The sequence below is a fragment of the Vibrio mediterranei genome (assembly GCF_900088415.1).
GTDB classification, from domain to species: domain Bacteria; phylum Pseudomonadota; class Gammaproteobacteria; order Enterobacterales; family Vibrionaceae; genus Vibrio; species Vibrio mediterranei.
Genome location: NZ_FLLQ01000008.1, coordinates 173,015 through 230,685, shown reverse-complemented (window position 1 = coordinate 230,685; position 57,671 = coordinate 173,015). Strand labels below are relative to the sequence as shown.

Sequence of the window (57,671 nt, the reverse complement as noted above, 5' to 3'; positions counted from 1 at the left end):
TGTTCCCAGTTGAGTAGTGACTCTTGGTAATCAATACCCATTGTAGGCCAGCACTCTTCCATCGCCGATTCTTGGCCTTTGGTTAGGCGTCCTTCACGACGAACAAAACTGCGAACTTTGCGAATCAGTTTGCCATCTTCTGTGTATTCGTTAGTAGTCACTTCACTCATTGGTTTAGCCTGTTCATTCAATAATCAGAGCGGGAATTATCCAAAGAATTTGCTCGCAAGCAAGCATTATCGGATCAGAATTTCACGCAGTTTTACTTCTGTTACTAAGTGTGGTGCAATTTCTAGCAAATTATAAGAGAGATGAGAGTAATTGTGACGCCTTTTGCACGCTCAATATTAGATTGGTATGAGAAATACGGTCGCAAAGAGCTACCGTGGCAACAACAAAAGACCGCTTATAAGGTTTGGTTGTCGGAAATCATGCTACAACAGACACAAGTGACCACTGTCATTCCATACTATGAAAGGTTTTTGGAGCACTTCCCCACAGTAGAGTCTTTGGCTAAAGCGCCACAAGATGAAGTGTTACACTTGTGGACGGGGTTGGGATATTACGCCCGAGCACGCAACCTTCATAAGGCCGCTCAAGTTGTTGTCGAACAGCATGGTGGTGAATTTCCTTTGTCACTCGAAGCAATGAATGCATTACCAGGAGTGGGGCGTTCGACCGCAGCTGCTGTTTTATCATCAGTTCATAAACTTCCTCATGCAATTCTCGATGGTAATGTAAAACGAACACTTGCTCGTAGTTTTGCTGTGGAAGGGTGGCCTGGGCAGAAAAAAGTAGAAAACCAGCTATGGCAAATTGCTGAACAACATACTCCCGCGGAAGATACGGATAAGTACAATCAAGCAATGATGGACATGGGGGCAATGGTTTGTACCAGAAGTCGACCAAAATGCACATTGTGTCCCGTAGAAAGCTTTTGTGTTGCTAATAAGCAGGGGAATCCTCTTGATTACCCGGGAAAGAAACCTAAGAAAACCAAACCTGAAAAAGAAACTTGGTTTGTGATTTTAAAACACCAAGATGAACTCTGGCTGGCTCAAAGGCCTCAAACGGGGATTTGGGGCGGTTTGTTTTGCTTCCCTGAGAGTCCTAGCGCAGATATTGATGAGGTGTTGGAGCAATATGGTATCCAACAGCGAAATATCCAATCTAGAGAGGTTGAAATCGCGTTTCGACATACATTCAGCCATTATCACCTCGATATAACGCCAATCGTCGTGACGCTTAACCAGCTTCCAACAATGGTGATGGAAGAGTCGAAAGGTCTTTGGTATAACATAACTAATCCAGAAAAGGTTGGATTAGCGGCACCAGTTAAGTCGCTAATTGAAACCTTACAACGACATTAATTGAGGATAACAATATGAGCCGTATGGTTTTTTGTGCTCACCTACAGAAAGATGCTGAAGGTCTCGACTTCCAATTGTACCCAGGTGAATTGGGTAAACGTATCTTCGATAACATTTCGAAAGAAGCATGGGCTTTATGGCAGTCTAAGCAGACCATGCTGATCAATGAGAAGAAGCTCAACATGATGGATCCCGAGCATCGTAAGTTGATTGAAACTGAAATGGTGAACTTCTTATTTGAAGGAAAGGATGTCGTCATCGACGGCTACACGCCGCCGTCAGAGTAATCTACAAGGAATAAATCAAACACCACCTTTTGGGTGGTGTTTTTAATGTTGTCTATGAAGAAGTTAATCTACTTTCTGGTTCCCCTATTGCTGGTGGGCTGTAGTCGCGAATTTATCGAGAAGATATATGATGTTAACTACGAGCCAACCAACCGCTTTGCTAAGAACTTAGCCGAACTCCCAGGCCAATATGTAAAAGACACAAAGGCGTTGGACGCGCTGATCAACAGCTTTAACGGTAATATCCAGAAGCGCTGGGGTAGTCGCGAAGTTAAGGTTGCTGGTAAAAGTAATTATGTGAAATACATTGATAACTACTTGAGCCGCGCCGAAGTTAACTTTAGTAAAGGTCTTATCACGATTGAAACCGTGTCTCCAACCGAGCCGGAGAAGCACCTTAAGGCCGCTATCGTGACAACGCTTTTGACGCCTGATGATCCATCAAGCGTTGACTTGTTCTCGTCTAAGGCCATTAAGTTAGAAGGTCAGCCATTCCTTTATAACCAGGTTGTCGACCAAGAGAAAAAACCAATCCAATGGACATGGCGTGCTAACCGTTTTGCCGATTATCTCATTGCGAATAAGTTAAAGACCAAAAACGTAGATTTCAAGAAGGCATACTACGTTGAGATCCCTATGGTAGCGGATCACTTTAAACAGCGTAGTTACCAGTATGCAGATATCGTACGCCGGGCTTCTAAGCGCTATGACATCCCAGAAGATCTTATCTACGCGATTATAAAAACAGAAAGTAGCTTTAACCCTTATGCGGTTAGTTGGGCTAATGCCTATGGTTTGATGCAGGTGGTGCCAAAGACTGCGGGTCGAGATGTGTTTAATCTTGTCAAAAACAAACCGGGAGAGCCGACGCCAGAGTATTTGTTCAACCCTGAACAGAATATTGATACTGGGACGGCGTACTTCTACATTCTAAAAAATCGCTACTTGAAAGATGTTAGGCATCCACTGTCGTTGGAGTACAGTATGATTTCCGCATATAACGGCGGGACGGGAGGGGTGCTGAAAACATTCCATAGTGACAGAAAGCGAGCGATGAACGACCTCAATTCGTTGCAACCGAATCAAGTTTATTGGGCGTTGACTAAAAAACACCCGAATGCTGAAGCGCGACGTTATTTGGAGAAAGTAACTAAATTCAAAAAAGATTTTAATGCTGGAAAAGGCTAATTCGTCCCGATCTGCGCAAAACGAATACGATTCGATGAAAAATGCAGCGCTTGAACGCTTTTTTGAAGTTTTTTTCAAAAAAGCGTTGACGGGAGACCGGAAAATCCGTTTAATAGCGCTCCGTTGCCCGGATAGCTCAGTCGGTAGAGCAGAGGATTGAAAATCCTCGTGTCGGTGGTTCGATTCCGCCTCCGGGCACCACAATTTGATATTGTTGGTGTTGATATAAATTAGCACGAGCAACGCAAAATAAAGTGTCGCCGACTTAGCTCAGTAGGTAGAGCAACTGACTTGTAATCAGTAGGTCACCAGTTCGATTCCGGTAGTCGGCACCATTTATTTGCCTCGATAGCTCAGTCGGTAGAGCAGAGGATTGAAAATCCTCGTGTCGGTGGTTCGATTCCGCCTCGAGGCACCATTATTTGGTGCTTAAGCAAATAATGGTCTTAACGACCAGTGCTTACACAAATAATTCCCCCTTAGTTCAGTTGGTAGAACGGCGGACTGTTAATCCGTATGTCGCAGGTTCGAGTCCCGCAGGGGGAGCCACTTTAAAAAAGACCGCATCGAAAGATGCGGTCTTTTTGCATTTACGCTCCTAAGTTTTGCAAGCTTGATGTCGCTGACCTAAGCAGCCCCGTTGTATGTAACTACGAATGCATGGTCAGTGGAGCCACTTATAAATAGGCCGTATCGTAAGATACGGCCTATTTTGCTTTTGATGTGTTTTAGTATTACTGCTTCACTACTATCTTCATAAAAAAGCCCCACCGATAAGGTGAGGCTATTGGTAGATATTAAAGACTCACTATTCTTGATGGGCGCTGGTTTGCTCTTGAGCCGCTTTCTTTGCCGCCATTTCCTTCTCTGCAAGCTTCGCTTTTTCAATCATAGGCGTAATGGTGGAGCCTTGGATAAGAATAGAGAAAACCACCACAGAGTAGGTCATTACAAGAATTATCTCTTTAACGTCGATAAGTTTGTCTTCGATAACCCAAATTCCTGATGGAATAGAGAGTGCCATTGCTAAAGCAAGACCGCCGCGTAGGCCTCCCCACGTTAAAATTCGAACTGACCAAGGGTTATAAGTGCGATAGCGTTTAAAGCCTACATAGGCCAGTGCGACACTTAAATAGCGTGCACCAAGAACCAGAGGAATAGAGAAGGCCATCAAAATCCAGTCTTCTTGATGGAATTGGAACAGCAGCATCGACATACCAATAAGTAAGAACAGTACGCCATTTAAAAACTCATCAACAAGCTCCCAGAAGTGGTCTAGGTGGTCTTCTGTTTCTTTTGAAAAGCCGATATAACGAGTCCAGTTACCGATCATAATGCCTGACACCACCATCGACAATGGGCCTGAAACATGAAGCACTTCTGCAAAAGCATAGCCGGCTGTTGGGATACCTATGGTAAGTAGTAGTTCCATAGAGTGGTCGTCGGTCGAGCTAATTAGGTAGTGGAATACTAAGCCTAAAACAAAGCCATATAAGATACCGCCTAGAGCTTCTTGTAAGAACAACATAGTCACGCTGCCGACAGTTGGTGTCTCACTGCCAAAAGCGATCGTAAAGAGAGTGACGAAGATAACCAGACCGAAACCATCGTTAAATAGTGACTCACCTTCAACCTGTGTTGAAACGCGTTCAGGCGCTTTGAGCTTTTTGACGATTGCCAATACTGCGATAGGGTCCGTTGGAGAGATAAGAGCACCAAACAGCAAGCAGTAGATGAGATCAAACTGAATGCCAATGACATTACAAAATCCATACAGCACAAAACCTATGAAGAAGGTCGAGAATAGTGTGGCACCGAGTGCGAGAACGGTGATTTCCCATTTCTGATCTTTTAAGTGAGGCAGTTTAATACCCAAACCACCTGCAAAGAGTAAGAAACCAAGGATCCCTTGTAGAAGGAAGTCTTCAAAATCAATATCAGCTACGGTCTCTGTGGCAATCTCAGTAAGTTGAAACCAATCGTTTTGGCCAGCAATCAAGATGAGCAGCGACAGCATCATTGCACCAGCTGTGATGGCTATCGTAGTCTGCATTTTTCCTATCTTGCTGTTTACAAAGGCAATTAACATTGCCGCTGCCGACAAAAAACATAAAGTCTGATAAACGGACATCACTCCACCTAGTTTGTAAAAAAATGTTAATGGGATTTTGTGCTTCTCTTGCAGGAATATCAATCACTATTTTTGAATTCATTCCTCTTGTTTATAGATTAGAGCTTAATGAGGTAACTTGCGGATTTTTCTCATAACCGAAATGAAATTGTAGTCAGTGGATAGAATATAGAAGCGCTTGTGTCAGTCCTTTTAGTTAGATAACGTGGAAGATAATAAAACTAGAAAGATTTTTAGACGTCTAGATTTCTAAAAAATCTATGATACGATGACGGCATAAGCAAGGAATGAGGCAGTATCGTGGGAAGTAACGTAAGACAACAAATAGAGAGTCAGCTAAGGCAACGAATTCTACTGATTGATGGTGGTATGGGCACCATGATTCAGGGTTATAAGCTTGAGGAAGAAGATTACAGAGGTGAGCGCTTTGCTGATTGGCCGAGTGATCTAAAAGGTAACAATGACCTTTTAGTATTGACTCAGCCAGCACTTATTAAAGAGATCCATAGTGCTTATCTGGAAGCCGGCGCGGACATCTTAGAGACCAATACCTTTAACGCTACCACGATAGCAATGGCCGACTATGATATGGAATCGCTCAGCGAGGAAATTAACTACCAAGCGGCAAAGCTGGCTCGTGAAGCCGCAGATGAGTGGACGACTAAAACGCCAGACCGACCTCGCTATGTCGCTGGTGTACTTGGCCCAACCAACAGAACCTGTTCAATATCTCCCGATGTGAATGATCCTGGATATCGTAATGTCACGTTTGATGAATTGGTAGAAGCGTACTCAGAATCAACACATGCACTGATCAAAGGTGGGTCAGACCTCATCCTTATCGAAACTATCTTCGATACACTCAATGCGAAGGCGTGCGCTTTTGCCGTCGAATCTGTATTCGAAGAGCTTGGTTATGAACTGCCAGTGATGATTTCGGGCACAATTACCGATGCATCCGGACGAACTCTTTCAGGTCAAACAACAGAAGCTTTCTATAACGCGTTACGTCACGTAAGACCGCTTTCCTTTGGCTTAAACTGTGCTTTAGGCCCTGATGAGCTTAGACAATATGTTGAAGAAATGTCGCGTATTGGCGAGAGCTTTGTTTCTGCTCACCCTAATGCCGGATTACCTAATGCCTTTGGTGAATATGACTTGTCTCCAGAAGATATGGCAGAACACATTGGTGAGTGGGCGCGCAGTGGCTTCCTAAACCTCGTTGGTGGCTGTTGTGGTACGACACCGGAGCATATTCGTCAAATGGCGAATGCCGTTGAAGGCGTCACTCCTCGTCCTCTACCAGAGCTACCTGTAGCTTGTCGACTATCAGGGTTAGAGCCACTGACGATTGAGAAAGACTCTTTATTTATTAACGTTGGTGAACGTACTAACGTAACTGGCTCTGCACGATTTAAGCGCCTAATTAAAGAAGAGCAATATGACGAAGCGTTGGAGGTTGCTCGTCAGCAAGTTGAAAATGGCGCGCAGATCATCGATATCAATATGGATGAAGGCATGCTTGATGCCGAGGCGTGCATGGTTCGTTTCTTAAACCTGTGTGCTTCTGAGCCTGAAATCTCTAAAGTACCAATCATGGTTGACTCATCAAAATGGGAAGTGATTGAAGCTGGCCTGAAGTGTATTCAAGGTAAAGGCATAGTTAACTCGATTTCCATGAAGGAAGGCAAAGAGAAATTTGTTGAGCAAGCGAAGTTAATCAGGCGCTATGGTGCTGCGGTTATCGTGATGGCGTTTGATGAAATTGGCCAAGCAGAGACTCGTGAACGTAAGCTAGAAATTTGTACCAACGCCTACAATATTCTGGTCGATGAGGTTGGTTTCCCTCCTGAAGATATCATTTTTGACCCTAACATTTTCGCAGTGGCGACAGGTATAGAAGAGCACAACAACTACGCTGTGGATTTCATTGAAGCCGTTGCCGATATTAAACGTGACCTTCCACATGCCATGATTTCTGGTGGTGTGTCTAATGTCTCGTTCTCTTTCCGCGGTAACAACTATGTCCGCGAAGCCATTCATGCCGTGTTCCTTTATCACTGTTTTAAAAATGGTATGGACATGGGTATCGTAAATGCTGGTCAGCTTGAGATTTACGACAATGTGCCTGAGAAATTGCGTGAAGCGGTTGAAGATGTCGTACTTAACCGCCGTGACGATGGCACCGAAAGACTGCTTGATATTGCCGCTGAGTATGCCAATAAGGGAGTGGGCAAAGAGGAGGATGCCAGTGCACTTGAATGGCGCACTTGGCCGGTCTCAAAGCGTTTAGAGCATGCTTTGGTAAAAGGTATCACTGAGTTTATTGTTGAAGATACCGAAGAGGCGCGTGTTAATGCGTCTAAACCTCTGGAAGTCATTGAAGGGCCATTAATGGATGGCATGAACGTGGTGGGTGACCTGTTTGGTGAAGGCAAAATGTTCTTACCTCAGGTTGTAAAATCCGCTCGTGTTATGAAACAGGCGGTTGCCCATCTAGAACCGTTTATTAATGCAGAGAAACAAGCAGGTTCTTCAAATGGTAAGATCTTACTTGCGACAGTGAAAGGCGATGTTCACGACATTGGTAAGAACATCGTTGGTGTTGTATTGCAATGTAACAACTACGAAATCATTGATCTTGGCGTTATGGTGCCGTGCGAAACGATTCTTAAAGTCGCCAAAGAAGAGAATGTGGATATTATCGGTCTGTCCGGACTGATTACTCCATCTCTTGATGAGATGGTTCATGTAGCAAAAGAGATGGAGCGTCAAGGCTTCACATTGCCTCTGTTGATAGGCGGTGCTACTACATCCAAAGCGCACACGGCAGTGAAGATCGAACAGAACTACAGTGAACCTGTTGTTTACGTGAATAACGCATCTCGTGCGGTTGGTGTTTGTACTTCACTGTTATCTGAAGAGCTTAAACCAGCCTTCATTGAAAAGCTTGATATCGATTATGAACGCGTGCGCGATCAGCACAACCGTAAAAAGCCAAGAACTAAACCGGTGACGCTTGAAGAAGCCAGAGCAAATAAGGTGGCTATCGATTGGCAAAACTACACGCCACCGATTCCAGCGAAGTCGGGCGTGCATGTATTCGAGAACTTTGAGGTCGCAACACTAAGAAATTATATCGATTGGACCCCGTTCTTTATGACTTGGTCGCTGGTGGGCAAGTATCCTGCGATACTAGAGCATGAAGAGGTAGGTGAAGAAGCGAAGCGATTGTTCCACGATGCCAATGAATTGTTAGACCGAGTTGAACGTGAAGGCTTGCTAAAAGCAAGTGGCATGTGTGCCTTATTCCCTGCGGCATCTGTCGGAGATGATATTGAAGTATACACTGATGAAACTCGCACCCAAGTTCGCAAAGTACTGCATAACTTGCGTCAGCAAACTGAAAAGCCTAAAGGGTTCAACTACTGTCTCTCTGATTATGTGGCACCAAAAGAAAGCGGTAAGCAAGATTGGATTGGTGCGTTTGCTGTAACTGGTGGTATTGGTGAACGTGAGCTGGCTGACGAGTACAAAGCCCAAGGTGACGATTACAATGCGATCATGATCCAAGCGGTTGCTGATCGTTTGGCAGAAGCGTTTGCAGAATACATGCATGAGAAAGTTCGTAAAGAGATCTGGGGTTACTCAGCAGATGAAGCCCTGTCTAATGACGACCTGATTCGTGAAAAGTACCAAGGTATCCGACCAGCCCCTGGTTACCCAGCCTGTCCAGAGCATACGGAAAAAGGTGCGTTGTGGGAGTTACTCGAGGTTGAGCAAACTATCGGTATGTCACTGACTTCTAGCTATGCGATGTGGCCAGGTGCTTCTGTGTCCGGATGGTATTTCTCACACCCTGATTCTCGATACTTTGCAATTGCACAGATTCAACAAGATCAGGTAGACAGCTATGCTGATCGTAAAGGTTGGGATCAAACGGAAGCTGAGAAGTGGTTAGGGCCTAATATCAACTAGGTTGTTCCATTTGGAAGTAGAGAAAACGGCACCTTTTGGTGCCGTTTCTTTTAATACAGGCTGGTTATTTTTTGTTCTTTGGAAAAACTTTGACCATCTTGATACGGTTCTCTTCCAGTTCAACAATTTCCATTTGATGCTCCGCAACCTGAACACTAAGGTGGCTTTCAGGAATATCTTCCAAATACTCCAACATTAAACCATTCAATGTTCTAGGGCCATCTGTTGGTAGGTTCCATTTTAGGCCTTTATTAATGTCTCGAATGTTGGCACTTCCTTCGATCAAGAAGCTGCCGTCCCCTTGCGGCGTAATTTCATCAGAGAGTGTTGGCGCCATTGAAGTTGTGAACTCACCAACGATTTCCTCGAGAATGTCTTCAAGGGTGACTAGGCCATTAATATCACCGTACTCATCAACGATCAGTCCGATACGTTCTTTATTACGTTGGAACTTCAGCATTTGCACGTTGAGTGGTGTTCCCTCAGGAATGAAGTAAACCTCATCAGCACTTCGGAGCAGGGTTTCTTTGGTGAACTCGTTTTTCTCCAACATTAAACGATAAGATTCACGCAGACGCAGCATCCCAACTACTTCATCAATCTGATCACGATACAGCACCACACGACCATGAGGTGAGTGGGTTAACTGACGAACGATTGATTTCCAATCATCATTAATATTGATACCAGTAATCTCGTTACGAGGGATCATAATGTCATTTACGGTCACGTGTTCAAGATCGAGAATAGAAATCAGCATATCTTGGTGACGTCGTGGGATCAGCGAGCCTGCTTCATTAACTACTGTTCTCAGCTCCTCCGAGCTTAAATGATCTTCATCATTGTGATTAACGCGAATACCCAATAAGCGAATAAAGCCGTTAGTAATAAAGTTAACTAAAACAACCAGAGGAGACAGAACCTTCATCAGAATGGTCAGCAAGATACTGCTCATAAAAGAGACGCGTTCTGGATACAGGGCGGCGAGCGTTTTCGGTGTGACTTCGGCAAAGACCAAAATAATCAGAGTTAGTGCACCTGTGGCAATGGCGACACCAATATCACCATAAAGGCGTAAACCGATGACGGTGGCTATGGCTGAGGCGAGAATATTAACGAGGTTGTTACCGATGAGAATTAACCCAATCAACCGATCTGGGCGATTGAGTAAGCGCTCGACGCGTTTCGCGCCTTTGTGGCCAGTCTTAGAAAGATGTTTAAGTCGATAGCGGTTCAGAGACATCATCCCTGTCTCTGAGCCGGAAAAGTAGCCGGAAATTACAATTAGACCTGCAAGGATTGCAAACAAAATACCGGTCGAAATGTCGTCCAAAACTTCAAAATTCCTTTAGTTAATAGCTGGTTAATTAATGAACCATTTATACTGTGTTGTCAACGCGACATTCGTAGTGTGCTAAGTAGAGCATATCAAGCCATTTAGCTTAGTATGATTTCCCTAACGAATCGGCTACCGAAGTATGCCAGAGTCAGCAAGGTTGCGCCTGCAACAGCAAACCAAGTCACTTTTTTGCCTCGCCATCCTTTGCGGTAATGTCCCCAAAGCAATACTGAGTAGATAATCCAAGCCAAGAACGAAAGCACACCTTTGTGAGCTTTTCCTTGAGCAAACATATCTTGAACAAACACAAAACCAGTAAGAAGCGTTGCGGTAAGCAGACCAGTGCCAATCAAAATGATCTTGAAAAGCTGTCTTTCAACCATCATTAAAGGTGGAAGATTAGGATTAATGGTCAGTGCTTTCTTATTCTTAAGCTTATGGTCAAGCCAAGCTAATTGAATTGCGTAAAGCGCACCAATGGAGAGCGTAGAATAGGAAAAAAGTGCTAACGAAATATGAATTAGCAGTTTTGGATTGTGCTCCAAGTGAGTAATAAACGCAGTTGGAACAAAAGCGGCGGCAGAGAGGTTAATGGCGGCAAAGCCGTAAACCACAGGCAATAAGAACCAAATTCGCGTTTTAAGCATGGCAATGCTCATAAATAGCGAAATAATGAAGCCAATTAATGAAGCGACATTCAAGATGCTGAGGTTTTGTCCACTGCCACTTAAGATGAGATCACTGAGTAGCCACGCATGAAAAGCTAGTGCTAAAACCGCACTGACGAGAACAGTTTTTGTACGGATCCCGACCTGGTGAACCAAGCCTGGGATAATTGTAACGATGGCCAGCACATAAAGAATAGCGGCCGCAATTGCGATTAAACTGTCCATTTTTCCTAAAAAATCGATTGCTTAGAGCTGGAATTATACCCTGCATCGACTCAATGAGCCATCGCAGAAGTAAAAAGTATTGACTCGTATTTGATCTTGTTAGGTATGACTCTCACTGCTGGCTAAGGTATACTCACTACAATTGATCGCAATTTACAGCGAAGAGAAAGAAATGTTTGAGAATTTAACGGATCGTCTATCCAAAACGCTGAAGAATATCAGCGGCAAAGGTCGTCTGACCGACGACAATATTAAAGATACTCTGCGCGAAGTTCGCATGGCGCTTCTAGAAGCCGACGTTGCTCTGCCAGTAGTTCGAGATTTCATCAAAGGCGTAAAAGAGCGTGCCGTTGGTGTTGAAGTTTCTAAATCCTTAACTCCAGGCCAAGAGTTCATCAAAATCGTTCAAGCTGAGCTTGAGTCGGTTATGGGTGAATCCAACGAAGCACTGGATCTAGCTGCACAGCCGCCTGCGGTCATCTTAATGGCAGGTCTGCAAGGTGCGGGTAAAACGACCAGTGTTGGTAAACTCTCTAAACTGCTGCATGAGCGTGACAAGAAGAAAGTTCTTGTGGTGTCTGCCGACGTTTATCGTCCAGCGGCGATCAAACAGCTAGAAACACTTGCTACCGATATTGGCGTTGATTTCTTCCCTTCATCAGCAGATCAAAAGCCAATTGATATAGCCAATGCAGCTATCGATCATGCGAAGAAAAAGTTTTATGACGTATTGATTGTCGATACCGCGGGTCGTTTAGCGGTTGACCATGAGATGATGGATGAGATTAAAGATCTCCATTCAGCAATCAACCCAGTCGAAACGCTGTTTGTTGTCGATGCGATGACAGGTCAGGATGCCGCGAACACAGCAAAAGCTTTTGGTGATGCGCTGCCGTTAACGGGTGTCATCTTAACTAAAGTCGACGGTGATGCTCGTGGTGGTGCGGCGCTTTCTGTTCGTCATATTACGGGTAAACCAGTTAAGTTCTTGGGTGTGGGTGAAAAGACTGACGCACTAGAACCTTTCCACCCAGATCGTGTTGCATCACGTATCTTAGGCATGGGTGACGTTCTTTCTCTTATCGAAGATTTACAACGTAATGTTGATACCGATAAAGCAGAAAAGATGGCGAAGAAGTTCAAGGAGAAGAAAGGTTTCGACCTAGAAGATTTCCGTGAGCAACTTGGTCAGATGCAAAATATGGGCGGTATGATGGGAATGATGGACAAGCTACCAGGCATGTCTAACTTACCTGATAACGTTAAAGACAAAGTTGACGACAAGATGTTTAAGCAGATGGAAGCGATCATCAACTCAATGACAATGAAAGAGCGTCAACGTCCTGAATTAATTAAAGGTTCTCGTAAAAAGCGTATCGCTGCAGGTTCTGGTACTCAAGTGCAAGATGTTAACCGTCTCTTGAAGCAATTCACTCAGATGCAAAAAATGATGAAGAAGATGCAGAAAGGCGGCATGCGCGGAATGATGCGCAACATGCAAGGCATGATGGGTGGCATGGGCGGCGGCGGCTTCAATCCATTTGGTCGCTAGCCGTGGATTGGCTCAGGTTTCAGTCCCTTAAGTTTCAAACTGTTATCTGCGTCACACGAGAAATGCCAGCCAAAAACTGGTGAAAAAATAGCTAAACCCCTTGCAATGCCTCGGAATAAGAGTAAAATTCCGGGGCTTTATTTTGGCACGAGACCTCAGGTTGCTCATTAGAGAAACACTTCTGAGGTCATTTTTATTATTGAGAAAGCAAAGAGGACGATATGGTAACCATTCGTTTGGCACGTCACGGCGCTAAGAAGCGTCCATTCTATCAAATCGTAGTAGCGGACAGCCGCAATGCAGCGACTGGCCGTTTCATCGAGAAAGTGGGTTTCTTTAACCCAACTGCTACTGGTCAAGAAGAAGGTCTACGTCTAGACCTAGAGCGCGTTAACCACTGGGTTGGTCAAGGCGCAACAGTTTCTGACCGTGTTGCTAAGCTAGTTAAAGACGCTCAAAAAGCGGCTTAATTATTAGTTTAGTTAGCAGTATGTCGTCGATGAAAGGTAAAGAAACTATGAGCAATACTCCCGAAAGAATTGTTGTAGGTAAATTTGGTTCTACTTATGGCATTCGTGGATGGCTTAAAGTGTTTACCTACACAGACAATCCTGAAAGTATTTTCGATTACAGTCCTTGGTACATTAGTCAAAAGGGCGAATGGGTCGAATTGAAAGTTGAAAGTTGGAAGCGCCATAACAAAGGTATGGTGTGTAAACTTGAAGGTCTTGAGGTTCGTGAAGAAGCTCACCTACTAACTAACTTTGAAATTGCAATTGATCCAGCTGTGCTTCCTGAACTGTCAGAAGATGAGTTCTACTGGCGCGAATTGTTCGGCATGAAAGTAGTGACCACAAAAGGTTACGACCTAGGTGAAGTAACCGACATGTTGGAAACGGGTTCGAACGATGTTCTGGTTGTGAAAGCAAATCTGAAAGATGCTTTTGGGCAAAAGGAACGGTTGATACCGTACCTTGAAGAGCAAGTGATCAAGAAAGTTGATCGCGAAGCTCAACGGATCGAAGTTGACTGGGATCCTGGATTCTAATCCTTAATTGGTAACTGAAAGAGCGAGAGAACAGATGTGGGTTGGCGTAATTAGCCTTTTTCCAGACATGTTCCGCAGCGTTACTGATTATGGAGTAACAGGTCAAGCGGTTAAAAAAGGTCTACTGTCGATTGAGACATGGAATCCTCGTGATTTCACTCACGACAAACATCGCACTGTCGATGATAGACCCTACGGTGGTGGTCCTGGCATGTTGATGATGGTTCAGCCATTGCGCGATGCCATTCACGCAGCCAAACAGGCATCACCGGGTAAGACGAAAGTTATTTACCTTTCTCCTCAAGGTCGTAAGCTCGACCAGATTGGGGTAGAAGAACTAGCGAAAAACGACAACCTTGTGTTGATTTGTGGACGCTACGAAGGGGTAGATGAGCGCATCATCCAAACAGAGGTTGACGAAGAATGGTCAATCGGAGATTTTGTGATGACAGGTGGGGAAATCCCAGCCATGACGCTAATCGACTCAGTCTCACGGTTTGTTCCGGGAGTACTAGGCGATTTTGCTTCAGCAGAAGAAGATTCTTTTGCAAATGGCTTACTAGATTGTCCACACTATACGCGCCCTGAAGTTCTAGACGATTTAGAGGTACCAAGTGTCCTCAAGTCTGGTAACCATAAGGACATTCGTCGCTGGCGACTTAAGCAGTCGTTAGGCCGTACTTGGCTAAGAAGACCGGAGCTCCTGGAAAACCTAGCTCTGACTGACGAACAGGAACAATTACTTGCCGAGTTCATAAAAGAGCATCGAGTTAATAGCAAGTAACCTATTTAATTTAGTATCAGTTTATTCTAGGAATTTAAGAACATGAGTAACATCATCAAGGCTCTTGAAGAAGAGCAAATGAAATCAGGCCTACCTAAATTTGCACCAGGTGACACTGTTGTAGTTCAGGTTAAAGTAAAAGAAGGTGACCGTGAGCGTCTACAGGCTTACGAAGGCGTTGTAATCGCTATCCGTAACCGTGGTCTTCACTCTGCTTTCACTGTTCGTAAGATCTCGAACGGCGAAGGTGTTGAGCGTACGTTCCAAACTCACTCTCCAATGGTTGATAGCATCGAAGTTAAACGCCGTGGTGCAGTACGTCGTGCCAAGCTGTACTACCTACGTGAGCGTTCTGGTAAGTCTGCTCGTATCAAAGAGAAACTTGCTAAGAAGTAATGCTATTTTACTAGCGTTCTCAAGTATTAAGCGGAGCCCAAGGGCTCCGCTTTTTTATGTTTGAAGTTAACACATTAGCACTTTTACTTATGTGTCCGGTTAGAGCTGTTAGCTATAAGCTCGGTCAATACTCTTTGATAAGATCCCTGCCTACGCAGGGATGACGAGATATACGGGACGGTAACTGCTGGACCGGGTTAGTAATTATCTTCTGACCAGCCATCGCTGTCAGACATATCTGGTGCGCCAGGAATGGTGTTCTCTTCGTCGGCCCACTCACCAAAATCAATCATTTGGCACTGCTTTGAGCAAAACGGGCGAAAAGGGCTGTCTTCGTTCCATACAACTTCAGCTTTACATTGAGGGCATGGAACAACGGTTGGTTTACTCATAGTGATTCCTGAGTGTTACTTTCAGCTGCAAACAGCTAATTCAAATTCAATATCATTAGGGTAGGCTTGACCTGATTCAAAGGCAATAAACTTCACTGCAAAGCGGTTTTTGTGCCCTGAAATCATTGGGTAGACACCATAATCCATCGGAATGGTTAGACGAAGGATATTGGCTTCTTCAGCGTCACTTTGATAAAACCCAGAGCGGGCAATTTGTTTCTTAAAGCGACCAGTCTCACGAGTAAGCTTCAGCCATAACTGAAGGGCATTCATAAGTGGTTTGACTGACGCTAACCAAGCTTCAGCATCATGCATACGTTTTTCAATCGGCAGATGTAACCAGTAATGCAATGACGGAAGATCGAAACAGCATGAACCACCCGGCAGTCCAAATCGTTGGCGGATTGCGCTGAGGAAGCGATCTTCTTTCAGGGATTGACCGAATCGTTCGGCCATCATCAAGTCTTTATGTACACCATCTAGATCCCTTAAGATCGAGCCTAGCATTTCCTGATCGACGTCATCGACATTAAGCCATGCACGATAAGTTTGGCGTTGTTTCTCAAGATCTTTAGCAAGTTCGCTTTTGAGCTGGATTTGTTCAAAGATCTCCAGTAAATCAAACAGTGATTTGAAGAAAATTTGATACTGATAATTATCTGAAAAAGACGAGGAGTGCTGAAGCTGTCTCAATAGAGATTCAACTCTTAGGTACATTCTTGTTTTTTCATTAAGAGGGTGTTCGAATCTATTTGTGATCATCTGCTAGCCTTTAAACGCTTCCCTGCTATTTTCACCGATTTTGTTCGCATAATGCTAGGTACTTTTGGTGTAATTCTGTGACTTGGGACAAAAGTTGAGCGTTATCAGTATTATTATCAATCACATCGTCAGCATGCAATAAACGAGTTTCTCGGTCTACTTGTGATTTGAGTATAGAACGCACTTGTGACTCAGGCACCCCATCACGTGTCATTGTTCGGTAAATTTGTGTTTCTTCACAGACATCTACAACTAAAACACGGTCAGCCATAGTTTGCAGCCCATTCTCGATGAGAAGTGGAACTACGAATAGGGTATAAGGGCTGGTGGATGCATCCAGTTGTGATTGCATGCGCCCTCTGATCATCGGGTGCAGTAAGTTATTTACCCAAAGTTTTTCGTCCTCATTAGCAAAAATACGCTCCCGAAGTGCGCTGCGATTAAGAGAACCATCTGCTTGGAGGATCGCAACACCAAAGTGTTGCGTTAAAGCGTCAAGACCTGCCGAACCTACTTCTACAACTTCTCGAGCAACAAGGTCTGCATCGACCACATCAATGGCGAAGTTATCGTGAAAAAGGTTGGCAACGGTGGTTTTTCCGCTGGCAATACCGCCGGTAAGCCCAATAACAAATCCCATGGTTACATCCCTATATACGACTTGAGGTAGTATTGAATAAGCTGCTCGCCCCACAATGCGCTAATCCAACCGGCAATAGCGAGATAAGGGCCGAAAGGAAATGCAACATCAATCCCTTTCTTTTGCATTCGCAATTGAACGAGACCAAATAAAACCCCGACAACGGATGACATTAAGACGATCAGAGGCAAGTGTTGCCAGCCTAACCATGCTCCGAGAGCTGCCAGCAACTTAAAGTCACCGTAGCCCATACCCTCTTTACCTGTTAGTAGTTTAAACAGCCAGAAAATGGACCATAAGCAGAGGTAGCCAGCCATGGCACCAATTACAGAATCCGTCAACGAAATTGGAGAGATGCCTAATAATGCTAGTGCAATGCCTAACCACATCAGAGGTAAGGTAAGCTGGTCTGGCAACAGCATGGTATCGAAGTCAATAAAAGTGGCACCGATAAGCACGAAGGTAAAGACGATTAACGCTAAGCTATATTCACTATACCCAAGTTGCCACGCTACGGTTGCACACATGGCTGCCGTCAGGAGCTCAATAAGTGGGTAACGAGCACTGATTTTATGACTGCAATGATGACACTTGCCCTTAAGTAACAACCAGCTGAGTACAGGAATATTATCGATAATTCGAATCGGTGTATGGCATTTAGGGCATGCCGAGCGCGGCACGCTAAGGTTAAATTTATCTTCTGGAGGGGCAATTTTGTACTCAGGAAAGGCTTCGGCACATTCTTCGCGCCAACCACGCTCCATCATTATCGGTAATCGATAAATGACGACATTCAAAAAACTGCCAACGATCAAGCCGAAGAGAGCCGCAAAAGCAGGGAAGAGCCAAGGATAATAAGAAAATGCGTCCATTCTTGAGTATGAAACCGTAAAATCAGTGAGTTATTGCCTATGTTAGCCTATTACCGACATTAAGTTAAAGATAGGTAAGTACATTGCAATCACTAACCCGCCAATTATTGTGCCAAGGAAGACAATAACCAAAGGTTCGATGATTGTTCCTAAGTTGTTTACGATGTTATCGACATCCGCCTCATAGATGCTAGCGATCTTATTGAGCATTTCATCTAACTTGCCAGTTTCTTCACCTATCATGACCATTTGCAGCACCATCTCAGGGAAAGCGAGACTGTTTCGCATTGCTAAATGAACAGGTACGCCCGCTACGACATGAGTGTGTATAGAAAAAATAGCTTGTTGAAAGTAAGCGTTCTCTGTTGTTCTTGCGCTCGCTTGTATGCCTGTGAGTATCGGTATTCCAGAACTAAAACTGGTCGCTAATGTTCGGCTAAATTTGGCAATGGTTGCTTTGGTAATGATGTCGCCAACAACGGGCAGTTTGATGGCTAATTTACTTATATATAATTCGGCAGTAGCATTTTTAAGGCTAATAAACTTAATGCTAGCAATCAATAAACCTAGAGAAGCAACGCTAACCAGTCCGTATGATTGGCTCCAGTTTGATAGCTCCAGCACCTCGGATGTGAACCAAGGTAAATTGGCATTGAACCCTTTAAACATCGATTCAAATTCAGGAATCACACTCGTGAGCATCAAATAGGTTACGGCACAAGAAACTATCAGCACCATACTTGGATATATCATGGCTTTAACGACCTTAGACTGCAGAGCATCATGTTTTTCACGATATGTTGCTAACCTATCTAACGTCACCGCAATGTTTCCGGACGATTCGCCCGTCGCAATCATATCGATATAGAAGCGGTCAAAATGTGTACTTAGTGCTTGTAGCGCTTGAGCGATAGGGACGCCACTCTCCACTCGGCTAGCGACCTGATTAAGGACCGATTTCATTTCGGCTTTGGAGTGGCTTTCAGAGATAAGCTTAAGGGCTTGAACAAGAGGAACTCTTGTCGTCAGCAAAGTAGCCAATTGCCTAGTGAATAGAGTGATGTCTTTGCGTGAAATCTTGTGGGTTAATCTGGTCCAAAACGAAATGCGATGGCGAGAAATTTTTCTGATATGGATTTGCTGCCGACCTAATTGATTTCTGACCTCCATTTCGGTTAAAGCAAGGATTTGCCCCTTGGCTTTTGCGCCAGATCGATCAACACCTCTCCAGCGGAACTTTCTTAATGGCATAGGAAGCGGGTTAGGCATAGGGGCATTCTCATTCGAAATAAAGGACACGCTGTAGTTCTTGGTAGCTTGTCAGTCCAAGTGTGAGTTTTTCAAGCCCCGCTTGTTTAAGTGTCATCATTCCTTGTGACACAGCGATGACTTCAAGATCTTGAATACTGGCTTTCTGAAGAACGGCAGCGCTTAACTCGTTGGAAAAAACCAGCACTTCGTAAATACCGATACGACCCGAATAACCTCTATTACATTTGCTACAACCAACATCATTGGCTCTGTAAATCTTTTGGCTGGAGGATATATCGAGACTGCGGAGCAGATCTTTAGGGAGGTGATCTGGGCGCTTACATAAAGAGCACAAACGGCGAGCGAGCCGCTGCGCGATAATTAGCGAAAGTGAAGACACGAGGTTGAAGCTCTCTATTCCCATATTTTGTAGCCGTGTGATGGTCTCAAGTGCGGAATTAGTGTGCAAAGTTGACAGAACTAGATGCCCTGTTTGAGCCGCCTTAACCGCAATCTCCGCTGTGTCGAGATCTCGTATTTCTCCCACCATAACCACATCCGGATCTTGGCGTAAAAAAGTGCGTAAGGCTGTAGAAAAACCAAAGCCTATCTTAGGGTTAACTTGAACTTGGTTTATCCCATCTAGATGTATTTCAATCGGGTCTTCGGCAGTAGAGATATTTCGCTCTGGGGTATTAAGACGTTTGAGTCCCGCATAGAGGGAGACGGTTTTGCCACTTCCGGTAGGCCCGGTCATTAACACCATTCCTTGGGGCTTGTGCAACGCTTGCAAGTATAGGCCTTGTTGAGTGTCGTTATACCCTAATTGGCCGATATCCAAATGGGCAGAGTTTAGGTCGAGAATTCTCAAAACTACCTTTTCTCCCCACATAGTTGGCAGGGTTGATACCCGGATATCCGTGGCGGAGTGTGGTGATAGTTTGAGTTTGATTCGACCATCTTGAGGAAGACGGCGTTCAGCAATATCTAGTTTAGCGAGAATCTTAAGGCGAGCGGATAGTCTGCGGCTTAATTGTATCGATGGCTGATGTGCCTCAATAAGAATACCATCACAGCGAAGTCGAATTCGATACTGGTGTTCGTATGGCTCAAAATGAATATCGGACGCTTTCTTGCTGACAGCTTCTAATAGGATTTGGTGAATGAAACGGCTGACAGGCGAGTCATCCAGCATTAGCTCATCGTAATGCTCAAGTTCACTCTCATTCACTTGTACTAAGTTTGCCAGTTCGTGAGAGGTGAGTTCCTTAGTCTGTTGGTTCCATTGCTCTTGACCCTCTCCATAAATTTTGCGTATTGCGGCGTTTATGTCTTGATGGTTAGCCAAGCTCAGTTCGATTTGTAATCCTGAGGCAAACTTAAAATCACTTTCTAACTGCGAGGGGGTGGGATCGCTGACTGCAACGGTTAGAACGTTGTCGCGCAGTGAAATAGGTAAGGCTTGGTATTGAGTTATGACGTCCCGTAAACCGAGTTGTTGGCACAAACTCGCATAGTCGTTGTCCTTTATCGATACTATTGGGAGTCCAAAAACGTCGGCTAGAACAGCAACAAGCTCTTGAGCCTGACAAAGGTTGAGCTCAGTTGCTCCTTCTGGAACGGAGCAACCAGATAACATGGACAGGTCATATAACGCAGTTTCTTGCGTTTCATTGATGGCGTTAGCCTGTCTTAAAATAGATGGGAGAGTGGATGGGATCATTCAGGTACCGTTACTGAGACGCTTTCGGAATATTGACAGCCCTTTGGTAATACTCCGGATTCTTCCGTGGCAGTACTAATACATGCCCATCCGCCTTGAGCATTTCGTGCTAATGCCAATTTATAATTACTAACCGAAGGACCTGCGTTGGGGACTTGATCAAATGACAAAATGATATTGCCTGCACTGCTGACTCCAGCCTCGGCTTCAATGGCTTCAATAATTGCGTTGGGGAAACCTAATCGGGTTTTTAAGGCTGGTGTAGTTTCGGTATCAGGAAAGCTTCCTTGCTCAAGAGTGTACGCTTCGATATTGGTGCGAAGCCCCGATAAGGTCGCTAAAGCAGAGGCTGCCTCACTTTTTCCAATGTATTTTTGATATTGCGGTAGAGCGACAGCGGCAAGTACACCGATAACGGCAACCACAATCATCAGTTCGATTAAGGTAAACCCTTTTTGGTTAATTCCTTGGTGCATAGTGATTCCTCAGAGACATAAAGCTTGAACAGTAAAGGCATCACCGCTGACGTTGAAGCGACTAGATAAGCGCTTACGAGGAGGCGTGGATAATTAAAAGCAGACTTGCAAAAAATGAGATTGGTGTTGCGGAGCAAGTGGCTATTTCGGGTTTAGAACTCTGGATAGCGTAATTCTGGAAATAAAAAAGCGAAGCTCAAATAGGCTTCGCTTTAGTAAGATTCTCTTATTGATAAATAGACTAGTCTTTAAATCTCATCGACAAGTCCATTGCTTTCAAGTGCTTGGTCAAAGCACCCACAGAAATATAATCAACGCCAGTTTCCGCAAACTCAGCGATGGTGTCCATAGTGACATTTCCTGAGTTTTCTAAAGCAGCACGGCCAGCGTTAATCTCAACCGCCTTGCGCATCATGTCGGTGCTGAAGTTATCGAGCATAATGATATCCGCTCCTGCATCGATGGCTTGTTGCAGCTCTTCTAGAGATTCCGTTTCGACCTCAACTGGTTTGCCTGGATTAAGCTGTTTCGCAGTTTCAATAGCTTTAGTGATACCACCACAGGCAATGATGTGGTTTTCTTTAATTAAGTAAGCGTCAAATACGCCAATGCGGTGATTAAAGCCACCACCACAAGCGACAGCATACTTCAACGCACTGCGCAGGCCAGGAATGGTTTTACGTGTATCTAACAGTCGGCACTCGGTATGCGCAATTTTCTCAGCGTACTGCGCAACCACGCTGGCGCAGCCAGACAGAGTTTGGATGAAGTTCATAGCGTTACGTTCGCCGGTAAGCAAGACTCTCGCAGGGCCTGTTAGTGTGCAAAGCACTTGATTCGGTTCCACCTTATCACCATCTTGGACATGCCATTCAATGACGACTTCACCACCAAGTTGCTTAAAGACTTCATCAGCCCACATTTGGCCACAGAACACACCGTGCTCACGAGTAATAATCGTTGCAACATTCTGAGTCTCAGCCGGAATTAAACTTGCAGTGATATCAGCTGTGGCATCTAGTGTACCACCGAGGTCTTCGCGTAGTGTATCTGCCACGGCACGAGAGATTTCTGCTGGTAGTTGCTGCTTAAGATATTCGAGGCGTTCTTGACTGTTATGTGTGTTCTTCATCGCTAAAACTGTCTTTGTGGGGTAACAAAGTGCGCATGATACTCTTGCTTGTGCGGAATTTCAGCATCAATTCTCGCATTTTCTTTGTTGTCGGATAAAATCATAACGACATAGAGGTAGATGGAGTCTAGATGTATGCGCAGTAGCAATACAAATGAAGGTAAACAAAGCTTGGAGCTTATTGATGCTCAAGGGTGGTATTGTCATGCGCGAATTGTCCCATCTCCTCACTATGATGTCCGAACAGACACTAGTGATATATCACTACTGGTTATTCATAACATCAGCTTACCGCCAGGCCAGTTTGGTGGCTCTTACATCGAAGACTTTTTCCTAGGCAAGCTCGACTCGTCAATTCACCCTTTCTTCAAAGTGATTGAGAACATGCGAGTATCTGCGCACTGTTTGATCCGACGTGATGGAGAAGTGGTCCAGTTTGTGCCATTTCTTGCTCGAGCCTGGCACGCAGGAGTATCGAGTTTTGCTGGCCGAGAGAAGTGCAATGATTACTCGATCGGTATTGAGCTTGAAGGGTCGGACTATGTGGCTTACACCGATGAACAGTACCTCAGTCTGCAGCGCCTAAGTAGTGCCTTGATTCAATCGTATCCATTAATTACTCAACCACGTATCACTGGGCATCAATATATTGCCCCGCTGAGAAAGAGTGATCCCGGTCTTGTTTTTGACTGGGCTCGATTTAGAAAATCATTGTCATAAAAAAGCCATTGTTCAATTACTGAGCGGTTGGGTTTTGCTGCAGATTTATTTTGTTATTCAAATTATTAATAACCCGGCCTTGGGTTATTCCTTTCTTTATTGATATTGGTCAAGTTTCCTTGTCCGACAAAACGATTCCTTTGTTGTTGATTTATAAGTGTTTTTATAGCACGAAATTTGCCCGATAAGTTTCTTGTATGTAATTGGTCTGACCATGAGTGTTGATGTTTTAATCTATAAATGTTTCAGAATGGTTAATGCAAGGCCGGTTCTATGATTTGAATCAATTTTTCACTAGACATCGGTGTTTTAAATGTGTTAATTTTTACGCCAATTTGAAATTGGTAATACCAATTAACTTCGAAAGAAAAGTAGAATAATAAATATGGCTTATCAAAGGATTCGTCAGCCGAAACTTTCTGATGTGATTGAACAGGAATTGGAACGCTTGATTGTTGAAGGGACACTTTCAGCAGGTCAACAGCTTCCACCTGAACGAGAGCTGGCTAAACAGTTTGATGTTTCTCGACCTTCTATTCGAGAAGCGATTCAGCGCTTAGAAGCGAAGAAACTACTTACCCGCCGCCAAGGTGGAGGTACGTTTGTGAGCGAAAATATTTGGAAAAGTTTCTCGGATCCGTTGCTAGACCTTCTATCTTCCCATAATGAAACGCAGCTTGACTTGCTCGAAGCACGTCATGCTATGGAAGGGATTTCTGCTTATTTCGCAGCATTGCGTGGTACCGATGAAGATTTTGCTCAAATTGAAAATTGCTTAGGCACCATTCGTAAAGTACAAGAAACCGATGACATCGAAGCAGAAGCTGCTGCGGTCATGGCTTTTCTTGTTGCGTTAACTGAAGCTGCACACAATGTTGTTTTGCTTCATATCGTGCGAAGCCTAGCACCACTGCTAGAGCAAAATGTTTTACAGAATTTAAAGTTATTGCACCGCCGAAGTGAAGTGGTGGAGAAAGTCAGTAAACACCGAGCTAATATCGTGGAAGCGATTGTTTCTGGAAAGCCTGAAAAGGCACGTGAAATGTCTCATTCACACTTAGCTTATATCGAAGAAACATTGTTGGATTTGACTAGAGAGGAGTCTCGACGTGAGCGCTCTTTAAGACGAATTCAACAAGATAGTGATTCTTAAAACTAGAAACGCTTACTTTTATTAAGTAGATCCAACCAACAGAAGGAAAGATCGCCATGTCTGACATGAAGCATGACGTAGATGCACTGGAAACTCAAGATTGGCTACAAGCACTTGAGTCCGTTGTTCGCGAAGAAGGTGTAGAACGCGCGCAGTTCCTACTAGAAACAGTTCTAGAGAAAGCACGTTTAGACGGCGTTGATATGCCAACAGGTATCAACACTAACTACATCAACACTATTCCAGCAGCACAAGAACCAGCTTACCCTGGTGATACCACGCTTGAGCGTCGTATTCGTTCGATTATTCGCTGGAACGCAATCATGATCGTATTGCGTGCTTCTAAGAAAGACCTAGACCTTGGTGGTCACATGGCTTCTTACCAGTCTGCAGCAGCATTCTATGAAGTGTGCTTCAACCACTTCTTCCGTGCTCCTAACGAAACAGACGGTGGCGATCTAGTTTATTATCAAGGTCATATCTCACCAGGTATCTACTCTCGCGCATTCGTTGAAGGTCGTCTAACTGAAGAGCAGCTAGATAACTTCCGTCAAGAAGTCGATGGTAAAGGTATTCCTTCATACCCACACCCTAAACTGATGCCTGAGTTCTGGCAGTTCCCAACAGTATCTATGGGTCTAGGTCCAATTTCTTCGATCTACCAAGCGCGTTTCCTTAAGTACCTAAACGGTCGCGGCCTTAAAGATACGTCAGCTCAACGTGTTTACGCCTTCCTAGGTGATGGTGAGATGGATGAGCCAGAATCACGTGGTTCACTGTCTTTCGCTGCGCGTGAGAAGCTAGATAACCTATGCTTCCTAATCAACTGTAACCTTCAGCGCCTAGATGGACCTGTAATGGGTAACGGTAGCATCATCCAAGAGCTAGAAGGTCTATTTAAAGGCGCTGGCTGGAACGTTGTTAAAGTTATCTGGGGTAACAACTGGGATGCACTACTGGCGAAAGATACGTCAGGCAAACTACTACAGCTAATGAACGAAACTGTAGATGGTGACTACCAAACATTTAAGTCTAAAGATGGCGCGTACGTACGTGAGCACTTCTTTGGCAAGTACCCAGAAACAGCAGCACTTGTTGCTGACATGACAGATGACGAAATCTTCGCGCTTAAGCGTGGTGGTCACGATTCTTCTAAGCTGTATGCAGCGTATAAAAATGCGGCAGAAACTAAAGGCCGTCCTACAGTAATCCTAGCTAAGACAGTTAAAGGTTACGGTATGGGTGATGCTGCTGAAGGTAAGAACATCGCACACCAAGTTAAGAAGATGGACATGACTCACGTACTACACCTACGTGACCGTCTAGGTCTTCAAGACATTCTAACTGATGAGAAAGTAGCAGAGCTTCCATACCTAAAACTGGAAGAAGGTAGTGCGGAATACGAATACCTACACGCTCGTCGTAAAGCACTTAAAGGTTACACGCCACAGCGTCTACCTAAGTTCACTCAAGAATTTAAAGTTCCTGAGCTAGAAGAGTTTGCGCCGCTACTAAGCGAGCAGAAGCGTGACATCTCAACTACGATGGCATACGTTCGTACGCTTAATATCCTGCTTAAGAACAAGAACATTGGTAAGAACGTTGTTCCTATCATCTGTGACGAAGCTCGTACGTTTGGTATGGAAGGTCTATTCCGTCAGATCGGTATCTACAACCCACACGGTCAGGAATACACACCAGAAGATAAAGGCATCGTTTCTTACTACAAAGAAGCAACCTCTGGTCAGGTTCTGCAAGAAGGTATCAACGAGCTAGGCTCAATGGCTTCTTGGGTTGCCGCTGCAACTTCATACAGCACTAACGATCTACCAATGATTCCGTTCTATATTTACTACTCAATGTTTGGTTTCCAACGTGTAGGTGATATGGCATGGATGGCAGGTGACCAACAAGCTCGTGGTTTCTTATTAGGTGCTACAGCTGGCCGTACAACACTAAATGGTGAAGGTCTACAGCACGAAGATGGTCACTCGCACATCATGGCGAACACAGTACCTAACTGTATCTCTTACGACCCAACATTCGCTTACGAAGTTGCGGTAATCATGCAAGACGGTATCCGTCGCATGTACGGTGAGAACCAAGAGAACGTGTTCTACTACCTAACTGTGATGAACGAAAACTACGCAATGCCAGCAATGCCAGAAGGCGCTGAAGAAGGCATCCGTAAGGGTATTTACAAGCTTGAATCTTACGCTGGTGATAAGTCTAAAGTTCAGCTAATGGGCTCTGGTACTATCATGAACGAAGTACGCAAAGCAGCGACTATCCTAAGCGAAGAGTACGGCATTGCATCTGACGTGTTCTCTGTAACATCGTTCAACGAGCTAACTCGAGATGGTCAAGACGCAGAGCGTTTCAACATGCTTCACCCAGAAGCAGAAGCTAAAGTACCTTACATTGCACAAGTAATGGGTACTGAGCCTGCAATCGCCGCGACTGACTACATGAAGAACTACTCTGAGCAAGTTCGAGCGTTCATGCCTTCAGAGTCATATAAAGTACTTGGTACAGATGGTTACGGCCGTTCAGACAGCCGTGAAAACCTACGTCGTCACTTCGAAGTTAACGCAGGCTACGTGGTAGTTGCAGCACTAACTGAACTAGCGAAGCGCGGTGATGTTGAGAAGTCTGTTGTGACTGAAGCAATTGCTAAGTTCAACATCGACACTGAAAAAACTAACCCACTTTACGCTTAATACAGCGCTTAATTAGAAGGTAAATAAGCAATGGCAATCGAAATTAATGTACCTGACATCGGTGCGGATGAGGTTGAAGTTACTGAGATTCTTGTAAGCGTTGGCGACAAGGTAGAAGAAGAGCAGTCTCTTATCACTGTTGAAGGCGACAAAGCTTCTATGGAAGTTCCAGCGTCTCAAGCAGGTATCGTTAAAGAAATCAAAGTAGCGGAAGGCGATTCTGTTACTACAGGTTCTCTTATCATGATTTTCGAAGCCGAGGGTGCAGCTGACGCTGCACCTGCTCCTGCGGCAGAGGCGGCTCCAGCAGCAGCTCCAGCAGCGGCGGCTGAACTTAAAGAAGTTCACGTTCCAGATATTGGTGGCGATGAAGTTGAAGTGACTGAAATCATGGTTGCAGTTGGCGACAGCATCGAAGAAGAGCAATCTCTTCTAACGGTTGAAGGCGACAAAGCATCAATGGAAGTACCAGCACCATTCGCTGGTACTGTTAAAGAGATCAAGATCGCTACTGGTGATTCAGTATCTACTGGCTCTCTAGTGATGGTATTTGAAGTGGCCGGCACTTCGGTAGCAGGTTCTGGCGCTCCAGCGGCAATTGAAGCTCCAGTGGCAGCGGCTCCAGCAGCGTCTGCGGCGAAAGAAGTAAACGTTCCAGATATCGGCGGTGACGAAGTTGAAGTTACTGAAGTAATGGTAGCGGTTGGCGACACAGTAGAAGAAGAGCAATCTCTAATCACTGTGGAAGGCGACAAGGCTTCAATGGAAGTTCCAGCACCATTTGCAGGTACAGTAAAAGAAATTAAAATTGCAGCTGGCGATAAAGTAACGACTGGCTCTCTAATCATGGTATTTGAGGTGGCCGGCACTCCGGTTGCTGGTGCGGCTCCGGCTCCAGTAGCGGCTCCTGCTCAAGCGGCAGCACCTGCTCCAGCACCAAAAGCTGAAGCTTCAGCAGCTGCACCTGCAGCAAACGATTTCCAAGAAAACAACGATTACGCACACGCGTCTCCAGTTGTTCGTCGTCTAGCTCGCGAATTTGGCGTTAACCTTTCTAAGGTTAAAGGTACTGGTCGTAAGAGCCGTATCCTTAAAGAAGACGTTCAGTCTTACGTTAAAGATGCACTTAAGCGTCTTGAGTCTGGTGCTGCGGCATCTGGCAAAGGCGGTGACGGCTCTGCTCTTGGTCTACTACCTTGGCCGAAGGTTGACTTCAGCAAGTTTGGTGAGACTGAAGTTCAGAAGCTTTCTAAGATCAAGAAGATCTCTGGTGCTAACCTACACCGTAACTGGGTAATGATCCCGCACGTTACACAGTGGGATAACGCTGATATCACAGCCCTAGAAGCGTTCCGTAAAGAGCAAAACGCTATCGAAGCGAAGAAAGATTCAGGCATGAAGATCACTCCACTTGTGTTCATCATGAAAGCTGTTGCAAAAGCACTAGAAGCATTCCCAGCGTTTAACTCTTCTCTATCAGAAGATGGCGAGAGCATCATTCTTAAGAAGTACGTGAACGTTGGTATCGCGGTTGATACGCCAAACGGCCTTGTTGTTCCAGTATTCAAAGATGTAAACAAGAAAGGCATCTACGAGCTATCTGAAGAGCTAATGGTAATTTCTAAGAAAGCACGTGCAGGTAAATTAACTGCGGCTGACATGCAAGGTGGCTGTTTCACTATCTCAAGCCTAGGTGGCATCGGTGGTACAGCATTTACGCCTATCGTAAATGCGCCTGAAGTAGGTATCCTTGGTGTATCTAAGTCTGAAATGAAGCCTGTGTGGAACGGTAAAGAATTCGAACCACGTCTGCAGCTACCTCTGTCTCTATCATACGATCACCGTGTGATTGATGGTGCAGAAGGTGCACGTTTCATTACTTATCTAAACAGCTGCCTAAGCGATATTCGTCGTCTAGTACTGTAAGATAACTTTCCCACTCTCGCTCCCCCTAATCAAAGGGGAGCGAGTGAGGGGAAAACAAATTAATACAACATTTCCAACGTGAATTGTTGTCTAGCTCACAGGCTAAATTGATTTACTTTTCACACCATTAACATCTCTGTAAAATGTTGGCGGTCTGAAATCATAATTGTTTAAGTTATTTGTTTAATAGAACGTCTGTTTAAAACGAAGTCTAAGCATATAAAAATCAATACCCACTCAGCCTGTTAGGGATAATGACTACAAGAGGTCAAAATGAGCAAAGAAATTAAAGCCCAGGTGGTAGTACTTGGTGCCGGTCCTGCTGGTTACTCCGCTGCATTCCGTTGTGCCGATTTAGGCCTAGAAACCGTTCTTATTGAACGTTATAGCACGCTTGGTGGTGTGTGTCTGAATGTGGGTTGTATCCCATCTAAAGCACTACTTCACGTTGCTAAAGTTATCGAAGAAGCAAAAGCGCTTGCTGACCACGGTATCGTATTTGGTGAGCCACAGACTGATATCGATAAGATTCGTCTATGGAAAGAAAAAGTTATTAACCAACTTACTGGTGGTCTTGGCGGTATGGCTAAGATGCGTAAAGTAAATGTGGTTAACGGTTTCGGTAAGTTTACTGGTCCTAACTCAATTGAAGTTGAAGGCGAAGACGGTAAAACTGTTGTTAACTTCGACAACGCCATTGTAGCTGCGGGTTCACGCCCTATTAAATTGCCATTCATCCCGCATGAAGACCCACGTATTTGGGATTCTACTGATGCGCTAGAGCTGAAAGAAGTACCAGGAAAACTGCTTATCATGGGCGGTGGTATCATCGGTCTAGAAATGGCGACGGTATATCACTCTCTGGGATCTCAGATTGATGTTGTAGAAATGTTTGACCAACTTATCCCAGCTGCGGACAAAGATATGGTTAAAGTCTACACCAAGCGTATTAAGAACAAGTTCAACTTGATGCTTGAAACCAAGGTGACGGCAGTTGAAGCTAAAGAAGACGGCATCTACGTTTCAATGGAAGGTAAGAAAGCACCTTCTGAAGCTGAGCGTTACGATGCAGTGCTTGTGGCTATCGGCCGTGTACCAAACGGCAAACTGCTTGATGCAGAAAAAGCGGGTATTGAAGTAGACGAGCGTGGTTTTATCAATGTTGATAAGCAAATGCGCACAAACGTCCCTCACATCCATGCAATCGGTGATATCGTTGGTCAACCAATGCTTGCTCACAAAGGCGTGCATGAAGGTCACGTAGCGGCAGAGGTTATCTCTGGTAAGAAGCACTACTTTGACCCGAAAGTGATTCCTTCAATTGCTTACACTGAACCAGAAGTAGCTTGGGTTGGTAAGACTGAGAAAGAAGCGAAAGCAGAAGGCATCAACTACGAAACGGCGACATTCCCATGGGCAGCGTCAGGTCGTGCAATCGCATCTGACTGCGCAGACGGTATGACTAAGCTTATTTTCGATAAAGATACTCATCGCGTAATTGGCGGTGCTATCGTGGGTACTAACGGTGGTGAACTGCTTGGTGAAATCGGTCTAGCGATCGAGATGGGTTGTGATGCAGAAGATATCGCATTGACTATCCACGCTCACCCAACGCTTCACGAATCTGTTGGTCTTGCAGCAGAAGTATTTGAAGGCACTATCACTGACCTTCCAAATGCAAAAGCGAAGAAAAAGAAATAATTTCTGAGTGAAGACAAAAACGGCCAGTATCATACTGGCCGTTTTTTTTATAGATACTATTTAAAATCAAGCCCTTAAGCATTTGTGCTCAAGGGCTGTTTTTTAGTGGCGGCTATCTTTCTCGTAGATGCAAACCATATCCATATAGCAGTCGGTCAACGACTTGATGGATTCACCATCACTACTGCGATTAGCTTCAACAAACAGTGAATAGCAAATACCGTGGAATAGGCTAGTAAGATGCTTAGTGTTGTGTTGAGAGCAGACTTCGCCACGTTCAATGGCTTTAATGAACATGTTTTCAATCAGTGCTTGGCTAGTTTTGTTCGATGAAACAAACAATGGCCAAACTTCATCGCGCGTAGATGTACTCCATTCAAACCATACCTTATTCCAGTGACAGTCTTCGATCACCATATCCACCACACCATCAAGAATATTGGTTAGGTTTTCTTTGATGTCGACATCAAGGTCAATGGTATTTGATAAGAAGTTGGAATACTGACAGACGACGTGGTTAAGTACTTCATCAACCAAGTCTTCTCGTGTTGGGAAGTAGTTGAATACCGTTGCTACTGAAACTTGTGCAATTTCTGCGATATCCGCGTGACCTCCACGACCAATGCCGCGTTTCGCGAATACTTCTAGTGCAATCTCCATAAGCTGTAACTTGCGCTTTTGTGGAGATAAGCGAGTTCTAGGTCTTTTTACTATTGAGTCCATAATATTTCCTTGCCAACGTTGGTAGGGCTGGTAACTCTATGAGTACGTCCAACTGCGCCCTGTTTGTTATACAGAGTCAGAGATTTGGTCCAATATGAAAGCTGTTATACACAATAACTGGCATATTAATGTTAGTTTTTGGTTAACAATTTCCATTTTGGAAATCACATGCTCTATTTTTTCTTTTGTTTGATAAGTGTAATGGTGCATATGTGCTTTGGTCAATAGTCATACACTGATAATTTTCATAATTAGCATTAATTTACCTGCATATCACACTTTGCGCTGAAAGCGTCATATTCTTTCAACACCATGCGTTAACAAAGATTCGTTCTGGCTTATACCAACAGAGTAATTTGACGCCAGATTTTCGCCTGATTTTTATCCTGAGTCAGAAAGTGATACCATACCGAGCAAATGTGAACGCTTGGTATTTCTTCACTAAAATAGTGTTGTCTGTTTTAGGAGGGGACTCACAGCTACTGTTGCTGTGGCGACCAAGTTAACCAATCAACATCGAGATAGATATGAAACATACTGTTGAAGTCATGATTTCTGAGCAAGAAGTTCATGAGCGTGTAAAAGTGCTAGGTAAAGAAATTACTGAACACTACAAAGGTAGCGAAGATTTAGTTATGGTCGGCTTGCTACGTGGCTCTTTTGTCTTTATGGCGGATTTGGCTCGTGCCATCGAGCTTACTCACTCAGTAGACTTTATGACGGCATCAAGCTATGGCAATACCATGGAAAGCTCACGTGATGTGCGCATCCTGAAAGATCTTGATGATGATATTAAAGGTAAAGATATCCTGTTGGTGGAAGATATTATCGATACTGGTAATACCTTAAATAAAGTGAAAGAGATTCTATCGCTACGTGAACCAAAATCTATTCAGATTTGTACCTTGCTAGACAAGCCATCACGCCGTGAAGTCGACGTCGATGTTAAATGGATTGGCTTCGAAATCCCGGATGAGTTCGTAGTGGGTGTTGGTATCGATTACGCTCAGAAATATCGCCACTTACCTTACATCGGTAAAGTGGTACCTCAGGAATAAATCTGGTCGTACAAACATAAAAAATGCCCATCTCTGTGAGATGGGCATTTTTCTAAATACTGAATTATTTTAGTACTTCGGTACTCAAAATTTTCGACATGGCAGCTTGGTAATTTACTTCAAGACTCTCTCTGCTTGAACAGCGAACACCGAGATCTTGCAACTTACCATCACCAATGCCATAGACCACACCATGAACTTCAACTTCTTGGCCGCGTTCCCAAGCGTTTTGCATAATGGTTGAGTTACCTAGGTTATACACCTGCTCAGCAACGTTAATCTCACAAAGCTTGTCACCCCACATGTCGCGTGGCAATTCACCGAGCCAGTTACGATGCTTTAAGTACAAATCGCGGATATGTAGAAGCCAGTTGTTAATGAGCCCAAGCTGTGGGTTATCAATAGCAGCATTCACGCCACCACAGCCATAGTGACCACAAACGATGATGTGTTTGACTTTTAGCACATCTACCGCGTATTGCACTACAGATAGGCAGTTAAGATCGGTATGAATGACTTGGTTGGCAACATTACGGTGAACAAAGAGTTCGCCTGAATATAACCCCGTTAGACGCTCTGCTGGTACTCGGCTATCGGAGCAACCAATCCAAAGGAATCCAGGGTTTTGGCCTTCCTCTAGCTTTGCGAAATACTCTGGTCTTTCGGAGCGAATTTCTTCAGACCACTTTGAATTGTTGTCAAAGAGTTGTTTGATTTCCGGCATGATACTTCCCTTCAATAATTCGAGATACTATACACAATGTTACAAATTGAATCTCGAAAAAAAAGTATCAAAATGTACTCATCTGACGTGTTCATGTACCTAAAATCAGTGACTTAACGATTCAGTGAAAAAAACTTATATCTTATGAAAATTGAATGGCCCTTATTAGTTATTAACTTATTGTCACATTTGTTAAGGTGAGGCAATTTTTTGGTTATTTTCAAGGATAGTAATGAAGTTAGGACGTCGTTTTGAAGATATAAACCTTAAAGGGGATGTATTTGGCGGGGTAACCACCGCGATTATTTCATTGCCACTGGCGTTGGCGTTTGGTGTGGCATCTGGAGCAGGCGCAGAAGCAGGGCTGTGGGGCGCAATCATGGTGGGGCTGTTTGCCTCTCTATTTGGCGGCTCTTCTAGCCTTATTTCCGAACCGACAGGCCCTATGACGGTCATCATGACAGCGGTATTGACAGCAATGATGGCTAAGTACCCGGAAACGGGGATGGCGATGACCTTCACTGTCGTTATGATGGCGGGTATTTTTCAAATCTTGCTTGGTACGTTAAAACTCGGAAAATACGTTACTTTGATGCCATACAGTGTTGTCTCAGGGTTCATGTCGGGAATTGGTGTGATCTTGGTGATTCTTCAACTGGCGCCACTATTGGGACAAGCCGCGCCAACGGGCGGCGTTATTGGGACAGTCAAGGCATTACCTGAACTGCTGACCCATATCGACTTTTCAGAATTATTCCTTGGGTTACTGACGTTAGCGATTCTATTTCTGTTCCCTAAAAAATACCGTCAACATATTCCTCCGCAGCTTGTGGCGCTGGTGTTAGTCACTGTGATATCTATGCTGTTTTTCAGTAGTGAGAGTATTCGCAGAATTGGCGAGATTCCAGCAGGTTTGCCTTCTTTGGTTATACCGCATTTTAACGCCGAAATGCTGACTACCATGCTTATCGATGCGCTTGTACTCGGCACATTAGGCTGTATTGATACTTTATTAACGGCGGTTATCGGTGACTCTCTAACTCGTAAAGAGCATGACTCAGATAAGGAGCTGCGCGGCCAAGGGTTAGCGAACCTTATCGCAGGTTTGTTTGGGGCTCTACCGGGAGCGGGTGCGACGATGGGAACGGTGACCAATATCCAAGTAGGGGCTCGCTCTCCATTGTCGGGTGTGGTGCGGGCATTGGTGTTGGCGCTGGTGGTACTGGTGGCAAGTGGTTTAACTGAACCTATTCCAATGGCGGTGTTGGCAGGCATTGCTGTTTATGTCGGTTTCAACATACTGGACTGGAGCTTTATTCAGCGAGCACATAAGGTGAGTTTGGCCGGTATGGCTATCATGTACGGTGTTATGCTGCTGACTGTATTTGTAGATCTTATCGTTGCCGTAGGCCTTGGTGTGTTTATCTCGAACATCATCATTATTGAAAGATTGAGCCGTGAGCAAGCTCGTCAGGTAAAAGCGATCAGCGATGCTGATGACGACGATGTGCCGTTAAGTGAATATGAGCGAGAGTTGCTAGAACAAACCCAAGGTAAGGTACTGTTTTTCTACTTATCTGGGCCAATGATTTTTAGTGTCTCTAAAGCGATTTCAAGACAACACTCAAGTATTGCTGATTATCAAGCGATGATACTAGACCTTACGGATGTTCCTATGATCGACGTAACGGTTGGTCTTGCTCTAGAAAATGCCATCAAGGATGCCAAAGACGCAGAATGTCAGGTGTACTTGTTATGTCCAAATACGCAAACTCGACAGCAATTGGATAAATTCCACGTTATTGATCTTGTTCCGGATGGCAATATCTATCAGCAGCGAGAACACGCACTGGACGCCGCATACAAGGCAACGGTTTAAAAGGGATAAAAAGCGAGTACTAACATACTCGCTTTTTTTATAGCCAATTTATCACCACCACTTGAAAACTTGAGCCATCATCATCATGTGTAAGGGTATATTCAAACTTTTCGATATCATTGGAAATATCAAATTATTCCAATGATGCATTCTTCGGTGCAAATTATGATCGCATTAGAAATTGAGCAGTTAAAAAAGACCTATGCAGGCGGTTTTGAAGCGCTTAAAGGGGTGAGTCTTCAAGTTGAGCAGGGAGACTTTTATGCTTTGCTTGGGCCTAATGGGGCGGGTAAATCGACCACCATCGGTATCATTACGTCCCTAGTCAACAAAACATCGGGCAAGGTCTCGGTGTTTGGTCACGATATTGATAAAGAACTTGAACTGGCGAAGCAGCAACTTGGGCTGGTGCCACAAGAGTTCAACTTTAACCAGTTCGAGACCGTTGAGCAGATTGTTCTTCAGCAAGCAGGGTATTACGGTGTGGCTAAGGATGTGGCGAAGCAGCGCGCGCAAAAGTACCTCTCTCAGCTAGACCTTTGGGAAAAGCGTAGCGAGCGAGCACGAAACCTCTCTGGAGGAATGAAGCGTCGACTTATGATTGCTCGCGCTCTAATGCATGAACCCAAACTGCTCATTCTTGATGAACCGACGGCGGGGGTTGATATTGAGCTTCGTCGTTCAATGTGGGATTTCCTTAAAGAGATTAATCGACAAGGTATCACCATTATTCTGACGACTCACTACCTTGAAGAAGCGGAACTACTTTGCCGCAATATCGGTATTATCCAACGCGGTGAACTGATTGAGAACACATCGATGAAAGCTTTGCTCAATAAGCTGGATGTAGAAACGTTTATTCTCGATATCGACGCAAGCGTTGATATTCCTGAGCTACAAGGGGTTAAATCGCAAAATGTTGTGAATGGCTCTTTGGAGATAGAAATTGAGAAAACTCAGGGGTTGAACCACATTTTCACTCAGCTTTCCGAGGCTGGTATTAAAGTGCTGTCAATGAGGAACAAAGCCAACCGACTTGAAGAGTTATTTGTTTCTATTGTGCGTAATCAAACGGAGGCAAACTGATGAATTTGTACGGTTTGTATTGGACGGCATTTAAAAGCCTTTTGACGAAAGAAATTAATCGCTTTACTCGAATTTGGGTACAAACCTTAGTACCGCCAGCGATTACCATGACACTTTACTTCATCATCTTTGGTAGCCTGATCGGTTCTCGAATCGGTGAAATGAACGGCTTCAGTTACATGGAATATATTGTTCCTGGCCTTATCATGATGTCGGTGATTACTAACTCGTATTCGAATGTTGCTTCGTCCTTCTTTAGTGCCAAATTTCAGCGCAATATTGAAGAGCTTCTTGTCGCACCTGTTCCCAATTACGTCATCATTGCTGGTTTTGTCATGGGCGGTGTTGTACGTGGGTTGCTGGTTGGCACGATAGTAACTTTTGTCTCGCTGTTTTTTGTTGATTTACAAGTTGAACATTGGGCAGTAATTATCGCGACTGTGTTTATGACGTCGGTGGTGTTCTCACTCGGTGGTCTTATTAATGCGGTGTATGCCAAGACCTTTGATGATATATCGATTATTCCCACTTTCGTTTTGACGCCACTGACATATCTAGGTGGTGTGTTTTATTCCATTAGCCTGCTTCCTGAGTTCTGGCAAGGTGTATCCAAAATCAATCCAATCGTTTATATGGTCAATGCTTTCCGTTACGGTTTCTTAGGTGTGTCGGATGTAGGGATTGTGACATCTTTTGGCGTACTCTTGGTGTTTATCGTGGTACTTTATGGAGTAGCCCATCATTTGGTGACTAAGGGTATTGGCCTTAGAAGCTAGAGCAAGATTCTAGCGTAATACACTGATATGTGATCAATGAAGTGGTAGCGGTAGCTGCCACTTTTTGTTTCAGTCGAGACAAGGACGACAAATGCAACTGCCTGCCGAATTACAACACGATGCTCAATCAGCGTTTGAGCGAATTCAACAAGCCTATTCTGACCTATCCCATTGGACTCCAGAGCGACAACAACAGCTAAAGTATGTCATGGCGATGAGCTGTTTCGTGGAAGAGTCACTACTGAAAGACGAAGGGCTGTTCGCGGATCTACCTGACATGCTCTCGCAGCATAGTAGAGCTGAGGATTATCGAGTGCGATTGGCTACTCAACTTGAGGTTTGTGGTAGCGAAATGGAAGGTCATCGTGTGTTACGTCGATTCCGAAATCGTGAAATGACATATATCGCGTGGCGCGATTTTACTAGTGACTGGAGTCTAGAACAAAGCCTGCACCATCTTTCCATGCTAGCTGAAGCGATGATCTTTGAGACTTATCAATGGCAATATAAAGCGTGCTGCTTGGAATGGGGTACACCTTGCAATGCAGAGGGTGAAGCGCAGCCAATGTTGATTATCGGTATGGGGAAGCTCGGTGGCGGTGAGCTGAATTTCTCATCGGATATCGATCTCATTTTCACTTATCCAGAAAACGGTGAAACACAGGGGACGCGTCGCTCAATTGCTAATGCTCAATTCTTTACACGCCTAGGGCAGCGAATCATCAAAGCACTTGATCAGCAGACGTTTGATGGCTTTTGTTACCGAGTGGATATGAGATTACGCCCATTTGGTGAGAGCGGACCATTGGTGATGAGTTATGCGGCACTGGAAGATTACTATCAAGAGCAAGGCCGTGATTGGGAACGCTATGCGATGGTGAAAGCGCGTGTAATGGGCAGTGAGATGTATCCACAATACCAAGAGCTGCGTAAAATGCTGCGCCCTTTTGTGTTCCGCCGTTATATCGATTTTAGTGCTATCCAGTCATTAAGGCGCATGAAATCGATGATCAGTAGCGAAGTTCGCAGACGCGGATTAGGAAATAATATTAAGCTCGGACCAGGCGGTATTCGTGAAGTGGAATTTATCGCTCAAGTGTTTCAGCTTATTCGTGGAGGACGTGAACCGAGTTTAAGAGGTCGAGGGTTACTGGAAACGCTTGATGCAATCGACACTCTGTCTCTACTAGAGTCAGAAAATGTCCAGCAGCTGCGTTCGGCTTATTGTTTCTTGCGTCGGTTGGAAAACCTATTGCAAGCCATGGCCGATAAGCAGACTCAGACACTACCTGATAAGCCATGCGACCAGCTCAAATTAGCGTGTGCGATGCAATTTGAAAGCTGGTCTGCTATGGTTCAAGCAACTGAGTTGCATATGCTAAATGTACATCAGGTGTTTGCTAACTTGATTGGCGAAGATGAGGACGAAGAAGACACGAACCCAATCGCTAAGCACTTCCATGAGTTATGGGATATGGCGGATCGACCAGAAGTGATCGAGCACTTGCTAGAGCATGATCTTCATGTGGAGAATCCAGCCGACAAACAGAAAACCATTCAGCAGTTTAAAGCGGATCTTGCCAAGAAAACACTAGGCCCTCGTGGGCGTGAAGTACTTAATCGATTGATGCCTAAAGTCTTTAGTGCCATTTATGCCCATAAAGATGCAGAGTTTGGTTTATCGCGAGTGCTGCATGTTCTGCATCGTATTGTGACTCGAACGACTTACCTTGAGCTATTGGATGAGCACCCAGCTGCACTTGTGCAGTTAGTGAGGCTCTGTACGGCAAGTCCAATGATCTCGGAACAGCTTGGACGTTATCCGATCTTGCTTGATGAGTTGCTTGATCCTGCGCATCTCTACAACCCAGTACCTCTTGAGTCCTATAAGACCGAACTACGGGATTATCTAGCTCGTATTCCAGAAGAGGATATGGAACAGCAGATGGAGGCGCTGCGTCAGTTTAAACAGACCTGTATTTTGAGAATAGCGGCCGCCGATATTGCAGGCGTACTGCCCGTTATGAAAGTAAGTGATCATTTAACGTATTTGGCTGAAGCCATTGTAGAAGCGGGCATAAACCAAGCTTGGCAGCAAATGGCGGCTAAATATGGTGAACCAACACACTTGAAAGATCGTGGCAGCAAAGGTTTTGCCGTGATTGGCTACGGTAAAGTAGGGGGGTGGGAGCTAGGTTATAACTCTGATCTGGATATTGTGTTTATGCATGATTGTCCGGTAAGCGCGTACACCGACGGAAAAAAGGATATCGACGGTCGTCAGTTCTATCTTCGTTTAGCACAGCGCATTATCCACATATTCTCAACCAGAACAGCATCGGGAATTCTGTATGAAGTGGATACTAGACTGCGTCCTTCCGGCGCTTCAGGGCTGCTAGTGAGTCCGACTGACGCCTTTGATGAATACCAGCACAATGATGCTTGGACATGGGAGCATCAAGCTTTAGTCAGAGCACGTATGATATACGGTGATGCACCTCTGCAACACGCGTTTGAAAACACCCGCAATGACGTCCTTCGGACCGCTCGTGATGAATTGACATTGAAACAACAGGTGGTCGATATGCGAGAAAAAATGCGCGACCATTTAGGGGGTAAAAAAGCGGGTCGATTTATGCTTAAACAAGATGCTGGGGGCATTACTGATATTGAATTTTTAGCTCAGTATTTGGTGTTGCAATACAGTCATGACAAGCCAAAGCTGACACGCTGGTCGGATAATGTGCGTATATTTGAGTCAATGATGTCCCAAGGTGTGATGGAAGAAGAGCAAGCGATGGCACTTACTCACGCCTACACCACATTGCGTGATGAAATTCATCATCGCAACTTGCTCAACTTAGACGCGGATGTTGACGATAGTAAGTTTACTCAAGAGAAAGCCATCGTCGTTGAAGCATGGAAACAGTGGCTAGGGTAATTCTTGCTTCAGCTTGGTATTGAAACGAAGAGTTGTGCTACTATCCATTCAATGGCTTAGCCAAAAGATTTAATACAAGAGGGCATAATTAAGCCCTCTTACATCATATTGGAGTACAGAAATGAAACCCATCCTACCGAATTACAGCGACTCTGGCGTATTGATTGTCGGTGACCTTATGTTAGACCGTTACTGGTATGGTCCGACAGGGCGTATTTCTCCAGAAGCCCCAGTTCCTGTAGTAAAAGTAGAAAACAACGAAGAACGTCCAGGTGGTGCTGCCAACGTTGCTATGAATATCGCTTCGCTAGGTGGTCATGCACATACGATTGGACTTGTTGGTATGGATGAACCAGCAAAAGTACTGACTGAAACACTGACGTCTTTGAAAGTAACTTGTGATTTTGTTGCATTACCTAACTACCCAACTATCACCAAACTTCGTGTTTTGAGCCGAGGGCAGCAATTGATTCGTTTGGACTTTGAAGATAAGTTCGAGAATACTGACCCTGAGCTTGTACTAGCTAAGATGGAGCAGGCGTTACCAAACGTGAAGTCTGTGGTGCTATCCGATTACGCCAAAGGTGCGCTAGAGCATGTTCAAGCGTATATCCAGAAAGCGAAAGCCGCAGGTGTTCCTGTATTTATCGACCCTAAAGGGGCTGATTTCGAACGCTATCGCGGCGCGACATTGCTAACACCAAACATGGCTGAATTTGAGCACGTGGTAGGCAAAGTGAAAAGCGAAGAAGAGCTTATCGAGAAGGGTAATGCGCTAATTAAAGAGTTCGACTTTGAAGCATTATTGGTGACACGTAGTGAGCACGGTATGACTTTACTTCGTAAAGATCAGGAACCGTTCCATTTGCCAACACAAGCGAAAGAAGTGTATGACGTTACCGGTGCGGGCGATACGGTTATCTCTGTATTGGCTGCATCAGTAGCAGCAGGTAAACCGCTTGATGAGGCGTGTGCATTGGCTAATGCAGCGGCTGGAGTGGTCGTTGGTAAGCTTGGTACATCAACACTATCTACTATTGAACTTGCTGAAGCGGTTCACGGTAGTCAAGATACTGATTTTGGTGTGATCAGTGAAGCTGCATTGATTGAAGCCGTCGCGAAAGCGCGCTCTAAAGGTGAAACCGTCGTGATGACGAATGGTTGCTTTGACATTCTTCACGCAGGACATGTGTCTTATCTAAATCACGCTGCTGAACTGGGTGATCGCTTAATTGTTGCTGTGAACACAGATGAATCTGTTCGAGCGTTAAAAGGACCAGGTCGTCCGGTTAATCCAACCGATCGACGTATGGCTGTTCTTGCTGGTCTAGGGGCTGTTGATTGGGTTGTACCATTCTCTGAAGAAACGCCACAACGCTTGATCTCAGAAGTGCTACCAAGTCTGCTTGTTAAAGGCGGTGACTATAAGCCAGAAGAGATTGCAGGTGGTAAAGAGGTAATCGCTGCTGGTGGTGAAGTAAAAGTACTGAACTTTGAAGATGGCTGCTCGACGACCGAGATCATTGAAGCTATCAAAGGTGGCCGAGGTTAATCCTTCCGTCAGCACAAACAAATAAAAAGGGACGCATCCGCGTCCCTTTTTATTTCAGTTAGCAATTACTTCGCTTTCTTAAGACCAGCATTGATATCAACGATATCTTGCTCGCTTAATGTACCTACCGATTGACGTAGGTTCAGAATACTAATGATGTAGTCGTAGCGTGAATCAGAAAGGTTGCTCTCGGCGTTATAAAGAGCCTGAGTGGCTTCTAACACGTCAACGATAGTACGAGTACCAACATCAAAACCAGCTTTAGTGGCTTCTAGTGCAGACTCTGCAGAAATTACCGTTTGCTCATAAGCGCGAATAGCACCAATAGAAGAGTTGATATTGTTGTTATTTGCACGAACATTCTTCACAACTGAGCGGTAAGTTTGCTCTAGCTGTTCACTTGCTTCAACGTACGCGAACTCTGCTTGTTTGGTTTGCGAGGTAATGTTGCCACCAGTGTATAGAGGTACTGATAGGTTAATACCTGCATTGAAAGCGTTACTTCCATCAAACTGGCTAGCTACGTTGTTATTGTTACGTTCGTTGCCGTAGTTGTAACCACCATCCAATGTTAGTTTTGGAAGGTGACCAGAACTTGCCAATGTGATGTTGTCTTTAGCAATGTCTTGACCGATACGCGCAGAAAGCAAATCTAGGTTCTTATTCTGGGCCTCTTCGAGGAAGAAAGTCACAGATTGCTCTGGACGCGCTGCTGAGAAGCGGTCGGTATCAAGAACATCGATGTTCTTGTGCTCTTGACCTGTAATTTCGCGAAGCGCTTCATATTGGTTAAGTAAGTTGTTTTCCGCAACAACTTCGTCGGCCAACACTCGGTCGTATTGTGCTTGTGCATCGTGAACGTCAGTAATGGCTGAAAGACCTACTTCAAAACGTTGTTTAGTTTGCTCTAGCTGACGAGCAACCGCCGCCTTGTTAGCACGAACCGATTCAAGGTTATCTTTTGAACGTAGTACTTCGAAGTAAGCTTGTGCAGTACGTAGGATTAGGTCTTGTTGCGCTGCAGCGTATTGTGAGTCTGCTTGACGAGCCGTTTTCTCAGCACTGTCTAGCGTGATCCAACTAGTACGGTTGTATAGCTCTTGTGAGAACCCAACACCAGCACTCAGTTTGTCACTATCGGCAGTATCGATATCGCTTCTTACTGCGTTATAACCAGCTGTTAAGTTAATTTGTGGCAACAGAGTCGCACGAGCAGAGTTAATGGCTTCAAATGCACGATCACGTTGTGCCGCAGCTCTTAGTAGCTGAGGATCGTTTTGTTTAGCTTGATCGTAGATTTCCGTTAGGGAGTCGGCCCATGCCGCTGCACTTACGCTTCCTAATGCAGCTGTGATAAATAATGGAAGCAGTTTTTTCATTTGTCCTAATCCTGCCTGATAATACTGATAAGGGTATGATTCACAGTTTAACTTAAAATGACCGTAATTCACTCGAAACTTTGCACTTTTTTACGCAAGCTCACCTAAAATTGCGACAAATAATTAACCAAAAGCAAATTTTATTTGAATTATTGCGTAAAAAGTTGAACCTTGTCGTTGGTAGAACCCCCTTTCCTTGAGTAGACTATAAGATTAACTTCAGCCAGAGGTCAGTGATGAAAGACTCTTTACAACAGCATGATAAGTTTACATCTGACGATGTAGAAATAATGTCAAAACAAACGGTGTTCAAAGGGTTCTTCGAAATGGTTCTATATCGCTTCAAGCATAGACTGTTTGAAGGCGGTTGGAGTTCCGTAATTGACAGAGAAATGTTAGTTCGCGGTGGGGCTGCTGCCATGCTGCCTTATGATCCTGTTCGCGACGAAGTAGTGCTAATTGAGCAAATCCGAGTTGGTGCCCTTGAGCATGAAAACCCATGGCAGGTTGAGATTGTCGCAGGCATTGTTGACAAAGATGAAACGATTGAAGAGCTAGTCCGTCGTGAATCAGTAGAAGAAGCTGGAGTAGATGTTAAGACTTTAGTCCCCATCACTCGCTACTACCCTTCCTCTGGTGGATGTTCAGAACGCATCTCTGTATTTGTCGGGCATGTTGACGCATCACTCGCTAGTGGAGTCCATGGTCTGGAGACAGAGGGAGAGGATATACGAGTTTGCGTTGTGTCTCGTGAAGCGGCGTATCAGATGGTAGAAAGCGGTGAAATTGAAAATGGAGCTTCGATCATTGCATTGCAATGGTTAGAACTTAATTACCGCAAATTACAGGCAAATTGGTAGGAATTTTCTATGGTAGGCGTTGTCGATAGTAATACGTATCATGTTGATCTTGCGGAGCTAATGCGGATCTATGAAACGAATTACGCTAAATTGAATCGCTTGATTCCAACAACACCGACGGTTGGAGATGTCCGTTGCTACCAAGCGGCAAATTTGACCTATCAATTGGAAGTTCTAGAAGTGACGAAGTACACAACATTGGTCGAAATTTGCCAAGATGATGAGCTTCCTGTTTTTCCATTGCCTAAAATGACGGTACGACTCTATCACGATGCTAGGGTCGCAGAAGTTTGCAACTGTGAGCAAACTTCGCGAGTAAATGCGCGTTATGATTATCCCAACGCCAAAATGCTGCAAAAAGATGAAAAATTTCAGTTCAATCAATTTCTAAGTGATTGGCTAACTTTTTGCTTAAAAAATGGAATTAGTCGAGCTCCGATTATGTATCGAAGCTGAAAGAATTTGATGTTCAGGTTTCTATATTTTGAAAACAACACCCAGTGATGAATCTCAGTTAAGTAGCGTCAGGTTGCTGCAATTGACCGACACGCATCTATTTGCGCCGCAAGATGGCTGCCTACTGAGTGTTAATACCCAAGAAAGTTTTAATGCTGTTGTGGCTGAAATCGTTGCACAAGGCACGCAATTCGATGCCTTGCTTGCGACTGGTGATATTTCACAAGACCACACAGAAGCTTCATATGAGAAATTTGTTGCGGGAATTGAGCCGTTAGCTCTTCCTTGCTACTGGTTGCCAGGCAATCATGATTACAAACCTTGTATGAATAGCGTGGTGAGCTCGCCGCTTATTCAAGATGTTACCCATGTTCTTCTAGGAGAGAAGTGGCAGGTAGTGCTGCTTGACTCTCAGGTCGTGGGAGTACCTCATGGTCGACTGAGTGATAGCCAACTTGAGTTTTTAGACCGTATGCTTTCTACGCATTGTGACAGACATACCTTAGTATTGCTGCATCACCATCCATTGTTAGTAAATAGTGCTTGGCTCGATCAACACTCGCTAAAAGATGCGGATGAGTTTTGGAATGTTGTCGAAAAGCATGACAATGTTCGCGCCGTACTTTGTGGCCATATTCATCAAGAACTAGATGAAATGCGTGGCGGAGTGCGTGTGCTGGCAACGCCTTCAACTTGTGTGCAGTTTAAACCGAACTCGAACGAGTTCGCGCTAGACGTCCGCTCTCCGGGTTGGCGTGAGCTGGAACTAAGAGAGGATGGTCGCTTGCACACCGAAGTGAAACGCCTAGCTAACGGCTCGTTTAGACCTGACTTTAACGCGGAAGGCTACTGATGACGAAAAAGAAGCCGCTGCTTTTATATATTCATGGTTTTAACAGCTCGCCTCTATCGGCTAAAGCGCAGGTAATGTCGGAATACTGCCAGAAGCATCGTCCTGATATCAGAGTGTTAGTGCCGCAAATGCCTTGTTTTCCTCAGCAAGCCGCCGAATTACTGAAGCAATTGATAGAGCGCTATCACAGTGACTATCATATTGCGTTAGTTGGTAGCTCTCTTGGTGGTTATTTGTCGACTTGGCTCAATGCTCATTATGGATTTAAAGCGGTGTTAGTGAATCCTGCTGTAAAGCCCTATGAGTTGTTGCTCGATTTTCTCGGTGAACAAGAGAACCCTTATACTCACGAACGTTATACCCTTGAGCATAAGCATATCGATGAGCTTAAGAGATTAGATGTGCCAGTGCTTAAAAAACCTGATGACTTTTGGTTATTGCAACAAGAAGGTGATGAAGTCTTAGATTATCGTCAAGCCGTGGCAAAGTATCAGCACAGTAAGCAAACGGTGGAAGCCGATGGAGATCATAGCTTTATAGGTTTTGAGCGCTATCCAGAAAGGATAATTGAGTTCTTAGCGCTTTAAAGTGGTGCTTTTTTCGTCTCTGCTTGAGGAGACAGTCATAAATTTATCCCCAACTTTGGCTTGAAACTTGACAACACTTCCTCAGAGCCAGAGTATGATGTGTCTGTACTTACGCGTAAGCCTTGGAAGTTTGTCATATTTTGACAGTAAAGTGTCTTCTAACAGGCGTGGTATAAAGCCACAATCTCTATTTTTGCTGCTAAGTATCAATCTTTATTTGAGTAAAATTTCCGTATTATGACAGAACAATATAATGCTGGAGCCATTGAGGTACTCAATGGGCTTGAGCCAGTACGTCGCCGACCAGGGATGTATACGGATACAGTGCGCCCAAACCACTTGGGCCAAGAAGTCATCGATAACAGTGTCGATGAAGCGCTAGCCGGACATGCCTCTAAGGTACAAGTAATTCTGCACGCAGACCAATCTTTGGAAGTCATCGATGATGGTCGAGGCATGCCAGTTGATATCCACCCAGAAGAGAAGATTTCAGGCGTAGAGCTGATTTTTTGTAAGCTGCACGCGGGTGGTAAGTTCTCAAACAAAAACTACCAGTTCTCTGGTGGTCTGCATGGTGTAGGTATTTCAGTTGTAAATGCCCTGTCCAAGCGTGTTGAAGTTACTGTCCGTCGTGATGGTCAAGTCTATGAAATGGCTTTTGAAAACGGCAACAAAGTTGAAGAGCTGACCGTGACTGGCACATGTGGTCGTCGCAATAAAGGCACCAGTGTCCACTTCTGGCCAGACGCCAGCTATTTTGATTCGGCTAACTTCTCTGTTACAAGACTTATCAACAACCTACGCGCTAAAGCGGTGCTTTGCCCAGGTCTTGAAATCACCTTTACCGATAAGGTGAATAACAAGGACTATAAGTGGTTTTATGAGGATGGTTTAAAAGACTATCTGGCAGAAGGCGTAAAAGGTTATGCGGTTCTTCCTGAGCAACCATTTACTGGCGAGTTTTCCGCAGAAACTGAAGCGGCAACGTGGGCAGTAATTTGGCAGCCAGAAGGCGGTGAGATGATCACCGAAAGCTACGTCAACTTGATCCCAACGGCTCAAGGTGGTACGCATGTTAATGGTCTTCGCCAAGGTTTGCTTGACGCAATGCGCGAATTCTGTGAGTTCCGTAATTTATTGCCTCGCGGTGTGAAGCTAACGGGTGATGACGTGTTTGAGCGTTGTTCATACGTTCTCTCTATCAAGATGCAAGACCCGCAATTCGCTGGGCAGACTAAAGAGCGTCTCTCTTCACGTCAATGTGCAGCATTTGTATCTGGTGTCGTTAAAGATGCGTTCAGCTTATGGCTAAATGAAAAGCCTCAGCTAGCAGAACAGTTAGCGGAAGTCTGCATTGCCAATGCGCACCGCCGTATGCGAGCGAGCAAAAAGGTCGTGCGTAAAAAGGTGGCTTCAGGCCCAGCGCTTCCGGGTAAGCTTACAGACTGTTCGCAACAAGATCTAAATCGTACAGAAATCTTCTTTGTGGAAGGGGATTCTGCGGGGGGTAGTGCTAAGCAAGCACGTGACCGTGAGTTCCAAGCGGTGATGCCATTGCGTGGTAAGATTCTCAATACTTGGGAAGTGTCTGCGGACCAAGTGCTAGCATCGCAAGAAGTACACGATATCTCGGTAGCTCTGGGCATTGACCCTGACACCGAAAATCTTGACGGGTTGCGTTACGGTAAAGTATGTATCCTTGCCGATGCGGACTCGGATGGACTTCACATTGCGACACTGTTGTGTGCTCTGTTCACCAAGCATTTCCGTTCTCTCGTTGCTGCTGGCCATGTCTATGTCGCTATGCCTCCTTTGTATCGTATCGATTGTGGCAAAGAAGTATTCTATGCCCTAGACGATGATGAAAAAGATGGCATTCTTGAGCGCTTAAGCAAGAAGAAAGCGAAAATTAATGTACAGCGATTCAAAGGTCTGGGTGAAATGAACCCGCTTCAACTTCGCGAAACTACGATGGATCCAAACACTCGTCGTCTGGTTCAGTTGACTATTGATGACGATGAAGCGACCGACGAAATGATGGATATGCTGCTAGGTAAGAAACGAGCAGATGATCGCCGTAGTTGGCTGCAAAACAACGGTGATATGGCTGAGGTATAACAATGTCCACTGAAATGTCTTTTGATGGCGTAGAACAACTGCCTCTGCGAAAGTTCACCGAAGACGCCTATTTGAATTATTCAATGTACGTCATTATGGATCGTGCATTGCCTTATATTGGCGACGGCCTAAAACCAGTTCAACGTCGTATCATTTATGCGATGTCAGAACTTGGTTTGTCAGCCGCAGCCAAGTACAAAAAATCTGCTCGTACCGTTGGTGACGTTCTAGGTAAATATCACCCGCACGGCGACTCGGCTTGTTATGAAGCTATGGTATTGATGGCTCAGCCGTTTTCCTACCGTTACCCTTTAGTTGATGGTCAGGGAAACTGGGGTGCGCCAGACGATCCTAAGTCATTCGCTGCAATGCGTTATACCGAAGCAAAACTGTCTAAGTTTGCGGAAGTCCTGCTAGGTGAAATTGGTCAAGGCACGGTTGAATGGCAACCAAACTTCGATGGCACCATGAAGGAGCCAAAGATTCTGCCAGCTCGTTTACCGCATATATTGCTCAATGGTATTACCGGTATTGCCGTTGGTATGGCAACCGATATTCCGCCACACAATGTGCGTGAAATTGCGGATGCGACCATTCATCTTATCGACAATCCTAAAGCCGATTTGCCGCAAGTGATGGACTTTGTTAAAGGTCCAGACTATCCAACGGAAGCGGAAATTATCTCGCCAAGTGCTGACTTAGAGAAAATTTATCGTACCGGTCGCGGCAGCGTGAAGATGCGCGCTGTATGGCATAAAGAGGGCTCTGATATTGTTATCACTGCCTTGCCACACCAAGTTTCGGGCGCAAAACTGCTAGAGCAAATTGCCAACCAGATGCGTGCTAAGAAGCTACCTATGGTCGATGATCTACGCGATGAGTCAGACCATGAAAATCCGACCCGTATTGTCGTGGTGCCACGTTCAAACCGCATCGATTGTGATCAGCTAATGAACCACTTGTTTGCATCGACCGATCTTGAGAAGAACTTCCGAGTTAACCTCAATATGATTGGTCTGGACAATCGTCCACAAGTGAAAGGTTTGGTTCAAATCCTATCTGAATGGATTCAATTCCGTCGCGAGACAGTGCGTAAACGCCTTCAATATCGTCTAGATAAAATCCTAGCTCGTTTGCACATTTTAGAAGGTTTGTTGGTCGCGTATCTAAACTTGGATGAAGTGATTGAAATCATTCGTACCGAAGACGAGCCTAAAGCTGTGCTTATGGAACGTTTTGGAATCACAGATATTCAAGCTGATGCTATTTTAGATACCAAACTTCGTCATCTTGCTAAGCTTGAGGAAATGAAAATCCGTGGCGAGCAAGAAGAATTAGAAAAAGAGCGTGAGAAGCTAGAAAAACTTCTAGGCTCTGAGCGTCGCATGAATACTCTGCTCAAGAAAGAGATTCAAGCGGATGCAGAGAAATACGGCGATGACCGCCGCTCACCAATTGTTGAGCGTGCAGAAGCAAAAGCGATGACCGAGCGTGACCTTGTTCCGAGTGAACCAATAACGGTTGTACTGTCTGAAAAAGGCTGGATTCGTCATGCTAAAGGGCATGACGTGGATGCTAGCAGCTTGAACTACAAAGCTGGTGATAAGTATCTGGCTAGCGCGCGAGGTAAGAGCAACCAGCCTGCGGTATTCTTGGGCAGTGATGGCCGAAGTTATTCGCTTGAGTCACATTCGTTGCCATCAGCAAGAAGTCAGGGCGAACCAATTACTGGTCGTTTGAACATAAATGCTGGCACGAGCATTCGCCAAGTAGTGATGGGTGAAGAGTCTCAGCTATGGTTGGTGGGATCTGATGCAGGCTATGGCTTTGTTTGTAAGGGCTCGGATTTGCTTTCTAAGAACCGTAGCGGCAAAGCACTTGTCACGCTTCCACAAGGAGCTGAAGTGATAACGCCGTCGATGATCGGTGACCTAGAATCAGACGAGATTCTTGCCATCACTAACCAAGGGCGTATGTTGCTGTTCCCGATTAAAGACTTGCCTCAACTTGGTAAGGGCAAAGGGAACAAGATTATCAACATTCCGTCCGCCAAAGCGAAAGCCCGAGAAGAGTTTGTTTCGCACCTTATGGCATTGCCACAAGGCGCGACTATCACGCTCTATGCAGGTAAACGCAAGCTTGGTTTGAAGCCTGCTGATCTAGATAATTTCCGTGGTGAGCGCGGTAGAAGAGGCGGTTTGCTGCCTCGTGGATTGCAGCGTGTCACACGCATTGAAGTCGACTCAGGTGAAAGTGCCTCAGAAGAAGTTCAAGAATAACTCGAACTTTACGACCAAATAAAAAATCTCCGAGCTAGCTCGGAGATTTTTTTTGAGTTCAAAGGATTAATCCATAGTCTGGTCGTTAAACGAATCCCTTTTACTCGCGAGTATCTTCGCCTACTGTAACAGGTACGGTAAGCTCTTTGCCATCACGAAGTAGCTTAACGTCAACGGTGGTGCCAGGTCTTAGATCTGTTACTAAATCTAGCACTCCCTGACGTCCATTGAGTTTGTTGCCATCTATCATGAGGACGATGTCTTGAACTTTGATTCCTGCTTTTGCCGCTGGGCCTTCGGGGTCTAAGCCAAGAACAATAATACCGCCAATATGTTCATTTCCTAGTAACCGAGCGGTTACCGAGTTAATGTCCTGCCCATCGATACCAATATAGCCACGGATCACTCGACCATCGGCAATAATCTTTTCCATGATTTTGCTGGCTAACTGGTAAGGAATTGCAAAAGAAATACCATAGGTTTCAAGGTCGGTTGCTTGTTGGAAAGAAGCCGTATTAATGCCAACTAGCTCACCAAGTGTGTTGACTAGAGCGCCACCTGAATTACCTTGGTTTATCGCTGCATCTGTCTGGATGAACGCTTGAATTCCACCGGCACTAATAGAAGAGCGTCCTGTTGCCGAAATAATACCAAAAGTAGTGGTTTGTCCCAGGTTATAAGGGTTACCAATCGCTAAGACAACATCGCCAACTTTAGGGGAATAATTGGGGTTGAGTGGGATTACGGGTAGGTTACCACCTTCAATGCGCAGAACCGCAATATCCGTGCGTTGATCTTTACCAACCAGTTGTGCTGCTGCCACTCGGCCATCTTGCAGCGCGACTATGATTTGGTCGGCATTCGCGACCACATGATAGTTGGTAATGATGTAGCCTTTGTCGCTAACAATAACGCCAGAACCCAATCCTTGTGTGGATAAAGTAGTGCGGTCATTTTCTTTATACTGACGACTGTAGATATTCACAACCGCAGGTGCTGCTTTACGCACAGCTTGGTTAAATGAAATCTGTAGGCTGCTATTGTCTGCAGGTTGAGCAGTCAAGTTTTGAGGTATGATGTTCTGTCTTAGAGAAGGGACTGCCAATAGCACTAATAGTGCGGTTATTAGACCCATAGATACCGATCGGATTAGAAAATTCAGCATCATTTCCTCTATTCAAACGCAAAAACCGATGTCGTTAACGTGTTCTTTCAATGACTTCTACTTTGCAAGCATAGTATTGAGAGGCGACTCAAACGAGTTAATTTCATGATATTAACTAAAAAACTCGTGTACATGAAACGACAGCTATAAAGCCAGAGGATATCATTTAAAACTTAAATAATAAAAGAGCAGCCCTAATCAGAGCTGCTCTTTCACTTAGAATTTACAATTTTGTGAGCTTCTAGCGTACAACCAAGTAAATGCTTCGGTCATCACGCTGGATATTGAGAGCTAAAACGCCAGGTTTCTTCTCAAGTATCTTACGTAGTTCGCCAACATTCTTCACTCGAGTACGGTTCACTCCGATAATGATATCGCCTTGCTCAAGTTGATATTGAGCAGCTGGAGACCCTTCCGCTACCGATTTCACTTTGACCCCTTCAACAGGGTCGCTCTTATCAGTGTTTGCGAATTCTGCGCCTGTTAGCCCTTCATGAAGCTTATCGGCCTTGGTAATGGTTTTAGCAGCTTCAGTGAGGGTGACGTTAAAGGATTTTTCTTTGCCATCACGTATAATACCGAGCTTAACCGTTTTACCGGCACCAAGCGTTGCCACTTTGGCTCTGAGCTCGCTGAAGGTCGAGATCTTCTTACCGTTAACAGACACAATGATGTCACCCGCTTCAAGTCCAGCTTTGTCAGCTGCGCTGTCAGGGACAACTTGGCTTACGAAAGCACCTTTACTGGAATCGTAACCTAGGGCTTCCGCAAGTTCCGAAGTGACTTCTCCACCTTGAACACCCAGCATACCGCGTTTCACTTCGCCAAACTCGATGATTTGTTCGGTTAAGTTCTTCATCATATTTGAAGGGATTGCGAAGCCTATCCCGACGTTACCGCCGTTAGGGCCAAGAATCGCGGTATTGATACCGATGAGTTCACCTTTCAGGTTCACTAATGCGCCACCTGAGTTACCACTGTTAATTGCAGCATCGGTTTGAATGAAGTTCTCAAAATTTTCTAGATTTAGTCCACTACGACCCAATGCAGAGACGATACCAGAGGTAACAGTTTGGCCCAACCCAAACGGGTTACCGATTGCTACCGTAAAGTCACCGACGCGCAGCTGATCTGAGTCGGCAATTTTGATTTCTGTGAGGTTTTTAGCGCCATCAACTTTTAGTAACGCTACATCTGACATTTCATCACCACCGACAAGTTCAGCATCGTACTCTTTACCGTCATGAAGTTTAACGCGGATATCTTCTGCGCCATTGATGACGTGATAGTTAGTAACGATATAGCCTTTGTCCGCATCTACGACAACACCAGATCCTAACCCTCTAAAAGGCCTTTCTTGTAATTGCTCGGTTGGGAAGTCAGGGCCGAAGAAAAAACGGAATTGCTCAGGCAAACTTTGACGGGAAACCTGAGTACCTTCAACAGCAATACTAACAACTGCGGGCGTAACTTGCTCTAGCATAGGAGCAAGGCTTGGAAGCTGTTCGCCATCGACAGATAAAGGTAAAGCAGCGGTTGCAGGTAGTGGGGCGATGATTGAACTCAAGCTTAACGATAGAACAGTTAATGCAAGCAATGGTTTTTTCATCATAAAACTCCTCTATGGATCAGTAAGGGTTATGACTCAACGAATTCTATAAAGTTCACTTGGGTGGTGAATTAGCCAGCAATTTGTGTAATTGCTGGCCAATAGATGAGGATGTTACGAAGCTTTAGCGGTGACGGGCTCTTGTGAGACAGCTTCTGGAGCTTCAATCACTTCCTTCTTCTCTTCTCTAAGAAGTCCTGTCGCGCCATTAACGTAATCCTTTGGCGGTTCTTCTGTAGTGTTAACATCGTTTATCGTTTCTACATTGTGTTCAGCAATCTTTTTGACAAACGGGTTATCTTGCTCGGGTAGGTTTGGCAGCAGCTCCGAAGAGGTCTTCGCCATGTGTTGATAAAGCTTAGTGTAGTCTTTCCCCAATGTATCAAGCATTTCAGCGGTTTGTGCGAAATGATCAGACAATTCTTGACGCTGTTGCTCCAGTGCAAACTTCGCGGACTCAAGGTCTTTTTGGATGGTCTTTTGTTTCTTGTATTGTGGAGTAGTCAGTCGAGAAATCACAATTCCTAGAATAGCACCAACTAGCAAGCCGACAATGGCATATATCCAAGGCATAACAGCTCCTTTATAATGTTTATTAACATGTGCGTTACCAAGCGGTTACACACGTCGTTTAGCCATGTTACTATGAGAATTCAAGCCAATAAAGCAAAATACGCTAATAATAATAGTTGGATCAGTGTTGCGAGTTATCCATGACGCCCATAGAAAAATACAATAATGATATTGAAACAAATGGTTTCCAAAGCGACCCCGCGCAGAGGGCTGCCGTTGAAGCCTTAGACCGTTTGCATCATGAGTACGTCGATTATTTGAACTTCGAAGCCCCTGCGTTAAGTATGATGCAGAAGCTGCTAGGAAAATCCTCCGAGCAAGCTACTCCGCCACAAGGGTTATACTTTTGGGGTGGGGTAGGTCGAGGGAAAACCTACTTAATGGACGCATTTTTCGACAGTCTGCCGACGTCTCAAAAGATGCGAGTTCATTTCCACCGTTTTATGTATCGAGTTCATGATGAGCTAAAGCGCTTAGGTGATGTGCAAGACCCTCTAGAACAGGTCGCAGATACGTTTGCTTCTGAAGCGAAAATCATCTGCTTTGATGAGTTTTATGTTTCTGATATTACGGATGCCATGATTCTAGCCACTTTGTTGCAAGCTCTATTTAAGCGTGGTGTTGTACTGGTAGCGACGTCGAATATTCCGCCAGAAAACCTATATCGAAACGGTTTGCAGCGAGCAAGGTTCCTTCCTGCTATTACTATGATTCAGAAAAACTGTAATGTACTGAACGTCGATAGTGGTATTGATTACCGTTTGAGAACATTAGAACAGGCAGAGATCTATCATTACCCGTTAGATGCCGCTGCGCATGCTAATCTAAAGCGTTATTTTGGTCAGTTAGTAACAGAGGATCGAGTTCAAGAGCAATCAATAGAGATTAATCATCGAGACATCGAAGTGATTGCCTCTGCCGATGATGTACTCTACGCCAGTTTTGCACAGCTTTGTCAAACCATGCGCAGCCAAAATGATTACATCGAGATATCGAGAATTTATCACACTGTATTGCTGGCTGATGTTAAGCAGATGGATGCCAAGTTAGATGATGCGGCGAGGCGCTTTATTGCCTTAGTTGATGAATTTTACGAGCGAAGGGTAAAACTTATCATTTCTGCTGAGGTAGCCCTTGAGAATATCTATACTAAAGGTCAGCTGGAGTTTGAATTTAAGCGCTGTATTTCGCGATTAACGGAAATGCAAAGCCATGACTATTTGGCATCAGAGCACTTAGCTTGAGGTTTTTGCCAATTTTGTCCAAAAAATAGATGATTTTTTCTTCGAGCTTCTCTATAATCCTGCGACCCACCGTTACTGCAGGCTAGTTTCTTTGAAACAAATAGCCGAGAGTTTCAACACTCGAAGGGGTGATGTATGGGCTCTTAGACAGTGGGAGCGAAAGCTCCTTAAGTGTAAATTTAATTAACGGGTTATTATTAGCATGAAAACTTTCGTTGCTAAACCAGAAACTGTAAAACGCGACTGGTACGTTGTAGACGCTGAAGGTAAAACTCTTGGCCGTCTAGCAAGTGAAATTGCATCTCGCCTACGTGGCAAACATAAAGCTGAATACACTCCACACGTTGACACTGGTGATTACATCATCGTTGTAAACGCGGAGAAAGTTACTGTAACTGGTAACAAGGCTAAAAACAAAGTTTACTACCGTCACTCTGAGTTCCCAGGTGGCCTAAAATCAATCACTTTCGAAAAGCTGATTGATCGTAAGCCTGAAATGGCTCTTGAGCTAGCGGTTAAAGGTATGCTACCACGTGGTCCTCTAGGCCGTGCTATGTACCGTAAGCTTAAAGTTTACGCTGGCGCTGAGCACAACCATGTTGCTCAACAACCACAAGTACTAGACATCTAATCGGGGATTTCGAAAATGGCAGAGAATCAATACTACGGCACTGGCCGTCGCAAAAGCTCAGCTGCTCGTGTTTTCATCAAACCAGGCACTGGCAACATCGTAGTTAACAAGCGTGATCTAGAAACTTACTTCGGTCGCGAAACTTCTTGCATGGTAGTTCGTCAGCCTCTTGAGCTAACTGAACTAACTGAGAAGCTAGACCTATTCGTTACTGTTAAAGGTGGCGGTATTTCTGGTCAAGCAGGTGCTATCCGTCACGGTATCACTCGCGCGCTAATGGAATACGATGAGACTCTACGTCCTGCTCTACGTGCAGCTGGCTACGTTACTCGCGACGCTCGTTGCGTTGAGCGTAAGAAAGTTGGTCTACGTAAAGCACGTCGTCGTCCACAGTTCTCTAAGCGTTAATTTTCTCCTTATCGAGAAGATTATGCTTTCCAGTTTCGACTGGATTGTGGATCAAAAAGCTCAGCCTTATGGCTGGGCTTTTTTGTTTATTGCGTTTATCTAACCTCTGAAAATTGCTCAACTCCTCATAACAGACTGTCCTTTTCCTCCCTTTTGTGAACTAGCAAGCGATTTCCTGCTATAGATGTTACGAAAAGGTAGCTTTATCTTGTCAAAAAGTAGGGTTTTCTTTATCATTTGCTATCAAATAAATACAACAAAAATTTGTACTTTGTTAGCCATGCTCTGCTGGTCGGAATCGATGTCTGAGCTGACTCAAGTAGCCAAAATAATAAACTAGATTTGGCTCGTTCAATTCAAGGAAAATAACCCAAGGAATGGTTCCCCGTAAGGTTATTTAACATGAAAGAGCAACTTGGATTCGCTCGGTATTGACCCAAAGGAGCAAATGGGAGAAATGTTGGATGAGCAATGCGCCTTTAAATAACGGTCGCAGGCGTTTCCTAACTGCTACAACTGCGGTTGTTGGTGGTCTGGGGGCAGCTGCAGTCGCCGTTCCTTTTATTAAATCTTGGAACCCAAGTGCCAAAGCTAAAGCTGCTGGTGCCCCTGTAGAGGTGGAAGTCAGTAAGCTCGAAGAAGGCCAAATGGTCCGTGTCGAATGGCAGGGTAAGCCCGTTTGGATCGTACGTCGAGCTCAATCAGTTTTGGACAACCTGACTACTATCGATGGTCAGTTACGAGATCCTAAATCTGTTGAAGAACAGCAACCTGAATATGCACAAAATGAATTCCGCTCAATTAAACCTGAGTATTTTGTTGCCGTCGGTTTCTGTACCCACCTAGGATGTTCACCTACTTATCTACCAGACACTTTTAGTGAACAAGTTCAAGGTGTACGTTCTGGATTCTTCTGTCCATGCCACGGTTCTAAGTTCGACATGGCGGGACGTGTATTCCAGAGTGTTCCTGCGCCACTTAACCTAGTGGTCCCTAAACATATGTATTTGAGTGACACGAAAATACTCATTGGTGTTGATGAGGGGGATGCATAATGCAAGCGTTACTTGATTGGGTAGAAAAACGTATACCTGCAATGAATGCTTATAAAAAGCATTTATCTGAATACCCGATGCCAAAGAACTTCAACTTTTGGTATCTATTTGGCTCTCTAGCCATGCTTGTTCTGGTTAACCAAATCCTTACAGGCATTTGGCTAACCATGAACTACGTACCTTCTGGCGAAGGTGCATTTGCATCTGTTGAATACATCATGCGTGATGTGGAATACGGTTGGCTACTGCGTTATATGCACTCTACGGGTGCTTCAGCATTCTTTGTTGTCGTCTATCTTCACATGTTCCGTGGCTTGATTTATGGTTCATACCAAAAGCCTCGTGAGCTACTGTGGGTATTCGGCATGCTCATCTTCCTAGTATTGATGGCAGAAGCTTTCATGGGTTATCTATTGCCATGGGGACAAATGTCATACTGGGGTGCTCAGGTAATTATCTCACTATTTGGTGCGATTCCTGTTATTGGCGACGACCTTACTCTTTGGATTCGTGGTGATTACATCATCTCTGGAGCGACGCTCAACCGCTTCTTTGCTCTGCATGTTATTGCTCTGCCTATCGTGCTACTTCTTCTTATCGTTCTACACGTTTTGGCACTTCACGAAGTCGGTTCGAACAACCCTGATGGCATTGAGACTAAGCTACCGAAAGGCACAATGGGCGACGATTATAAGACGCAGTTTAAGTTCCATGATTACTACAGCAAGAAATATGACATCATCGATTCCATTCCATTCCATCCTTATGGAACCGTTAAGGATATGGTGGGTATCGCAGGCTTCTTCTTCTTGTTCTGTTATGTATTGTTCTTCAATCCAGAAATGGGCGGCTATTTCCTTGAGCCACCTAACTTTGAAGCGGCAAACCCTCTGAAAACGCCTGAGCATATTGCTCCTGTATGGTACTTCACTCCGTTCTACGCGATTCTTCGTGCTGTACCGGACAAGTTACTAGGTGTTGTTGCAATGGGGCTATCGATTGTATTCCTATTCCTATTGCCATGGTTCGACCGTTGTAAAGTACGCTCTTATCGCTACAGAAGTAAGATTCATCTACTGAACATCATCCAGTTCACCATCAGCTTCATTGCTTTGGGTATTCTTGGTGCGCTACCTGCAACACCAACGTATACGCTGCTGGCTCAGATCTTCAGTTTAGGTTACTTCATGTTCTTCGTTCTGTTGTATTTCTACAGTAAGAATGAAAAAACTAAGCCATTACCAGAGAGGGTGACTTTCAAATGAAAAAGTGGATTGTAGT

At 44.7% G+C, this 57,671-nt stretch carries 50 protein-coding genes and 4 tRNA genes (2 of these 54 running past the window's edge); 36 read left to right on the top strand and 18 right to left on the bottom strand.

Annotated features, from left to right (window positions below):
- Positions 1–170, bottom strand: partial view of a tRNA (guanosine(46)-N7)-methyltransferase TrmB gene (trmB, locus tag VME0621_RS20895; protein ID WP_006075540.1) — the 5' end (the start) only. It extends 550 nt beyond the left edge of the window; the window shows 170 of its 720 coding nt (coding positions 1–170); its start codon is at positions 168–170; the stop codon falls past the left edge of the window.
- 141 nt (positions 171–311) lie between these two features.
- On the opposite strand from trmB, the gene mutY reads away from it, so the two are divergent.
- The 7 genes from mutY (at position 312) to VME0621_RS20860 (ending at position 3,394) form a co-directional block, all read left to right on the top strand.
- On the top strand, positions 312–1,370 hold the full coding sequence (gene mutY, locus VME0621_RS20890; RefSeq protein ID WP_216613724.1) for an A/G-specific adenine glycosylase: 1,059 nt from the start codon (positions 312–314) through the stop codon (positions 1,368–1,370).
- Between the two features lie 14 nt (positions 1,371–1,384).
- Positions 1,385–1,657 carry an oxidative damage protection protein gene (locus tag VME0621_RS20885; RefSeq protein ID WP_038224304.1) on the top strand — a complete coding sequence of 91 codons (273 nt, stop codon included), beginning with the start codon at positions 1,385–1,387 and terminating at the stop codon, positions 1,655–1,657.
- A 54-nt stretch (positions 1,658–1,711) separates the two neighbouring features.
- Positions 1,712–2,845: a membrane-bound lytic murein transglycosylase MltC gene (gene mltC / locus VME0621_RS20880; protein WP_038224375.1), complete on the top strand. Its 1,134-nt coding sequence runs from the start codon at positions 1,712–1,714 to the stop codon at positions 2,843–2,845.
- Positions 2,846–2,970: 125 nt separating this feature from the next.
- Positions 2,971–3,046: transfer RNA gene (locus tag VME0621_RS20875), tRNA-Phe, on the top strand.
- 58 nt (positions 3,047–3,104) lie between these two features.
- A tRNA-Thr gene (locus tag VME0621_RS20870) sits at positions 3,105–3,180 on the top strand.
- 7 nt (positions 3,181–3,187) lie between these two features.
- Positions 3,188–3,263 (top strand) — tRNA-Phe (locus VME0621_RS20865).
- 55 nt (positions 3,264–3,318) lie between these two features.
- Positions 3,319–3,394: transfer RNA gene (locus VME0621_RS20860), tRNA-Asn, on the top strand.
- A 259-nt stretch (positions 3,395–3,653) separates the two neighbouring features.
- On the opposite strand, the gene VME0621_RS20855 is transcribed toward VME0621_RS20860, so the two are convergent.
- A complete protein-coding gene (locus tag VME0621_RS20855; protein ID WP_062459972.1) occupies positions 3,654–4,976 on the bottom strand; it encodes a cation:proton antiporter in 1,323 nt (440 codons plus the stop codon).
- A 300-nt stretch (positions 4,977–5,276) separates the two neighbouring features.
- Between VME0621_RS20855 and metH the strand changes: the two genes are divergently transcribed.
- Entirely contained in the window at positions 5,277–8,954 is a 3,678-nt protein-coding gene (gene metH / locus VME0621_RS20850; RefSeq protein WP_006075527.1) for a methionine synthase, read from the top strand.
- Positions 8,955–9,018: 64 nt separating this feature from the next.
- On the opposite strand, the gene VME0621_RS20845 is transcribed toward metH, so the two are convergent.
- The gene (locus VME0621_RS20845) at positions 9,019–10,287 is read right to left on the bottom strand and encodes an HlyC/CorC family transporter (RefSeq protein ID WP_006075528.1); all 1,269 of its coding nucleotides are present in this window, start codon (positions 10,285–10,287) and stop codon (positions 9,019–9,021) included.
- A 104-nt stretch (positions 10,288–10,391) separates the two neighbouring features.
- Positions 10,392–11,186 (bottom strand): cytochrome C assembly family protein, encoded by a 795-nt coding sequence (locus VME0621_RS20840; protein WP_038224308.1) that lies wholly within the window; start codon positions 11,184–11,186, stop codon positions 10,392–10,394.
- A 172-nt stretch (positions 11,187–11,358) separates the two neighbouring features.
- Here VME0621_RS20840 and ffh point away from each other — a divergent pair, with 172 nt between their 5' ends.
- The 5 genes from ffh (at position 11,359) to rplS (ending at position 14,966) form a co-directional block, all read left to right on the top strand.
- Complete coding sequence (gene ffh, locus VME0621_RS20835; RefSeq protein ID WP_006075530.1) at positions 11,359–12,738, top strand: signal recognition particle protein; 1,380 nt, start codon at positions 11,359–11,361, stop codon at positions 12,736–12,738.
- Positions 12,739–12,959: 221 nt separating this feature from the next.
- Positions 12,960–13,208 (top strand): 30S ribosomal protein S16, encoded by a 249-nt coding sequence (gene rpsP, locus VME0621_RS20830; protein ID WP_031494887.1) that lies wholly within the window; start codon positions 12,960–12,962, stop codon positions 13,206–13,208.
- A gap of 20 nt (positions 13,209–13,228) precedes the next feature.
- Positions 13,229–13,786, top strand: a complete 558-nt coding sequence (gene rimM, locus VME0621_RS20825) for a ribosome maturation factor RimM (RefSeq protein ID WP_031494889.1) — start codon at positions 13,229–13,231, stop codon at positions 13,784–13,786.
- 34 nt (positions 13,787–13,820) lie between these two features.
- Positions 13,821–14,570, top strand: coding sequence for a tRNA (guanosine(37)-N1)-methyltransferase TrmD (trmD, locus tag VME0621_RS20820; protein WP_038224311.1), 750 nt, complete (start codon positions 13,821–13,823; stop codon positions 14,568–14,570).
- A 42-nt stretch (positions 14,571–14,612) separates the two neighbouring features.
- Positions 14,613–14,966: a 50S ribosomal protein L19 gene (gene rplS / locus VME0621_RS20815; RefSeq protein ID WP_006074418.1), complete on the top strand. Its 354-nt coding sequence runs from the start codon at positions 14,613–14,615 to the stop codon at positions 14,964–14,966.
- A 197-nt stretch (positions 14,967–15,163) separates the two neighbouring features.
- Here the strand turns inward: rplS and yacG are convergent, their stop codons facing one another.
- The 8 genes from yacG to nadC all read right to left on the bottom strand — a co-directional run bounded on the left by yacG (position 15,164) and on the right by nadC (position 22,214).
- Positions 15,164–15,358 (bottom strand): DNA gyrase inhibitor YacG, encoded by a 195-nt coding sequence (gene yacG / locus VME0621_RS20810; protein WP_006074419.1) that lies wholly within the window; start codon positions 15,356–15,358, stop codon positions 15,164–15,166.
- A 21-nt stretch (positions 15,359–15,379) separates the two neighbouring features.
- Positions 15,380–16,120, bottom strand: a complete 741-nt coding sequence (gene zapD / locus VME0621_RS20805) for a cell division protein ZapD (RefSeq protein WP_006074420.1) — start codon at positions 16,118–16,120, stop codon at positions 15,380–15,382.
- 31 nt (positions 16,121–16,151) lie between these two features.
- On the bottom strand, positions 16,152–16,760 hold the full coding sequence (gene coaE / locus VME0621_RS20800; RefSeq protein WP_062459970.1) for a dephospho-CoA kinase: 609 nt from the start codon (positions 16,758–16,760) through the stop codon (positions 16,152–16,154).
- Between the two features lie 2 nt (positions 16,761–16,762).
- Entirely contained in the window at positions 16,763–17,632 is an 870-nt protein-coding gene (locus VME0621_RS20795; protein WP_062459968.1) for a prepilin peptidase, read from the bottom strand.
- A 42-nt stretch (positions 17,633–17,674) separates the two neighbouring features.
- Positions 17,675–18,901, bottom strand: coding sequence for a type II secretion system F family protein (locus VME0621_RS20790; protein ID WP_062459966.1), 1,227 nt, complete (start codon positions 18,899–18,901; stop codon positions 17,675–17,677).
- 10 nt (positions 18,902–18,911) lie between these two features.
- Positions 18,912–20,603: a type IV-A pilus assembly ATPase PilB gene (gene pilB / locus VME0621_RS20785; RefSeq protein WP_062459996.1), complete on the bottom strand. Its 1,692-nt coding sequence runs from the start codon at positions 20,601–20,603 to the stop codon at positions 18,912–18,914.
- Positions 20,603–21,082: a pilin gene (locus VME0621_RS20780; protein ID WP_062459964.1), complete on the bottom strand. Its 480-nt coding sequence runs from the start codon at positions 21,080–21,082 to the stop codon at positions 20,603–20,605. Before VME0621_RS20780 ends, pilB begins: the two co-directional genes overlap by 1 nt.
- Before the next feature lie 241 nt (positions 21,083–21,323).
- Positions 21,324–22,214, bottom strand: a complete 891-nt coding sequence (gene nadC / locus VME0621_RS20775) for a carboxylating nicotinate-nucleotide diphosphorylase (RefSeq protein WP_006074430.1) — start codon at positions 22,212–22,214, stop codon at positions 21,324–21,326.
- Between the two features lie 135 nt (positions 22,215–22,349).
- Here nadC and ampD point away from each other — a divergent pair, with 135 nt between their 5' ends.
- The 5 genes from ampD to lpdA all read left to right on the top strand — a co-directional run bounded on the left by ampD (position 22,350) and on the right by lpdA (position 30,434).
- Positions 22,350–22,934, top strand: coding sequence for a 1,6-anhydro-N-acetylmuramyl-L-alanine amidase AmpD (gene ampD, locus VME0621_RS20770; protein WP_006074431.1), 585 nt, complete (start codon positions 22,350–22,352; stop codon positions 22,932–22,934).
- Between the two features lie 385 nt (positions 22,935–23,319).
- Entirely contained in the window at positions 23,320–24,087 is a 768-nt protein-coding gene (gene pdhR, locus VME0621_RS20765; RefSeq protein ID WP_006074432.1) for a pyruvate dehydrogenase complex transcriptional repressor PdhR, read from the top strand.
- Positions 24,088–24,143: 56 nt separating this feature from the next.
- On the top strand, positions 24,144–26,807 hold the full coding sequence (gene aceE, locus VME0621_RS20760; protein WP_006074433.1) for a pyruvate dehydrogenase (acetyl-transferring), homodimeric type: 2,664 nt from the start codon (positions 24,144–24,146) through the stop codon (positions 26,805–26,807).
- A gap of 30 nt (positions 26,808–26,837) precedes the next feature.
- Entirely contained in the window at positions 26,838–28,733 is a 1,896-nt protein-coding gene (gene aceF / locus VME0621_RS20755) for a pyruvate dehydrogenase complex dihydrolipoyllysine-residue acetyltransferase (RefSeq protein ID WP_062459962.1), read from the top strand.
- A 273-nt stretch (positions 28,734–29,006) separates the two neighbouring features.
- Positions 29,007–30,434, top strand: a complete 1,428-nt coding sequence (gene lpdA, locus VME0621_RS20750; RefSeq protein ID WP_006074435.1) for a dihydrolipoyl dehydrogenase — start codon at positions 29,007–29,009, stop codon at positions 30,432–30,434.
- 102 nt (positions 30,435–30,536) lie between these two features.
- Here lpdA and VME0621_RS20745 read toward each other — a convergent pair whose 3' ends face one another.
- Positions 30,537–31,157 carry a LuxR/HapR/OpaR family quorum-sensing transcriptional regulator gene (locus VME0621_RS20745; RefSeq protein ID WP_006074436.1) on the bottom strand — a complete coding sequence of 207 codons (621 nt, stop codon included), beginning with the start codon at positions 31,155–31,157 and terminating at the stop codon, positions 30,537–30,539.
- Between the two features lie 527 nt (positions 31,158–31,684).
- On the opposite strand from VME0621_RS20745, the gene hpt reads away from it, so the two are divergent.
- Positions 31,685–32,215, top strand: a complete 531-nt coding sequence (gene hpt, locus VME0621_RS20740; RefSeq protein WP_006074437.1) for a hypoxanthine phosphoribosyltransferase — start codon at positions 31,685–31,687, stop codon at positions 32,213–32,215.
- 64 nt (positions 32,216–32,279) lie between these two features.
- On the opposite strand, the gene can is transcribed toward hpt, so the two are convergent.
- Positions 32,280–32,939, bottom strand: coding sequence for a carbonate dehydratase (gene can, locus VME0621_RS20735; RefSeq protein WP_006074438.1), 660 nt, complete (start codon positions 32,937–32,939; stop codon positions 32,280–32,282).
- A gap of 232 nt (positions 32,940–33,171) precedes the next feature.
- On the opposite strand from can, the gene VME0621_RS20730 reads away from it, so the two are divergent.
- The 5 genes from VME0621_RS20730 (at position 33,172) to hldE (ending at position 41,173) form a co-directional block, all read left to right on the top strand.
- A complete protein-coding gene (locus tag VME0621_RS20730; RefSeq protein ID WP_062459960.1) occupies positions 33,172–34,818 on the top strand; it encodes a SulP family inorganic anion transporter in 1,647 nt (548 codons plus the stop codon).
- A 165-nt stretch (positions 34,819–34,983) separates the two neighbouring features.
- Positions 34,984–35,904, top strand: coding sequence for an ABC transporter ATP-binding protein (locus tag VME0621_RS20725; protein ID WP_062459995.1), 921 nt, complete (start codon positions 34,984–34,986; stop codon positions 35,902–35,904).
- Positions 35,905–35,909: 5 nt separating this feature from the next.
- Entirely contained in the window at positions 35,910–36,680 is a 771-nt protein-coding gene (locus tag VME0621_RS20720; protein WP_006074443.1) for an ABC transporter permease, read from the top strand.
- A 91-nt stretch (positions 36,681–36,771) separates the two neighbouring features.
- Entirely contained in the window at positions 36,772–39,621 is a 2,850-nt protein-coding gene (gene glnE, locus VME0621_RS20715; protein WP_062459958.1) for a bifunctional [glutamate--ammonia ligase]-adenylyl-L-tyrosine phosphorylase/[glutamate--ammonia-ligase] adenylyltransferase, read from the top strand.
- Between the two features lie 121 nt (positions 39,622–39,742).
- Complete coding sequence (gene hldE / locus VME0621_RS20710) at positions 39,743–41,173, top strand: bifunctional D-glycero-beta-D-manno-heptose-7-phosphate kinase/D-glycero-beta-D-manno-heptose 1-phosphate adenylyltransferase HldE (RefSeq protein ID WP_038224335.1); 1,431 nt, start codon at positions 39,743–39,745, stop codon at positions 41,171–41,173.
- A gap of 65 nt (positions 41,174–41,238) precedes the next feature.
- Here the strand turns inward: hldE and tolC are convergent, their stop codons facing one another.
- Positions 41,239–42,552: an outer membrane channel protein TolC gene (gene tolC, locus VME0621_RS20705; RefSeq protein ID WP_038224336.1), complete on the bottom strand. Its 1,314-nt coding sequence runs from the start codon at positions 42,550–42,552 to the stop codon at positions 41,239–41,241.
- 236 nt (positions 42,553–42,788) lie between these two features.
- Here tolC and nudF point away from each other — a divergent pair, with 236 nt between their 5' ends.
- The 6 genes from nudF (at position 42,789) to parC (ending at position 49,705) form a co-directional block, all read left to right on the top strand.
- On the top strand, positions 42,789–43,412 hold the full coding sequence (nudF, locus tag VME0621_RS20700; protein ID WP_062459956.1) for an ADP-ribose diphosphatase: 624 nt from the start codon (positions 42,789–42,791) through the stop codon (positions 43,410–43,412).
- Between the two features lie 9 nt (positions 43,413–43,421).
- Entirely contained in the window at positions 43,422–43,868 is a 447-nt protein-coding gene (locus tag VME0621_RS20695) for a DUF1249 family protein (RefSeq protein ID WP_006074454.1), read from the top strand.
- A gap of 28 nt (positions 43,869–43,896) precedes the next feature.
- Entirely contained in the window at positions 43,897–44,721 is an 825-nt protein-coding gene (gene cpdA / locus VME0621_RS20690; protein ID WP_038224340.1) for a 3',5'-cyclic-AMP phosphodiesterase, read from the top strand.
- Entirely contained in the window at positions 44,721–45,308 is a 588-nt protein-coding gene (gene yqiA / locus VME0621_RS20685; RefSeq protein ID WP_062459954.1) for an esterase YqiA, read from the top strand. Before cpdA ends, yqiA begins: the two co-directional genes overlap by 1 nt.
- A 237-nt stretch (positions 45,309–45,545) precedes the next feature.
- Positions 45,546–47,426: a DNA topoisomerase IV subunit B gene (parE, locus tag VME0621_RS20680; protein ID WP_038224343.1), complete on the top strand. Its 1,881-nt coding sequence runs from the start codon at positions 45,546–45,548 to the stop codon at positions 47,424–47,426.
- A gap of 2 nt (positions 47,427–47,428) precedes the next feature.
- Positions 47,429–49,705 carry a DNA topoisomerase IV subunit A gene (gene parC, locus VME0621_RS20675; RefSeq protein WP_062459952.1) on the top strand — a complete coding sequence of 759 codons (2,277 nt, stop codon included), beginning with the start codon at positions 47,429–47,431 and terminating at the stop codon, positions 49,703–49,705.
- 100 nt (positions 49,706–49,805) lie between these two features.
- Here parC and degS read toward each other — a convergent pair whose 3' ends face one another.
- The 3 genes from degS to zapG form a co-directional block, all read right to left on the bottom strand.
- The gene (gene degS / locus VME0621_RS20670) at positions 49,806–50,870 is read right to left on the bottom strand and encodes an outer membrane-stress sensor serine endopeptidase DegS (RefSeq protein WP_038224347.1); all 1,065 of its coding nucleotides are present in this window, start codon (positions 50,868–50,870) and stop codon (positions 49,806–49,808) included.
- A 241-nt stretch (positions 50,871–51,111) separates the two neighbouring features.
- A complete protein-coding gene (locus tag VME0621_RS20665; RefSeq protein ID WP_006074467.1) occupies positions 51,112–52,479 on the bottom strand; it encodes a Do family serine endopeptidase in 1,368 nt (455 codons plus the stop codon).
- 114 nt (positions 52,480–52,593) lie between these two features.
- Positions 52,594–53,052 carry a Z-ring associated protein ZapG gene (gene zapG, locus VME0621_RS20660; protein ID WP_038224349.1) on the bottom strand — a complete coding sequence of 153 codons (459 nt, stop codon included), beginning with the start codon at positions 53,050–53,052 and terminating at the stop codon, positions 52,594–52,596.
- 140 nt (positions 53,053–53,192) lie between these two features.
- Here zapG and zapE point away from each other — a divergent pair, with 140 nt between their 5' ends.
- From zapE to VME0621_RS20630, 6 genes are all read left to right on the top strand, one after another.
- Entirely contained in the window at positions 53,193–54,296 is a 1,104-nt protein-coding gene (zapE, locus tag VME0621_RS20655) for a cell division protein ZapE (RefSeq protein ID WP_062459950.1), read from the top strand.
- 202 nt (positions 54,297–54,498) lie between these two features.
- The gene (rplM, locus tag VME0621_RS20650) at positions 54,499–54,927 is read left to right on the top strand and encodes a 50S ribosomal protein L13 (RefSeq protein WP_006075739.1); all 429 of its coding nucleotides are present in this window, start codon (positions 54,499–54,501) and stop codon (positions 54,925–54,927) included.
- A gap of 15 nt (positions 54,928–54,942) precedes the next feature.
- On the top strand, positions 54,943–55,335 hold the full coding sequence (rpsI, locus tag VME0621_RS20645; RefSeq protein ID WP_006075740.1) for a 30S ribosomal protein S9: 393 nt from the start codon (positions 54,943–54,945) through the stop codon (positions 55,333–55,335).
- 464 nt (positions 55,336–55,799) lie between these two features.
- Positions 55,800–56,390 carry a ubiquinol-cytochrome c reductase iron-sulfur subunit gene (gene petA, locus VME0621_RS20640; protein ID WP_038224352.1) on the top strand — a complete coding sequence of 197 codons (591 nt, stop codon included), beginning with the start codon at positions 55,800–55,802 and terminating at the stop codon, positions 56,388–56,390.
- Positions 56,390–57,655, top strand: a complete 1,266-nt coding sequence (locus tag VME0621_RS20635; RefSeq protein ID WP_006075655.1) for a cytochrome b — start codon at positions 56,390–56,392, stop codon at positions 57,653–57,655. Before petA ends, VME0621_RS20635 begins: the two co-directional genes overlap by 1 nt.
- A protein-coding gene (locus VME0621_RS20630; protein WP_006075656.1) for a cytochrome c1 crosses the window boundary here: on the top strand, positions 57,652–57,671 show its beginning. Its footprint extends 718 nt past the window's final position; the window shows 20 of its 738 coding nt (coding positions 1–20); the start codon lies at positions 57,652–57,654; its stop codon lies off the right edge, out of view. Before VME0621_RS20635 ends, VME0621_RS20630 begins: the two co-directional genes overlap by 4 nt.

Bases quoted from the DNA above. Each gene is read 5' to 3' on its own strand.
- yacG (WP_006074419.1), bottom strand. From the start codon at position 15,358: ATGAGTAAACCAACCGTTGTTCCATGCCCTCAATGTAAAGCTGAAGTT.
- VME0621_RS20730 (WP_062459960.1), top strand. From the start codon at position 33,172: ATGAAGTTAGGACGTCGTTTTGAAGATATAAACCTTAAAGGGGATGTA.
- parE (WP_038224343.1), top strand. From the start codon at position 45,546: ATGACAGAACAATATAATGCTGGAGCCATTGAGGTACTCAATGGGCTT.
- mutY (WP_216613724.1), top strand. From the start codon at position 312: ATGAGAGTAATTGTGACGCCTTTTGCACGCTCAATATTAGATTGGTAT.
- glnE (WP_062459958.1), top strand. From the start codon at position 36,772: ATGCAACTGCCTGCCGAATTACAACACGATGCTCAATCAGCGTTTGAG.
- VME0621_RS20745 (WP_006074436.1), bottom strand. From the start codon at position 31,157: ATGGACTCAATAGTAAAAAGACCTAGAACTCGCTTATCTCCACAAAAG.
- coaE (WP_062459970.1), bottom strand. From the start codon at position 16,760: ATGGGATTTGTTATTGGGCTTACCGGCGGTATTGCCAGCGGAAAAACC.
- can (WP_006074438.1), bottom strand. From the start codon at position 32,939: ATGCCGGAAATCAAACAACTCTTTGACAACAATTCAAAGTGGTCTGAA.
- VME0621_RS20665 (WP_006074467.1), bottom strand. From the start codon at position 52,479: ATGAAAAAACCATTGCTTGCATTAACTGTTCTATCGTTAAGCTTGAGT.
- rpsP (WP_031494887.1), top strand. From the start codon at position 12,960: ATGGTAACCATTCGTTTGGCACGTCACGGCGCTAAGAAGCGTCCATTC.
- degS (WP_038224347.1), bottom strand. From the start codon at position 50,870: ATGCTGAATTTTCTAATCCGATCGGTATCTATGGGTCTAATAACCGCA.
- VME0621_RS20790 (WP_062459966.1), bottom strand. From the start codon at position 18,901: ATGCCTAACCCGCTTCCTATGCCATTAAGAAAGTTCCGCTGGAGAGGT.
- VME0621_RS20635 (WP_006075655.1), top strand. From the start codon at position 56,390: ATGCAAGCGTTACTTGATTGGGTAGAAAAACGTATACCTGCAATGAAT.
- zapG (WP_038224349.1), bottom strand. From the start codon at position 53,052: ATGCCTTGGATATATGCCATTGTCGGCTTGCTAGTTGGTGCTATTCTA.
- trmD (WP_038224311.1), top strand. From the start codon at position 13,821: ATGTGGGTTGGCGTAATTAGCCTTTTTCCAGACATGTTCCGCAGCGTT.
- rplS (WP_006074418.1), top strand. From the start codon at position 14,613: ATGAGTAACATCATCAAGGCTCTTGAAGAAGAGCAAATGAAATCAGGC.
- rimM (WP_031494889.1), top strand. From the start codon at position 13,229: ATGTCGTCGATGAAAGGTAAAGAAACTATGAGCAATACTCCCGAAAGA.
- mltC (WP_038224375.1), top strand. From the start codon at position 1,712: ATGAAGAAGTTAATCTACTTTCTGGTTCCCCTATTGCTGGTGGGCTGT.
- ampD (WP_006074431.1), top strand. From the start codon at position 22,350: ATGCGCAGTAGCAATACAAATGAAGGTAAACAAAGCTTGGAGCTTATT.
- tolC (WP_038224336.1), bottom strand. From the start codon at position 42,552: ATGAAAAAACTGCTTCCATTATTTATCACAGCTGCATTAGGAAGCGTA.
- hpt (WP_006074437.1), top strand. From the start codon at position 31,685: ATGAAACATACTGTTGAAGTCATGATTTCTGAGCAAGAAGTTCATGAG.
- zapE (WP_062459950.1), top strand. From the start codon at position 53,193: ATGACGCCCATAGAAAAATACAATAATGATATTGAAACAAATGGTTTC.
- VME0621_RS20840 (WP_038224308.1), bottom strand. From the start codon at position 11,186: ATGGACAGTTTAATCGCAATTGCGGCCGCTATTCTTTATGTGCTGGCC.
- lpdA (WP_006074435.1), top strand. From the start codon at position 29,007: ATGAGCAAAGAAATTAAAGCCCAGGTGGTAGTACTTGGTGCCGGTCCT.
- VME0621_RS20795 (WP_062459968.1), bottom strand. From the start codon at position 17,632: ATGGACGCATTTTCTTATTATCCTTGGCTCTTCCCTGCTTTTGCGGCT.
- ffh (WP_006075530.1), top strand. From the start codon at position 11,359: ATGTTTGAGAATTTAACGGATCGTCTATCCAAAACGCTGAAGAATATC.
- petA (WP_038224352.1), top strand. From the start codon at position 55,800: ATGAGCAATGCGCCTTTAAATAACGGTCGCAGGCGTTTCCTAACTGCT.
- nadC (WP_006074430.1), bottom strand. From the start codon at position 22,214: ATGAAGAACACACATAACAGTCAAGAACGCCTCGAATATCTTAAGCAG.
- rplM (WP_006075739.1), top strand. From the start codon at position 54,499: ATGAAAACTTTCGTTGCTAAACCAGAAACTGTAAAACGCGACTGGTAC.
- VME0621_RS20725 (WP_062459995.1), top strand. From the start codon at position 34,984: ATGATCGCATTAGAAATTGAGCAGTTAAAAAAGACCTATGCAGGCGGT.
- parC (WP_062459952.1), top strand. From the start codon at position 47,429: ATGTCCACTGAAATGTCTTTTGATGGCGTAGAACAACTGCCTCTGCGA.
- zapD (WP_006074420.1), bottom strand. From the start codon at position 16,120: ATGATCACAAATAGATTCGAACACCCTCTTAATGAAAAAACAAGAATG.
- VME0621_RS20885 (WP_038224304.1), top strand. From the start codon at position 1,385: ATGAGCCGTATGGTTTTTTGTGCTCACCTACAGAAAGATGCTGAAGGT.
- VME0621_RS20780 (WP_062459964.1), bottom strand. From the start codon at position 21,082: ATGCACCAAGGAATTAACCAAAAAGGGTTTACCTTAATCGAACTGATG.
- rpsI (WP_006075740.1), top strand. From the start codon at position 54,943: ATGGCAGAGAATCAATACTACGGCACTGGCCGTCGCAAAAGCTCAGCT.
- pdhR (WP_006074432.1), top strand. From the start codon at position 23,320: ATGGCTTATCAAAGGATTCGTCAGCCGAAACTTTCTGATGTGATTGAA.
- aceE (WP_006074433.1), top strand. From the start codon at position 24,144: ATGTCTGACATGAAGCATGACGTAGATGCACTGGAAACTCAAGATTGG.
- aceF (WP_062459962.1), top strand. From the start codon at position 26,838: ATGGCAATCGAAATTAATGTACCTGACATCGGTGCGGATGAGGTTGAA.
- hldE (WP_038224335.1), top strand. From the start codon at position 39,743: ATGAAACCCATCCTACCGAATTACAGCGACTCTGGCGTATTGATTGTC.
- VME0621_RS20695 (WP_006074454.1), top strand. From the start codon at position 43,422: ATGGTAGGCGTTGTCGATAGTAATACGTATCATGTTGATCTTGCGGAG.
- VME0621_RS20855 (WP_062459972.1), bottom strand. From the start codon at position 4,976: ATGTCCGTTTATCAGACTTTATGTTTTTTGTCGGCAGCGGCAATGTTA.
- nudF (WP_062459956.1), top strand. From the start codon at position 42,789: ATGAAAGACTCTTTACAACAGCATGATAAGTTTACATCTGACGATGTA.
- yqiA (WP_062459954.1), top strand. From the start codon at position 44,721: ATGACGAAAAAGAAGCCGCTGCTTTTATATATTCATGGTTTTAACAGC.